The 57,671-nt window shown below is 68.4% G+C and carries 49 protein-coding genes and 1 riboswitch (1 of these 50 running past the window's edge); of the genes, 21 read left to right on the plus strand and 28 right to left on the minus strand.

Features of this window, described 5'->3' with window-relative positions:
• From ID574_RS60835 to ID574_RS47125, 4 genes are all read left to right on the plus strand, one after another.
• A partial coding sequence (locus ID574_RS60835) for a hypothetical protein (protein ID WP_223167796.1) occupies positions 1-248 on the plus strand: 248 nt, incomplete at its 5' end.
• A gap of 261 nt (positions 249-509) precedes the next feature.
• The gene (locus ID574_RS47115) at positions 510-986 is read left to right on the plus strand and encodes a hypothetical protein (protein WP_188195603.1); all 477 of its coding nucleotides are present in this window, start codon (positions 510-512) and stop codon (positions 984-986) included.
• Positions 987-1,028: 42 nt separating this feature from the next.
• Complete coding sequence (locus ID574_RS47120; RefSeq protein ID WP_188195604.1) at positions 1,029-1,640, plus strand: ATP-binding protein; 612 nt, start codon at positions 1,029-1,031, stop codon at positions 1,638-1,640.
• A gap of 456 nt (positions 1,641-2,096) precedes the next feature.
• On the plus strand, positions 2,097-2,333 hold the full coding sequence (locus tag ID574_RS47125; RefSeq protein WP_188195605.1) for a hypothetical protein: 237 nt from the start codon (positions 2,097-2,099) through the stop codon (positions 2,331-2,333).
• 252 nt (positions 2,334-2,585) lie between these two features.
• Here ID574_RS47125 and ID574_RS60840 read toward each other — a convergent pair whose 3' ends face one another.
• Positions 2,586-3,218: a response regulator gene (locus tag ID574_RS60840; RefSeq protein ID WP_223167797.1), complete on the minus strand. Its 633-nt coding sequence runs from the start codon at positions 3,216-3,218 to the stop codon at positions 2,586-2,588.
• Entirely contained in the window at positions 3,218-3,493 is a 276-nt protein-coding gene (locus ID574_RS63115) for a hypothetical protein (RefSeq protein ID WP_442939413.1), read from the minus strand. The genes ID574_RS60840 and ID574_RS63115 overlap by 1 nt, the downstream gene beginning before the upstream one ends.
• A gap of 137 nt (positions 3,494-3,630) precedes the next feature.
• Between ID574_RS63115 and ID574_RS47140 the strand changes: the two genes are divergently transcribed.
• Positions 3,631-4,371 carry a class I SAM-dependent methyltransferase gene (locus tag ID574_RS47140; protein ID WP_188195606.1) on the plus strand — a complete coding sequence of 247 codons (741 nt, stop codon included), beginning with the start codon at positions 3,631-3,633 and terminating at the stop codon, positions 4,369-4,371.
• A 344-nt stretch (positions 4,372-4,715) separates the two neighbouring features.
• Here the strand turns inward: ID574_RS47140 and ID574_RS47145 are convergent, their stop codons facing one another.
• Positions 4,716-5,147 carry a hypothetical protein gene (locus ID574_RS47145; protein WP_188195607.1) on the minus strand — a complete coding sequence of 144 codons (432 nt, stop codon included), beginning with the start codon at positions 5,145-5,147 and terminating at the stop codon, positions 4,716-4,718.
• 485 nt (positions 5,148-5,632) lie between these two features.
• On the opposite strand from ID574_RS47145, the gene ID574_RS47150 reads away from it, so the two are divergent.
• The gene (locus ID574_RS47150; protein WP_188195608.1) at positions 5,633-6,865 is read left to right on the plus strand and encodes an MFS transporter; all 1,233 of its coding nucleotides are present in this window, start codon (positions 5,633-5,635) and stop codon (positions 6,863-6,865) included.
• Between the two features lie 77 nt (positions 6,866-6,942).
• On the opposite strand, the gene ID574_RS47155 is transcribed toward ID574_RS47150, so the two are convergent.
• Together ID574_RS47155 and ID574_RS47160 are read right to left on the minus strand one after the other, a co-directional pair.
• A complete protein-coding gene (locus ID574_RS47155) occupies positions 6,943-7,098 on the minus strand; it encodes a hypothetical protein (protein ID WP_188195609.1) in 156 nt (51 codons plus the stop codon).
• A gap of 263 nt (positions 7,099-7,361) precedes the next feature.
• A complete protein-coding gene (locus tag ID574_RS47160) occupies positions 7,362-10,841 on the minus strand; it encodes a lectin (RefSeq protein WP_188195610.1) in 3,480 nt (1,159 codons plus the stop codon).
• Positions 10,842-11,537: 696 nt separating this feature from the next.
• Between ID574_RS47160 and ID574_RS47165 the strand changes: the two genes are divergently transcribed.
• Complete coding sequence (locus ID574_RS47165) at positions 11,538-13,307, plus strand: RICIN domain-containing protein (protein WP_188195611.1); 1,770 nt, start codon at positions 11,538-11,540, stop codon at positions 13,305-13,307.
• Between the two features lie 11 nt (positions 13,308-13,318).
• Here ID574_RS47165 and ID574_RS47170 read toward each other — a convergent pair whose 3' ends face one another.
• From ID574_RS47170 to ID574_RS47175, 3 genes are all read right to left on the minus strand, one after another.
• On the minus strand, positions 13,319-13,660 hold the full coding sequence (locus ID574_RS47170; RefSeq protein WP_262496137.1) for a fumarylacetoacetate hydrolase family protein: 342 nt from the start codon (positions 13,658-13,660) through the stop codon (positions 13,319-13,321).
• Entirely contained in the window at positions 13,657-13,830 is a 174-nt protein-coding gene (locus ID574_RS60845) for a hypothetical protein (protein WP_223167799.1), read from the minus strand. The genes ID574_RS47170 and ID574_RS60845 overlap by 4 nt, the downstream gene beginning before the upstream one ends.
• A gap of 120 nt (positions 13,831-13,950) precedes the next feature.
• Positions 13,951-14,670, minus strand: coding sequence for a FadR/GntR family transcriptional regulator (locus ID574_RS47175; RefSeq protein ID WP_188195612.1), 720 nt, complete (start codon positions 14,668-14,670; stop codon positions 13,951-13,953).
• Between the two features lie 292 nt (positions 14,671-14,962).
• Between ID574_RS47175 and ID574_RS47180 the strand changes: the two genes are divergently transcribed.
• From ID574_RS47180 to ID574_RS63120, 6 genes are all read left to right on the plus strand, one after another.
• Positions 14,963-16,261: an enolase C-terminal domain-like protein gene (locus ID574_RS47180; protein ID WP_188195613.1), complete on the plus strand. Its 1,299-nt coding sequence runs from the start codon at positions 14,963-14,965 to the stop codon at positions 16,259-16,261.
• Positions 16,261-16,626, plus strand: a complete 366-nt coding sequence (locus ID574_RS47185; protein WP_188195614.1) for an SDR family oxidoreductase — start codon at positions 16,261-16,263, stop codon at positions 16,624-16,626. Before ID574_RS47180 ends, ID574_RS47185 begins: the two co-directional genes overlap by 1 nt.
• Positions 16,627-16,680: 54 nt before the next feature.
• Positions 16,681-17,757, plus strand: coding sequence for a sugar ABC transporter substrate-binding protein (locus ID574_RS47190; protein WP_188195615.1), 1,077 nt, complete (start codon positions 16,681-16,683; stop codon positions 17,755-17,757).
• A gap of 31 nt (positions 17,758-17,788) precedes the next feature.
• The gene (locus ID574_RS47195) at positions 17,789-19,357 is read left to right on the plus strand and encodes a sugar ABC transporter ATP-binding protein (protein WP_188195616.1); all 1,569 of its coding nucleotides are present in this window, start codon (positions 17,789-17,791) and stop codon (positions 19,355-19,357) included.
• Entirely contained in the window at positions 19,350-20,396 is a 1,047-nt protein-coding gene (locus ID574_RS47200; protein WP_188195617.1) for an ABC transporter permease, read from the plus strand. Before ID574_RS47195 ends, ID574_RS47200 begins: the two co-directional genes overlap by 8 nt.
• Positions 20,397-20,922: 526 nt before the next feature.
• Entirely contained in the window at positions 20,923-21,120 is a 198-nt protein-coding gene (locus ID574_RS63120; RefSeq protein ID WP_223167800.1) for a substrate-binding domain-containing protein, read from the plus strand.
• 88 nt (positions 21,121-21,208) lie between these two features.
• Here ID574_RS63120 and ID574_RS47210 read toward each other — a convergent pair whose 3' ends face one another.
• The 3 genes from ID574_RS47210 to ID574_RS47220 form a co-directional block, all read right to left on the minus strand.
• A complete protein-coding gene (locus tag ID574_RS47210) occupies positions 21,209-22,966 on the minus strand; it encodes a ThuA domain-containing protein (RefSeq protein WP_188195618.1) in 1,758 nt (585 codons plus the stop codon).
• A 107-nt stretch (positions 22,967-23,073) separates the two neighbouring features.
• Positions 23,074-25,899 carry an RICIN domain-containing protein gene (locus ID574_RS47215; RefSeq protein ID WP_188195619.1) on the minus strand — a complete coding sequence of 942 codons (2,826 nt, stop codon included), beginning with the start codon at positions 25,897-25,899 and terminating at the stop codon, positions 23,074-23,076.
• Positions 25,900-26,001: 102 nt separating this feature from the next.
• Positions 26,002-28,383: an RICIN domain-containing protein gene (locus tag ID574_RS47220; RefSeq protein WP_223167801.1), complete on the minus strand. Its 2,382-nt coding sequence runs from the start codon at positions 28,381-28,383 to the stop codon at positions 26,002-26,004.
• 445 nt (positions 28,384-28,828) lie between these two features.
• Here ID574_RS47220 and ID574_RS47225 point away from each other — a divergent pair, with 445 nt between their 5' ends.
• Together ID574_RS47225 and ID574_RS47230 are read left to right on the plus strand one after the other, a co-directional pair.
• A complete protein-coding gene (locus tag ID574_RS47225; RefSeq protein ID WP_223167802.1) occupies positions 28,829-29,569 on the plus strand; it encodes a FadR/GntR family transcriptional regulator in 741 nt (246 codons plus the stop codon).
• Positions 29,570-29,905: 336 nt separating this feature from the next.
• On the plus strand, positions 29,906-31,366 hold the full coding sequence (locus ID574_RS47230) for an arabinofuranosidase catalytic domain-containing protein (RefSeq protein WP_188195621.1): 1,461 nt from the start codon (positions 29,906-29,908) through the stop codon (positions 31,364-31,366).
• 196 nt (positions 31,367-31,562) lie between these two features.
• On the opposite strand, the gene ID574_RS47235 is transcribed toward ID574_RS47230, so the two are convergent.
• Positions 31,563-32,204 carry an oxygenase MpaB family protein gene (locus ID574_RS47235; protein WP_188195739.1) on the minus strand — a complete coding sequence of 214 codons (642 nt, stop codon included), beginning with the start codon at positions 32,202-32,204 and terminating at the stop codon, positions 31,563-31,565.
• Positions 32,205-32,566: 362 nt separating this feature from the next.
• Between ID574_RS47235 and ID574_RS47240 the strand changes: the two genes are divergently transcribed.
• A complete protein-coding gene (locus tag ID574_RS47240; protein ID WP_188195622.1) occupies positions 32,567-32,986 on the plus strand; it encodes an NAD(P)/FAD-dependent oxidoreductase in 420 nt (139 codons plus the stop codon).
• 275 nt (positions 32,987-33,261) lie between these two features.
• On the opposite strand, the gene ID574_RS47245 is transcribed toward ID574_RS47240, so the two are convergent.
• From ID574_RS47245 to ID574_RS47260, 4 genes are all read right to left on the minus strand, one after another.
• Positions 33,262-34,425 carry a mandelate racemase/muconate lactonizing enzyme family protein gene (locus ID574_RS47245; protein ID WP_188195623.1) on the minus strand — a complete coding sequence of 388 codons (1,164 nt, stop codon included), beginning with the start codon at positions 34,423-34,425 and terminating at the stop codon, positions 33,262-33,264.
• A gap of 1 nt (position 34,426) precedes the next feature.
• Positions 34,427-35,254, minus strand: a complete 828-nt coding sequence (locus tag ID574_RS47250; protein ID WP_188195624.1) for a carbohydrate ABC transporter permease — start codon at positions 35,252-35,254, stop codon at positions 34,427-34,429.
• Positions 35,254-36,168: a carbohydrate ABC transporter permease gene (locus ID574_RS47255; protein ID WP_223167803.1), complete on the minus strand. Its 915-nt coding sequence runs from the start codon at positions 36,166-36,168 to the stop codon at positions 35,254-35,256. The genes ID574_RS47250 and ID574_RS47255 overlap by 1 nt, the downstream gene beginning before the upstream one ends.
• A 70-nt stretch (positions 36,169-36,238) precedes the next feature.
• The gene (locus ID574_RS47260) at positions 36,239-37,516 is read right to left on the minus strand and encodes an ABC transporter substrate-binding protein (RefSeq protein WP_188195626.1); all 1,278 of its coding nucleotides are present in this window, start codon (positions 37,514-37,516) and stop codon (positions 36,239-36,241) included.
• Between the two features lie 135 nt (positions 37,517-37,651).
• On the opposite strand from ID574_RS47260, the gene ID574_RS47265 reads away from it, so the two are divergent.
• The 4 genes from ID574_RS47265 to ID574_RS47280 all read left to right on the plus strand — a co-directional run bounded on the left by ID574_RS47265 (position 37,652) and on the right by ID574_RS47280 (position 44,490).
• Positions 37,652-38,422 (plus strand): FadR/GntR family transcriptional regulator, encoded by a 771-nt coding sequence (locus tag ID574_RS47265; RefSeq protein ID WP_188195627.1) that lies wholly within the window; start codon positions 37,652-37,654, stop codon positions 38,420-38,422.
• 456 nt (positions 38,423-38,878) lie between these two features.
• Positions 38,879-40,171 carry a ricin-type beta-trefoil lectin domain protein gene (locus tag ID574_RS47270; RefSeq protein ID WP_223167804.1) on the plus strand — a complete coding sequence of 431 codons (1,293 nt, stop codon included), beginning with the start codon at positions 38,879-38,881 and terminating at the stop codon, positions 40,169-40,171.
• A gap of 345 nt (positions 40,172-40,516) precedes the next feature.
• Complete coding sequence (locus ID574_RS47275; RefSeq protein WP_336245620.1) at positions 40,517-43,303, plus strand: glycosyl hydrolase family 95 catalytic domain-containing protein; 2,787 nt, start codon at positions 40,517-40,519, stop codon at positions 43,301-43,303.
• Positions 43,304-43,537: 234 nt separating this feature from the next.
• A riboswitch (guanidine-III (ykkC-III) riboswitch) is annotated at positions 43,538-43,598 on the plus strand.
• 13 nt (positions 43,599-43,611) lie between these two features.
• Complete coding sequence (locus tag ID574_RS47280) at positions 43,612-44,490, plus strand: MBL fold metallo-hydrolase (protein ID WP_188195630.1); 879 nt, start codon at positions 43,612-43,614, stop codon at positions 44,488-44,490.
• A 179-nt stretch (positions 44,491-44,669) separates the two neighbouring features.
• Here ID574_RS47280 and ID574_RS47285 read toward each other — a convergent pair whose 3' ends face one another.
• Together ID574_RS47285 and ID574_RS47290 are read right to left on the minus strand one after the other, a co-directional pair.
• Positions 44,670-45,155 carry a VOC family protein gene (locus ID574_RS47285; RefSeq protein ID WP_188195631.1) on the minus strand — a complete coding sequence of 162 codons (486 nt, stop codon included), beginning with the start codon at positions 45,153-45,155 and terminating at the stop codon, positions 44,670-44,672.
• Positions 45,156-45,219: 64 nt separating this feature from the next.
• A complete protein-coding gene (locus tag ID574_RS47290; RefSeq protein WP_188195632.1) occupies positions 45,220-46,014 on the minus strand; it encodes a helix-turn-helix domain-containing protein in 795 nt (264 codons plus the stop codon).
• Between the two features lie 395 nt (positions 46,015-46,409).
• On the opposite strand from ID574_RS47290, the gene ID574_RS47295 reads away from it, so the two are divergent.
• Complete coding sequence (locus ID574_RS47295; RefSeq protein WP_188195633.1) at positions 46,410-47,633, plus strand: oxygenase MpaB family protein; 1,224 nt, start codon at positions 46,410-46,412, stop codon at positions 47,631-47,633.
• Between the two features lie 37 nt (positions 47,634-47,670).
• On the opposite strand, the gene ID574_RS47300 is transcribed toward ID574_RS47295, so the two are convergent.
• The 10 genes from ID574_RS47300 to ID574_RS47345 all read right to left on the minus strand — a co-directional run.
• Positions 47,671-48,627: a sugar ABC transporter substrate-binding protein gene (locus ID574_RS47300; protein WP_188195634.1), complete on the minus strand. Its 957-nt coding sequence runs from the start codon at positions 48,625-48,627 to the stop codon at positions 47,671-47,673.
• Positions 48,628-48,677: 50 nt separating this feature from the next.
• Complete coding sequence (locus tag ID574_RS47305; RefSeq protein WP_188195635.1) at positions 48,678-49,427, minus strand: ATP-binding cassette domain-containing protein; 750 nt, start codon at positions 49,425-49,427, stop codon at positions 48,678-48,680.
• Positions 49,424-50,437: an ABC transporter permease gene (locus tag ID574_RS47310; RefSeq protein WP_223167805.1), complete on the minus strand. Its 1,014-nt coding sequence runs from the start codon at positions 50,435-50,437 to the stop codon at positions 49,424-49,426. The genes ID574_RS47305 and ID574_RS47310 overlap by 4 nt, the downstream gene beginning before the upstream one ends.
• A complete protein-coding gene (locus ID574_RS47315) occupies positions 50,434-51,528 on the minus strand; it encodes a Gfo/Idh/MocA family protein (RefSeq protein WP_188195636.1) in 1,095 nt (364 codons plus the stop codon). Before ID574_RS47315 ends, ID574_RS47310 begins: the two co-directional genes overlap by 4 nt.
• Positions 51,525-52,535 carry an ABC transporter permease gene (locus tag ID574_RS47320; protein WP_188195637.1) on the minus strand — a complete coding sequence of 337 codons (1,011 nt, stop codon included), beginning with the start codon at positions 52,533-52,535 and terminating at the stop codon, positions 51,525-51,527. Before ID574_RS47320 ends, ID574_RS47315 begins: the two co-directional genes overlap by 4 nt.
• Entirely contained in the window at positions 52,532-53,491 is a 960-nt protein-coding gene (locus ID574_RS47325) for an ABC transporter permease (RefSeq protein ID WP_188195638.1), read from the minus strand. The genes ID574_RS47320 and ID574_RS47325 overlap by 4 nt, the downstream gene beginning before the upstream one ends.
• Entirely contained in the window at positions 53,484-55,028 is a 1,545-nt protein-coding gene (locus tag ID574_RS47330) for a sugar ABC transporter ATP-binding protein (protein ID WP_188195639.1), read from the minus strand. Before ID574_RS47330 ends, ID574_RS47325 begins: the two co-directional genes overlap by 8 nt.
• A gap of 47 nt (positions 55,029-55,075) precedes the next feature.
• A complete protein-coding gene (locus ID574_RS47335; protein ID WP_188195640.1) occupies positions 55,076-56,140 on the minus strand; it encodes an ABC transporter substrate-binding protein in 1,065 nt (354 codons plus the stop codon).
• A gap of 239 nt (positions 56,141-56,379) precedes the next feature.
• Positions 56,380-57,165, minus strand: a complete 786-nt coding sequence (locus ID574_RS47340; RefSeq protein WP_188195641.1) for a DeoR/GlpR family DNA-binding transcription regulator — start codon at positions 57,163-57,165, stop codon at positions 56,380-56,382.
• Positions 57,158-57,671: the 3' portion of a rhamnulokinase gene (locus tag ID574_RS47345; protein ID WP_188195642.1), read on the minus strand. It continues 992 nt past the right edge of the window; 514 of the gene's 1,506 nt are visible here — the last part of the coding sequence; its start codon lies off the right edge, out of view — the gene reads right to left on this strand; it ends in the stop codon at positions 57,158-57,160. The genes ID574_RS47340 and ID574_RS47345 overlap by 8 nt, the downstream gene beginning before the upstream one ends.

Here is a 57,671-nt window from a genome sequence, read left to right on the forward strand (position 1 = left end):
CCGCCTTCTCGATGTCACTGGTTCTTGCCGTCACCCTCGCAATCCTCTCACTGTTCCGCTCCCCATCCACATTTTGCGTGGTCACGTCGTCGCATGACGACGAACCAAGGCGGGCGGCACAGCGTGAACCCGGGACGCCCGAAAACCGGCACGGCGGCACCGGGGAACCCCGCCAGGACGGCCCGGCCCAGGGGCAGAACCGGCAGTTATCTGGGGTAGTCAAGCGAACTAGCTGGTCAGCCGCTTGAAGGTGGTCAAGCCACGTAAGGCCGGTAGGCCAACCGCGGCAGCCGCGCCAGCGGGCCGTCGAGAGGTCCGTCAGCCGCGGTGCAGACCAGAGGCTCTGATAGCGCTTTCAGGTCGCGCCGCAAGCCGCCCCCGCCACGCGACCACGCAAAAGGGCGTGGATAGAGCGTGCCCCCTGGCCACTGACCAGCCCACGCTGCCTGCCGCACCCTGAGATGCCGGCGTTTCGGCATGAAACGCGGGTCAACAGAGGGAGAAGCGGCATGCGATCTCACAAGCTCATACGCGCGCTCGCGCTGATGGCGGGCCTGACCGTCTCGGCGGCTGTGTCCGCGGCCTCGCCCGTCGGCGCGACGAGCGCGGCCACCACGTGCCGGGTGGAGCTGGACCTCGTCGACGCCTACGACACGGAGGAGAACAACGGCGACGAGATCAAGATCAACCTCGCCGGGTACATGTACCCAAGCGGCAACCAATACGCCGCCATGAACAACGGTGATCGCGCCTATTCCGGCAACTTCGCCAGCCCGACCACCACCATCGGCACCACCGGATCAGCACTGCTCAGCCTGCGGGAGGTCACCCCGCCCGTCGTCGGCCAAGGCAAGCAGCTCGGCTCGGTCACCGCGTGGGGCTCCACCTGCGCCACGCTGGCCACCGGACAGATCACCTACATCCCGCAGCACATCTTCGGCGGCGACTACTGGTACTACATGAGCCTGGTGATGACCGGCCCGTAGCCCCCCTCACCCTCCTCCGACCCGGGGCGGGGCGAGAAGATCATGAGCGACGCGTTCGAGTTACGGTGTCCCGTCAGTGACGATCTTGCCTTCATCCGGGACCTGGTACGCTTCCTCGGCGAGCACAGCGGCCTGTGCGGCGAGCGGCTGGAGGACCTGGTACTGGCGGTCAACGAGGCGGTCACCAACGTGCTCGACCACGGCGGCAAGGCCGGCATCATCACCGTCCGCCGCACCGACGACGGCGTCACCGTGGAGATCCGCGACCTCGCCGACCGGCTCAGCCACGATCATCTGGCAGGCGCCCACGTCGACCCGACCGCCTCGGGCGGGTTCGGCCTGTGGGTGATCCAGCACCTGTGCGATCGGGCCGTCGTGGAGCGGACGGAGATGGGCTCGCTGCTGCGCCTGGACGTCCTTCGCCGGCCCGCCGCGGTCCCGCGTCCTGACCGCCACTTCCGGCACGACGACCATGACGGCCACGACGACCATGGTGGCCACGACGGCCGGGACCGGCAACCGGTCGGCGGCTTAACGGTTGGATCCCCCCGCCCCGGTTCGTGTCAGGGCGCCGGGTGGGCGGCATCCATAATGATCTTGGAGTGGGCCGGACTGTATCGGTCAATCTCACCGCGAAAGATCATCACGCGGTAGCCGGGACGATGGTCCACGGTGATCTGCAGGTCGGTCATGGCGCCGTCTGTCCGCTGGTGGGGATGCCGTGCCGCCTCCGGCAGCCAACATCGTGCCGGTGGTGACCAACTCTGCTACCCCACAGCATGGAATTGACTCGCCTCACCGGTAAGGCAAGCCGGGGCGATGACGGGCGACCGCCGGGCAATCGCCCAGGATGCCGCGAGCGCCCCCGGGACGTCCAGGACGTCCCGCAAGACGTCCCCGCCGGCGCAGGCCTCCCCAGGCCCGTGGGGCGCGAGGGGGACCATCGCCGCCTGCGCCTGTGGGGATGATCGTTCAGCCGGGGAACAAGCGCACCACCGGCGGGACATACTCCGTGCCTGACGGGAAGGAGACAGAGGCGACCGGCCGCGCGAGAGCGCCGCGCCGGGCGGAGAGGGGGACCCGACCCGTCGAAAGGCTAGGAGGAGACACATGGATCCGTCAGGCCAGGAGACCGGCAAGGTCACCGGTACCCAGGACAAGGACTACAACCTGATCTGGTTCGTCGAGCAGTGCCTGAGCAACGTGCTGCGGCTGGAGAACTACATCGCCGACGCCGAGCGCGCGGGCGATGGGGAACTGGCCGGCTTCTTCCGCCGCGCCCAAGCCGAGAGCCGCAAGGGAGCCGAGCAGGGCAAGGAGCTTCTGAGTAAGCGCCTGCTGAAGTAATCGCCCAGACTCCCACGTGAAAGCGGCCGCCCGCGACGGGCGGCCGCTTTCACTGTGCGGTCACGCATCACGGGCGGCCCCCTGGGTGGGTTGAACCGCCCCAAGGGTGCTCTGGCGCCCGTGCCGCGGGGCCGGCGAGTGTCGCCACGCACTGCCGCGACCGGCCGAGTGCGTGGTCCTCGTGTCGAAGCGTCCTGACTCCAGTCGGTCTTCGCCCGCTCCAGCACCTCCTCCAGCGAGTCGGCCTCGGCCTCAAGCTCGGCCTCGCGATGGTCGACCAGCAGCCGCATCCGACTGAGCAGCCCGTCGGTCCCGAACAGCCATCCAGTTGTCGAGGCGGCGGGCATGTTCCCGATGGTCACGCCAAGGCCACGCGCGATCAACGAGCAGCCCGTAGTGATCCAGCCCACCCGGCGCCAGGTGATATTCGCGTTCGCTCATCTTCGTCCCGAGCCTCGTTCTTGTCCGCGGCTGATTGACCCCGGCGATCGAACTCTTCCTGATCGCTGTCCGGCCGCCTGGCGCCGCGGACTGAATGCGGGGGCGAGTGCGGCCGTCCATTCGGCTACGGCCAGGGGCGGATCGTGGCGGTCCGTGGAGCCGGAGCCGCGCCTCGATCGCCGGAAGGGCGTGGGTATCGGTGTCGTAGGTCGTCAGCACCAGCACGCGCGCGGTGACGCCGAGCCTGGTCAGCTCGTTGATCGCGGTCAGCCCGTCCATGCCCGGCATGCGCAGGTCCATCAGGATCACGTCGGGCCGGAGCTCCTGGGCGAGCCGTACGGCTGTGGCGCCGTCCGCGGCCTCGCCCAGCACCTCGAATCCGGGTGCGGAGGCGAACATGCTGCTCAGCCCATCCCTGACGACGGGATGGTCGTCCGCGATCACTACCGCATCGGGGTCTCGGTCACCGGAGGCCGGGGCTCGGCCTCCTCCATGAAGGGGGTGACCAGCACGATCGTCACCCCGCGAGAGCGCACGCCCTCGATCAGGTCCCAGGTGTCGCGCCGGGACTGCGGGTCGAGACCGCCGCGCGACGCATCGGAGGACGCCGCGGCCAGACGGCAACGACCAGATCGGCGGCCGGGGGCGGCGCACCGTGGCGGGGACCAGCTCCACGTCGTCGGTCCGTTGGCGCATCCCCGGTCGGTCAACAGGTCCACCCGTCCAGTAACGCTCCCAGCGGAGACCCGAGCGGAGCGCCAAGGACAGCTCCCGGCCGGCCCTCGGGTGGGCGCAAAGCCTCAGAACAGCCGAAAATCAATAGCGTCGGTGATGGTAAGAATGATTGCCTGGCGGCATGTCTGGGTTCGATGATGCGGCTTTCTTCGGTGACCGATGGGCGGACCACTACGGCGACGGACCGGATCCAGCTGCGGCAGTGGGGTTCCTGGCCGAGCTGGCAGGTGCGGGGCCCGTTCTTGAACTCGCGAGTGGCACCGGCCGCGTCACACTGCCCCTCGCCGCACGAGGCATCGCCGTCGCGGGCGTCGAGGGTTCGGCGGCGATGGTTGAACGGATGCGGGAGAGACCAGGTGGAAAACGGATTCCGGTCACTGTAGGCGACATGGCGGACGTGCCCGTCGAAGGGTCTTTCAGCTTGGTCTTTCTTGTTTTCAACACCCTGTTCAACCTGCCGAGCCAGGAACGGCAGAGGGACTGCTTCCACAACGTCGCGCGGGCCCTCCAGCCGGATGGCGCGTTCGTCATCGAGTGCTTCGTACCGGACCCGGCCAAGTTCGATCGGGGTTCGCGGGTTGAAGCGCTTGAGGTGACCGAGGATTCCGCGACGATCCAGGTCTACCGACATGACGCGGTCGCCCAGCGGTATGCGAAGCAGACCATCACCTTTTCCACCGATGGAATTCGTATGTTGCCCGTGGCGCTTCGGTATTGCTGGCCCAGTGAGTTGGACCTGATGGCGAGCCAAGCCGGTCTTCAACTTCACGAGCGATATGCGGACTGGGATCGTCGGCCGTTCGACTCCGACAGCACCAGTCATATCTCGGTCTACCGACCCGCTGCCGCCGCCACCAGGTAGGTCACTCGTCATAGGCGTCGCCCGGCAGTGAGGGCGGTGGACCAGTGTCGGGTGAGCCCTCTTTCCGGGCGGGCGGCGAGGAGACAGCGTATTTCGTGGTAGAGGTGTTCGCGTTCGGCGGTCTCCAGCGCGTGGTCGTCGGCGATCAGGACCCTGCATCCGACCAGGCCGTGCCGCGGAGGAGGCCGACGGCGCTGCACGGCCGGTGGCGCTTGTCCGGACGCACGCGCGCGGCTATCCTCGCTCCACCAGCCGCATCGGTAGCCCGCTCGTGCGTACGCTCTTCGGCGTCGTGCAACTGGACCTCCCGGCAGGCAGCAGCCGCCCGGCCGTCCACCCGCCGGTCACGAAGAAGACCATGACCAGGGCCGATCCGATGCCCGGCCGGGTGTCGTGGAACGCAGGGCGATCGCGTCGGCCGTGCTCCCGACCGCGCCGGCCGACGCCCCGAACGCCACCGCCGACGATCGTAGGCGCAGCACAGCCGAGAACGCGGCCACCAGGATCGCCGGAAACGGCGCGACCGTGGCCGGCGGGCCGTCGACAGCGGCCGCCCGCAGCAACAGTGCGGCCACGATGACGGCCAGCGCGAGCGGCGGCGTGTGCCGCCGCACCGCCAGCGGCACCGTCGTCACCAAGGCGAAGGCGATCTCGGCCCAGAGCGGGGCCCGCCGGCAGCACCCCCGCGACGGCCCAGACGGCCGGCAGCCCGGCGAGCGCCAGGTCCGCGCAGGGCGGGCGCCGGGGCACGTGGGCGAGTCGTGCGAGGGGTCCACACGCCGAACGGTACTGCCCGGCCAGACCATGGGCGTCAGCCGGCCGAGATGGCCGGGTCAGCTTCCGATGGTAGGCGATCGCCCTCTCCGGCGGACGCGCCCGGAACCGGGCGGTCTCTAGCGTTGCGCCGTGACATCCCAAGAAACAGCGAGGGGGCGCTGGTCCTTCTCGTCCCCGGTTTCATCGCACTGGCCCGCCGCTGTACCCGCGCCGCCCGCATCGGCACCGCCGTCTCTGCCGGGCACGTCCTGCCGGCGTTCGGCGCCACGGCGTCCAACCTGAACGGCGCCGACGACGCGTGGTCCCCGTTCGTGGCCGTGCCACGCCCACGATCAGCGACATGCGTACGCCGATAAAGAAGTTGCATGCCGTATCCCTCCTTTGCTGAACTTCCAGAGGCGCCCGTCGATCTAGGAGGCCGGGATGAACACCGTCATGTCCGCCCAGCGCAAGCACACCGCCTATCCAGAGGACATGACACCCGGTGCCCGCCCCGACCTCGCACGTGCCGTCAGACCATGACCGGCGCGGCTTCGGCCGCGCCCGCCGAGCTGCCGCAGCGCCCTTCTTCCTCACCGGCCTGCTGTTCGCCAGCTACTTCGTCCAGATCCCTTCGCTGAAACTCGACCTCGGCCTGTCCGAGGGCAGACTCGGCGTCTTCCTGATGCTGCCCGTCCTGTCCGGCCTGGCTGCCATGCAACTGACCGGACGACTCGTCGGCCGGTTCGGCAGCGGACCCGTCGTCCGCACCACCACGCTCGCCCTGCCACTGGCCCTCCTGGCCTTCGCGCTCGTCGCCGACCAAGTGACGTTCGGCCTCGTCCTGCTGATGTTCGGCGCAATCGACGGGCTGATGGACATCGCGATGAACGCTCACGCCGTCGCCGTCGAGCGCGCCCGCCACCGGCCGATCATGAACGCTTGCCATGCCGGCTGGAGCATCGGCGCCGCCGCCGGCTCCCTGCTCGGCGGTGCCGCCCTCGCCGCCGGGCTGTCCCTCGCCCAGCACTTCCTGCTCATCACCGCTGTCACTGTGGCCATGGCGCTCATCACCGGACGGCACCTGCTGCCTGCCCACACCGACCGCAGCCCACAACAGCCCCGCCCCGCACAGCGGACGGGGTGGTGGACCGGCTGGACCTCTCGCGTCCTTCTCCTCGGGGCGACCGGAGTCCTGGTGTTCGTCATCTCCGGCGTCGTGGGCAGCTGGAGCGGGGTGTTCCTCCATGAGGACCTCGGCGCCTCGCTGGGCACCGCGTCCCTGGGCTACATCTGCTACAACGTCTGCGAGGCCGGCGCTCGTCTCCTGGGCGACCGCTTCCAGGAACGCCTCGGGCCTTCCATTCTTGTCCGCATCAGCGGACTGATCGCCGTCACCGGGCTCGTCGTGGTCGTGTTCAGCCGCGTCCCCGGCCCGGCCATCGCCGGCTTCGCCATCCTCGGCCTCGGCCTTGCCGTACTGATCCCCATCATTCTCAGCGCGGCCGGCCACGACGGCGCGAGCTCGGACACCTCCAATGCGGCGGCCGCGCTCTCCAAGGTCGGCACCCTCACCTACAGCGGTCAACTTCTCGGCCCCATGGCGGTCGGATGGTCCGCTGGGGCGTTCGGGATGCCACAGACCTTCGCCGGCTTGACGATCCTGCTCGCCGCAGCCCTCATCATCGCCACCAAGAGGTGCTTCCCGTCTCTGCCCGTACGCATCCCCCGAAACTGAACCACTCGGCGCGATTGTGGGTCCCCCTGAATACGTGTATGACGTGCAACCAGCCTTCGGCGGCTCAGAGGGGCTGGTCAGGTGCCGTGCCAGGTCGGGGCGGAGGTGCCGGTCAGGCGTCTGGTCATCACATTGATCATCGCCCAGCAACCCGCGATTCGGGAGCCGGCAAGAGTAATGCTCGTGGTCGCATACCCGACGGCTGTCAGTATGAGGATTTCGACGATTCCCACGAACGGGCTCCGTAAGTGACGACCGAGTTCTCGAACCCCTGGTCGACCAGGACTTTTCTGGACGGGAAGCCTGGTCGGCCAGGCGGTCCAGCTGCGCGATACCGGCGACATCCTCCGTCACACCACAGAGCGAAATAGATGGCTTCGTGGACCGTCCGGACCGCGCGCCGCCTCAGTTCCGGTGGATACCTATCAGCAGCACGCCGGCCACCGGAGCCGGTCCGGAGACCGGGCCGGCTCCAGGGTCGGGCGTCACATTGGCATCACACGCGGGTCCACTTCTGATTGTTCTGGCCGTTGCACGCCCAGATCTGCACCCTGGCGCCGTTGGCGGTGCCGGCGCCGGACACGTCCAGGCACTTGTTCGCCGCGACGGCGGTGATGGTGCCGTCGGCGTTGAGGCGCCACTTCTGGTTGTTCTGGCCGTTGCAGTCCCAGATGATCACGCTGGTGCCGTCCGCCGTCCCTCCCCCATTCACGTCCAGGCACTTGGTGCCGTAGACGCGCAGCTCACCGGTGCTGGTGGAGGTCCACTGCTGGTTGACCTGCCCGTTGCAGTCCCAGATCTGCACCTGCGCGCCGTTCGTCTGCGAGGCGCCGCTGACGTCCAGACACCGGTTCGACCCCACACCCCGCAGCGCGCTCGTGCTGCCCGATGAGCCGCCGCCCTGCCCGACGCCCTTGCCGTTGAAGGTGAACGAGTCCACGTCGAACGAGTTCCCCGACGGCGCCTTGAAGACGACGTAGACGTTACGGGTGCCACCGGGGTCGGTGACCCGCACCGCGGGCAGGGACACGTAGCTGTTCCATCCCCCGGTCGCCGGCACGGGACTGGAGGCGATGAGCGCCCCGGTCGGCGAGTCGGCGTGCAGTTCGATGGACGCCCCGGTGTTGGACGGCGCCGAGACGCGGAAGGACACCGTGTCGATCCCGGACAGGTTGATCGGCCTGAAGGAGATCCAGTCGTTGTTGGAGATGTCGCCGATGCGCCTGCCGCCCTCGGCTCCCGGCTCGTCGATGATCCGGATTCCGGACGAGCCGGTGAAGTGCTCGGCCTGCTTGTGCTTGGGCTGCAGGGTGATGCCGGCGCTGCCCTTCAGGCCGCCCTTGTCGGTGTAGTCGGCGGACAGGACGTAGTAGACGTTGGAGGCGTCGTCATGGCCGGAGGCGGTGGTCGTGACCGTTCCGGAGCAACCGGTGTACTGACCGGTGTCGTGGGAGTGCTGGTCATGGCCGAGCGCGGTGATCACGTTGACCTTGGTGCAGTCGACGGCGCCGTCCTCGGGGTCGGTGACGTTCACCGTGTAGGCCACCTGGTCGCCGAAGTCGATGAACCCGCCGTCGGGCGGAGCCGAGAAGACGACGTTGGGACGGGTGTTGCCGACGACGATGGGCAACGTGACGCTGCCCGTCTTCCCGCCGGAGTCCCGTACGGTCAGCTTGACCGTGTAGGTGCCGTTGGCGTTGTAGGTGTGGGACGGGTTGGCGCTGGTGGAGGTGCCACCGTCGCCGAAGTCCCACGCGTAGGTGATCGCGTCGCCGTCGGGATCGGACGAGCCGGCGGAGGAGAACGCCACCGTCAGCGGCGCCGTGCCCGAGTCGGGGTTGGCGATCGCCTTGGGCAGGGGTGCGCGGTTTCCGGCAACGTAGTCGACGCGGTAGATGCTGTCATCGGTGTTCGCGTGGCCGAAGCCGTTGCCCCAGTCGGCCATGTACAGGGCGCCGTCCGGACCGAACTTCATGTCGATCGGCGCATGCGGGGCGAGCTGTGCCACGAAGGGGTTGATCTTCAGGAGGTTGCCCGAGGAGTCCAGGCGGAACTCCTTGACGAAGTTCCGGCTCCATTCATAGAAGAACGGCGTGCCGTCGAAATACTGGGGGAACTTGCGGTCAGAGGTGCCGGCCGGGTCGTAGCGGTAGAACGGGCCCCCCATCGGGCCGGCACCGCCGCAGCAGTCGATCTCGGGGAACTCGGCCGAGGCGTGGTAGTTGTACCAGACGGTCGCGGGCTTGGCCGCGGGCAGGTTGGTCAGGCCGGTGTTGTTGGGCGAGTTGTTGACGGGCGCCGAGCAGTTGAACTTCGCGCCGGAGGTGTTGGTGGCGAAGTTGTAGTCGTTGTACGGGATGTTGTTCGCGACGCAGTACGGCCAGCCGTAGAAGCCCGGCTGCTTGATCAGGTTCCACTCGACCGTGCCCTCGGGACCGCGGCTGGAGTTCGCGGCGCCCGCGTCGGGGCCGTAGTCACCCACCGAGATCCAGCCGGTCACCTTGTCGACGGAGAAGCGGAACGGGTTGCGGAAGCCCATCGCGTAGATCTCCGGCCGCGTCTTGGCGGTGCCGGGCGCGAACAGGTTGCCGGACGGAATCGTGTAGGTGCCGTCGGGCTCGGGGTGGATGCGCAGGATCTTGCCGCGCAGGTCGTTGGTGTTGGCCGAGGACCGCTGGGCGTCGTAATGCTCCCGGCCCGGCCGCTCGTCGATCGGGGTGTAGCCGCTGGACGCGTGGGGATTGGTGTCGTCACCCGGGCCGATGTACAGGTTGCCGCCCGGGCCGAACGCGAGGTAGCCGCCGGTGTGACCGGGCTCGTCGACGTTGCGGTACGCCGGAACCTCGATGATCTTCTTCTCGCTCGCCACGTCGAGGCTGGTGCCGTTGAAGGTGAACCTCGACACCCGGTTCACCTCACCGCCGTTGGACGGCGAATAGTTGACGTAGATCCAGCCGTTGGTGGCGAAGTTCGGATCCAGCGCCAGCCCGATGCCGCCGTCCTCGCCGCCGTCGTACACCGGCAGGGTGGCGATGACACGCGTGCCCCCGCCATTGGCGGGGATCATGTTCACCTTGCCCGAGCGCGAGATGTAGAAGACCCTGCCGTCGGCGGCCACGTCCAGTTCCATCGGCTGGTCCGGTGCGCCGTCGAGCGTGACCTTCTGGAACCGGGCCGCGACCGTGCCGCCGCAGTCACCCGGCTCCGCTCCCGCCGCCCACTTCACCCCACCCAGCAGGTGCTGTTTGAACAGCGGCTCCGAATAGGAGGACGCCTGGTGACCCATCGCGGTGGCCCACACCCGGCCGCCCTCCGGGTTGTGGCACCAGGAGATCGGGTGGTCGGCGCCCATCTTGCTCGGCCCCGCGTCATAGGTGGTCTCGTCCGCGGTCACCAGCACGTGCACCGAGCCGCGCATGTTCTTGTCGAAGTTGTACCACTCCTCCGGACGCACCCACCGATCCGGCAGCCCCTTCGTGGAGGGGTGAACCTTGTCGGCCACCTTGGCGGTGCCCTGCAGGGTCGCCGAATGCGCGGTCATGTGCGCGCCGGCCAGCACGACCTGGTCCCACCAGGGGAACTGCGCCTCGATGTTCATGTCGGTGGCGTTGTGGATCGCGACGACGCCGCGGCCGCTGCGCACATACGCCTGGAAGGCCTGACGCTGGGCGTCGTTGTCCCACACCATGCCGTTGGTCTGGAACATGATCACCGCGTCGTAGGTGTTCAGGGTCGCGGTCGTGAAGACGGCGGAATTCTCACTGTGGTCGAGCTGGAAGTTGTTGTCGGTCGCCATCTGCTGGAACATCGCGACACCGGCGGGGATGGAGTCGTGCCGGTAGGCGCCGCTCGCGGTCTCGGTGAACAGCAGCACCTTGAACTGCGGAGCGCTCGCGTGCGCCGGCAGCGGCACCGCGGACAGTAACAGTCCTAATAAGACCGCGGCCAGAGCGGGAAGTAGGCGTGATGTTTGCATGAAGGATCTCCTGGAGGGTTACCGGCAACTGTCGGAGTTGAAGGGTGCGAAGGCATGAGTCGGTGAAGTGCTTCTCCTCGATGGTCATGTCGAATCGATTCGGGTCTCCCCAACATGCGCGTAAAGCATGCTTATCCAGGGAACCAGAGACCGCCTTTCCTGTTCCACTGGGCGATGGTCTCGCCGCCTTTCCAGGGCCGCCTTTACGGGCGACGCCGATGGTGCGGTGCCTGTCTCACCTCTCCGGACCGGCAAGGATCGGCGATACGCTCCGGATGGTCAGACGCGCGATGAGTATGAAACTTTCAGGCTCTGTACCGGGCGCAGGATTCCCTCCGCACATACGCCGAGGAAGCCTCCTCCTCTGCCGATCGCCGAAAGGCGTCCTTCACGTCCAGGAAACATGCCATTGACATCCCTCGCCGACGAGATCTACGCTTCCCGCGAATCGATTCGATGATGGCGCTTCCCCGGACGTAGACCGACCGTCCCACCGACTCAATCCTGCCCACACGCGCGTACGGCACCCGAAACCAGGGTGAGCAGTGCAAGACCACCATCGGCGGCGTCGACCGCCGTGCCGAGGCCGCCCGGCAGCGTCTCGTACGTCCAGGGCGGGCAAATGGGCGGTCTCCCAGGAGACGGTCGCCGGTGGTCGCGTCATCCGCATACTCCCCTCTGCGCGAGGAGTTATGAGTGGACACGAAAGGTAAGAGGCGGCGCACAGGCCGTCGCAGCATCGCCGCTCTGTTCGCCATCGGCGCGCTCGTCGCCGGGTCCGTCCTCGGGACAGCGCCGGCCCAGGCCGCGGACGAGTCGATCACCGTGAACTTCTCCGTCGCGGCCGGCTCCCCGACCTACCGGGCCTCTGGGTGGATCTACGGCATGACGGAGGACGCAGCCAACCCCCCGGACCAATTCTTCAAAGACGTGAAGTTCCGGTACATGCGGGCCGGGGGCGCGCAGCTGGACGGCCCGGGCGGCTGGGTGTCCGGTAAGTACGACCGCCGGTGGAACGCCACCCGCGCGCAGTTGCTGCGCACCCGGTCGCTGGGCGGGGAGTTCATTCTGCTGGTGCACGATCTGTGGGGCGCCGACGGCTACCCCATCTCCCGCTTCCCCGGCGACAACGGCAACTGGACCGACTACGACGCCTTCCTCACCCGCCTGATCAATGACGTGCGGGCCACCGGCGCTCCGGTCCAGTGGGACCTGTGGAACGAACCCAACATCACCCTGTTCTGGAACCGCCCCATCTCCCAGTACTTCGAGATGTGGAAGCGTGCCTTCCAGCGCATCCGCGCCGCCTTCCCTTCCCACCTGATCGTCGGCCCCAGCTGCGCCTGTGTGCCGTCCACCGGCGGCTTCTGGACCCAGTACCTCGACTACGTCAAGGCCAACGACGTCGTCCCCGACATCGTCAGCTGGCACTCCCTGCCCGGCGACCCGGTGGCCAACGTGGCCACCGCGAACACCACCCTCGGCTCCCGCGGCATCCCGCACCCGCGCCCGTACCAGATCAACGAATACGGCGCAGCGAACGAGCAGAACCCAGGTGACGGCTCCTGGTACATCGCCAGGCTGGAGCGGGCCGGCGCCGACGGCCTGCGCGCCAACTGGGCCGGCGGGGGCAACCTGCACAATGACCTGGCCAACCTGCTCGTCCGCAACTCCGCCGGGCAGTACCAGCCGAAGGGCGAATGGTGGGTCTACCGCTTCTATGGCTCCCAGACCGGGCAGATCGCCTCTGTCAGCCCCAGCACCTCGTACGACGCCTTCGCGACCAAGGCGAGCGGAGAGGCGAAGATCCTGGTCGGCGGAGGCCGCACCACCGGCAACATCACGGTCAACCTGCAACGGCTGGACACGACCAGCGGCATCGTGCAGAGCAATCAGGTGCGGGTGGTGGCCGAGCGCATCCCGTACAACGGCGGGGGCGCCGTCGCGGGTCCGGTGACCGTGCAGAACACGGTGGTGACGCTGTCGGACAACGGCACGACGGTGAACCTGCCGCACACCAACGCCGATGAGACCTTCACCATCACGCTGCTGCCGCCCGATACTCCGGGGCCTTCACCGACCTCCAGCGCCTTGAAGGGCGTCGGATCGGGGCGGTGCCTGGACGTCAGCGGCGCCTCGCAGGCCAACGGCGCGCAGGCGCAGATCTGGGACTGCAACGGCCAGGTCAACCAGCAGTGGACCTCCACCAGCGCCGGCGAGCTGCGCGTCTACGGCACCAAGTGCCTGGACGTGAACGGGGCCGGGACAGCGGACGGCACCGCGGTGATCATCTGGGACTGCAACGGGCAGAACAACCAGAAGTGGCGCCTCAACGCCGACGGCACCATCACCGCCGTCGGCGCGAACAAGTGCCTGGACGTCACCGGCGCCGGCACCGCCAACGGCACCAAGGTGCACATCTGGACCTGCCACGGCGGCGCCAACCAGAAATGGACCCGCGTCTGACCCCAAGGGCGTCACCCCTGGCGGAGCCGCCCGTTGACCCACAGGCGCATGCCGAGCGCCTGCGGGTCGCCGACTTCGTCCGGTGTGACGAGCCAAGGGCCGAGGGGGTTGAAGGCCTCGCAGGACTTCCCCTTGTCCCACTGTCCGCCGCGCTCGTGCTGGAAGGCCCGCTCGCTGACGTCGTCGGCGATCGTGTACCCCGCTATGACGGCATCGGCATCCTCCGGTGAGTCCAGGTAACGCGCGGTGCCGCCGATGATCACCGCCAGTTCCATCTCGTAGTCGGTCTTGACGCTGGTACGCGGGACGAGCACGGTGTCGTCCGGGCCGATCACGGTGTTCGCGGCCTTCATGAATACCACGGGCTCGCCCGGGACCCCGCGCGGGCGCGTTCGACGCCGCCGCCCGACAGGAACCGGCCGTCGATGTCGGAGGTCAGACGGGACAGGTCGCGGGGTGTGCCATCGGTGCCGAGGACGGCGGGACGCTCGAGGCCCGCGGGTCCGCCACGCAGGAATCTCATCGCCCCTCCTGGGAGGTGTATCAGGAGGTCACGGCCGACAATGCTGTCGTGGCCGGACCGGGTGTCGCATCGGTCTCGTGTCAGGGCCGGCCGGGTGCCGAGGGCGAGGGCGGGGGTCCATCAGGATGGCCGCGTGCCGACGCCGGCGGTCGACGTATCGCTCTGCTGAAGGTGTGTGCGCAGCCAGCGCTCCGTTGTGCTGACGTGCATGAGCGCCGCGGCCTCGGCCAGCGCGGCGTCCCCTTCGGCCAGCGCTTCGTAGATGGCTTCGTGTTCGGCGAGCGTGCGGGGGGCGGCATTGTCGTCCACCAGTCCCCGCCACACCCGGGCCCGCAGCGTACGGCCGGCGATGCCTTCCAGCAGGGTCGCCAGGGTCTGGTTGCCCGTGGCGGCGATGACCGCCCGGTGGAACTCGGCGTCGTGCCGGTTCAGCAGTTCGACGTCGTCACGCGCCTCACGCATGGCGGCGAGATGCTGCTCGACCTCGCGGAGCTGCTGGGCGGAGATCCGCACCGCGGCCAGCCCGGTGGCGATGGGCTCGAACAGCCGCCGCACCTCGGTGACCTCCAGGAGCGTGTCGCCCTGGAGCAGTTCGACCGCGCCGCCGACCCCTCCGAGCAGGAGGCTCGGCTCGAGACTGGTCACGTAGGTGCCGTCACCTCGGCGTATTTCCAGTACCCGGGCGACGACCAGCGCTTTGACGGCCTCGCGCATGAGGTTGCGCGACAGGCCGAGCTCGGTGGCCAGCTGCTGCTCGGGCGGCAGCTTGGAACCGGGCGGCAGCTCTCCGGACTGGACGAGCTCGCGAATCCGCGTGATGGCCTTGTCGGTCAATGACATCGACGGTCCCCCGGGGCGGTCCGGCCTTCGGGGAGAGCCGGACGTGGTGATCGGTACGTTCCCGCAGCGTAACAGCGACATCCCATGCTTGGAAGCAGAGATCCCATGTCTACCTTGATCATCTCCGTGTGTATCGGATGGCGTCTACGTTTTTACGTGTATCGATACGGGAAGTCCGACGACAAGCCTAGACACGACATCCCCGGGCGCGTATAAATCCATCCCATGTCGAAGAATCGACGTCATGCAACGTTGATGCAGACGAAACGCATCTGGGAAAGCGCCGGCCGCCGTGACTGAGGTGATCAGCGCCGTCGAGGCGCTGGACGTCCGGTTCCCCACCTCACGCCAGCTCGACGGCTCCGACGCGATGAACCCCGAACCGGACTACTCCGCCGCCTACGTGACGATCCGCACCAGCACGGGTGGCGAGGGTTACGGACTCGCGTTCACCGTGGGCCGCGGCAACGACCTCCAGGTCGCCGCCGTGAAGACACTGGCGCCGCTGGTGGTCGGCCTGCCGGTGGAGGAGGTGCTCGCCGACCTCGGGGCGCTCTCCCGCAGGCTCACCGGTGACAGCCAGTTGCGGTGGCTCGGCCCGGAGAAGGGCACCATCCACATGGCAGTGGCCGCCATCGACAACGCGATATGGGATCTCTACGGCCGCCGGGAAGGCAAGCCGGTCTGGCGGCTGCTGGCGGAGATGTCCCCGGAGCGGCTCGTCGACCTGGTCGACTTCCGGTACCTGCAGGACGCGCTGACGCGCGAGGAGGCACTGGCCATTCTCCGGCGTGCCGAGCCTGGCCGGGCCGAGCGGACGCGACACCTGCTCGCGCACGGGTACCCCGCCTACACCACCACCCCGGGCTGGCTGGGCTACACCGACGACAAACTCACCCGTCTGGCCAAGCAGGCGGTGGCCGAGGGCTTCACTCAGATCAAACTGAAGGTCGGCGCCGATCAGAAGACCGATCTGCGTCGCCTCGCACTGGCCCGCTCGGCCGTCGGTCCGGACATCCGCATCGCCATCGACGCCAACCAGGCCTGGGGCGTTCCTCAGGCCATCGAATGGCTTCGGCCGCTCGCGCAGTACGAGCCGTACTGGATCGAGGAGCCCACCTCGCCCGACGACATCCTCGGACACGCGGCGATCCGCCAGGCCGTGGCGCCGATGAAGGTGGCGACCGGCGAGCACACCCACAACAAGGTGATGTTCAAGCAGCTGCTCCAGGCCGGCGCGATCGACATCCTGCAGCTGGACGCGAGCAGGGTGGCGGGCGTCACCGAGAACGTCGCCATCTTGCTGCTGGCCGCGAAGTTCGGCGTCCCGGTCTGCCCGCACGCCGGCGGCGTCGGGCTGTGCGAGATGGTCCAGCACCTTGCCATGTTCGACTACGTCGCGGTGAGCGGTACCACCGAGGACCGGGTGATCGAGTACGTCGACCACCTGCACGAACACTTCACCGACCCGGTCCGGATCAGTGACGGCCACTACCGCGCCCCTGTGGCTCCCGGCATCGGTGCCCAGCTCCACCCGGAGTCCGTCGCCCGCCACCGCTATCCGGACGGCCCGGAATGGGCGGCCACCTGATGAACGACTCCTGGGAATCCGAGGGCCTGGCCGCGATCGTCACCGGCGGCGCCTCCGGCATAGGGCCGGCGACCGCGGCGCTCCTCGCCGAGCGGGGCGCACGCGTCGCCTGCCTCGACCTCACGTGCGTCGATCCCGGCACCGTCGACACCCCCTGGGTCGGCCGGTTGCTGGAGGCGGCGTCCGGCCCGTCCGCGGAACGCCGCGCCCCGGAAGCGCGCCGGCCCACCGGCCGGCTCGTGACCGCGCAGGAAGTCGCCGCGGCCATCGCGTATCCGGCGAGCCCGCTCGCCGGAGCCACAACAGGAACCGATCTTGCCGTGGACGGCGGCATGAGCGGCCTGCGCATCCGTCCGCGCAACTGACTCAGCACCCACCGTGTCCCTCGGCGAGACCGAGGTCAGCGGCAAGGAGAACACATGAAATTCAGGTCGGCAACCCTGGCTGGCATCGGCTCCTGCCTGGCCCTTTCCCTCCTCTCGGCCTGCGGTGGCGGCTCCGGCGGCTCCGGCACCGCGGCGACCAACGGCGGCGGCTCCCCCGTGGTGGGCGTCGACTACCCGCGCTCCGACACCGACTTCTGGAATTCCTACATCAAGTACACCCCCGAGTACGCTAAGGAGCTCGGCCTGGACATCAAGACCACCAACTCCCAGAACGACGTCGCCAAGCTGACCGCCAACGTGCAGACGTTCATGAGTCAGGGCGTGAAGGGCGTCGCGATGGCACCTCAGGACACCGCCGCCATCGCCCCGACCCTCCAGCAACTCGCCGCGAAGAAGATTCCCGTCGTCACCGTCGACACCCGGCCCGACACCGGAGACGTCTACATGGTCGTACGGGCCGACAACCGCGCGTACGGCGAGAAGGCCTGCCAGTTCCTCGGCACCAAGCTCGGCGGCAAAGGCAAGGTCGTCATGCTGCAGGGCGACCTCGCCTCGATCAATGGCCGCGACCGCACCGAGGCCTTCAACGACTGCATGAAGAAGAACTACCCCGGCATCAAGGTCTTCGGGGAGGCCACGAACTGGGACGGCGCGATCGCCGCGCAGAAGCTGCAGACGGACCTGGTCGCCAACCCCGACATCAAGGGCGTCTACATGCAGTCGAGCTTCGCGCTCGCCGGGACGCTGCAGGTGCTGCAACAGCGGGGGCTGCTGGTGAAGCCGGACGATCCCAAGCACGTCTTCGTCGTCTCCAACGACGGCATCCCAGAGGAGCTCAAGAACATCGCCGAGGGCAAGATCGACGCGACCGTCTCGCAGCCGGCCGACCTCTACGCCAAGTACGCCCTGTACTACATCAAAGCCGCGATCGACGGCAAGACGTTCCAGCCGGGCCCGACCGACCATGACAGCACCATCATCCAGGTCCGCCCGGGCGTGCTGGAGGACCAGCTCTCGGCCCCGCTCGTCACCGCCGACGGCGGTACCTACGGCGGCGTCAAGAGCCTGAAGAGCGACGACAAGTCCCTGTGGGGCAACAACCTCGGCTGACCGGAAGCCGCGAGAGAAGAAGGCGGTTCATATGGGCGATCGGGAGCCGGTGACGAGCTCCGGTCCAGCCCCGAGCGGCGGCGGGTGTGCCCCGGCAGGGTCACCCGTCGCCGAGGCTGCGGGGATCACCAAGCGGTTCGGTCCGACGCTGGCGCTCGACGGCGCAGGGATCACGATCATGCCGGGTGAGACCCACGCGCTCGTGGGGCGCAACGGTGCCGGCAAGTCGACCCTGGTGTCGATCCTGACTGGTCTGCAGGAGCCGGATGAGGGGACGCTGACCTTCGGCGGGCAGCCGGCGCCACGGCTCGCCGACCGCGACGCCTGGCGGCAGCGGGTGGCCTGCGTCTACCAGAAATCGACGATCATCCCCGAGCTGACGGTCGCCGAGAACCTGTTCCTCAACCGGTACAGCCGGGGCCGCGCCGGACTGATCAGCTGGCGCACGCTCCGCCGCCAAGCCCGGGAACTGCTGGAGAGCTGGTCGGTGGACGTGAGCGCCGGAACCAGGGCGGGAGACCTCACCATCGAGCAGCGGCAGTTCGTCGAGATCGCCAGGGCGCTGTCGTTCGGCGCGCGCTTCGTCATCCTGGACGAGCCGACGGCCCAGCTGGACGCCGCAGCGATCACCCGGCTCTTCGACCGGATCCGTGATCTCCAGCAGCAGGGCGTCACGTTCCTCTTCATCAGTCACCACCTGCAGGAGATCTACGAGATCTGCGACATGGTGACGGTCTTCCGGGACGCGCGCCACATCCTCACCGCCGCCGTGAAACGGCTGCCGCGCGCGGAGCTGGTCGCGGCGATGACCGGCGAGGCCGCCACGGCCGCCGGACAGCAGGGGCGTGAAGCCGTGCGCCGGCCCGGCGACGAGCACGTGCTCAAAGTCGAGGGTCTGTCGGCGGAGGGCGCCTACGACGATGTGTCGTTCCAGGTCCGCGCGGGTGAGATCGTCGGTCTGGCCGGCGCGGCGAGCAGCGGCCGTACCGAGGTGGCCGAGACGGTCGTCGGCCTGCGCACGGCGGGCGCGGGCACCGTAGAGATCGCCGGACAGCGCCCACGGCCCGGCAGCGTGTCCGCGGCCCTGGCGGCCGGTGTCGGTTTCGTCCCGCAGGACCGCCACCATCAGGGCTTCGTGCCCGAGATGTCCATCGCGGACAACACCACGTTGACGGTTCCCGAACGGCTTGGTCCGTCGGGATTCATCAGCGGGCGTCGCCGGGACGCCCTCGCCCAGTCCATGATCGAGCGGTTGACGATCAAGGCTCCAGGACCTGCCCTTCCGGTCTCGGGACTCTCCGGAGGGAACCAGCAGAAAGTCGTGATGGCTCGGGCGATCGCCAACGACCCACGGCTGCTCGTCCTCATCAACCCGACCGCCGGCGTCGACGTGCGGTCCAAAGAATTCCTCCTCGACAAGGTCGAGGAGATCGTCCGGTCGGGCACGGGCGCGCTCATCGCGTCCGACGAGCTGGACGACCTGCGGATGTGCGACCGCGTCCTGGTGATGTTCCAGGGCCGCCTGGTCGCCGAGATGGCCAGCGGCTGGCACGACCACGACCTCGTGGCCGCCATGGAAGGAGTGGACCTCGATGCATGAGACCGCGACCGCGGGCCCGGACGCCACCCCCGGCACGCCGGGAACCGGTCCGCCCCCGGCCGGCGGCAACCGGCGGCGGATCGCCTTCGCTCACCTGCGCGATCTGGCGCTCATCCCCGCGATCATCGTCATCGGGGTGGTAGGACAGTTCGTCAGCCCGGTATTCCTGCAACCCGACAACATCGTCAACATCCTGCAGACCATGTCGGAGATCGCGATATTGGTCCTCGCGCAGACCATGGTGCTGGTCGTCAAGAAGATGGACCTTTCGCTGGAGTCCACCATGGGGCTGGCGCCCGGGGTGGCCGCCTGGCTCACCGTGTCCGCGGGTGCGGGGCACGGCCTGGGCCTGCTTCCGGGCGCCTGGGCTGTTCCTGTCACCCTCGCTGTCGGTCTGCTGGTGGGCGTCGTCAACGCGCTGCTCATCATCCGGTTCGGGCTCAACGGCTTCATCCTCACGCTCGGCATGCTCATCGTGCTGCGAGGCATGCTGACTGGGATCTCCGGAGGGCAGACGTTCTTCCAGCTCCCCGAATCGATGATGTATCTCGGCACGGCCCTGTGGCTCGGGGTGCCCGCCTCCATCTGGATCTGCCTGGCGCTGTTCGCGATCGGGATCGTGGTGCTGGGCTTCACCGGCTTCGGCCGGTCGCTGTACGCCATCGGCGGCAACGTCAACGCCGCGAAGGCGGCCGGCATCCGCACCGATCGAGTGCTGGGGATCGTCATCGTCACGGCCAGCGTCCTGGCCGCGCTCAGCGGATTGCTGCTGTCCGGCCGGCTGGCCTCTGTCGCCTCCGCCCAGGGCAACGGTTACATCTTCACGGTCTTTGCCGCCGCTGTCATCGGCGGCATCAGCCTGAACGGCGGGAAGGGAACGATCTTCGGAGCCTTCACCGGCGTCCTGCTCCTCTACCTGATCCAGAACGTGCTCACCCTCGCGGGCGTCCCCGCCCAGTGGATAGGCGCCCTCAACGGCGCGATCATCATCATCGCCCTGGTCATCTCCCGCATAACCGGAGGAAAGGTCCAAGAATGACCATGGGAGGCGTCGGTCTCCGGTCGCCAGGCGGTGGCGGCACACGGCCCACCGGCCCTAGTGCTTGATCGCCTCCACCGTGCACGATGAGCATCGATCGTTGGGAACGCTCGGCGACCGTGGGCTCGATGGGGAGGGCAGGACCCGCACCATCTGGCTGGCCATCCCTCCGGCCAGCCGACGCCTCACCGACATGCAGCTCGGCCTCGTCGCCAGCGTCGTCGACGCCGCCGCCCGCGCCGGCCTCGACGTCCTGCCGTCCCCTCCGGCGGCGAGCTCGGCCGCACCAGCCGCCCCGAGGAGATGTCAGGGGTCGACATCGACTACGAGACGCTCGTCGCCCAATGCATGCACCACCTGGCCGGCCTGGGCCACCGCCGCGTCGCCCTGGTCAACCGCTCCGCCGGACTGGTGGTCGCCGGGTACGGCCCCGGCTGCCGGGGCCCAGGCGGGTTTCGCACATGCCATGGCCGAACGCGACCTGGGAGGCGTGCGGACATGCTGTGCCGACGACGCGTAGTCCGGGGTGTCCTGCGTCGAGTCAGGGCGGAGAGCCCTGCACCCGCCGCTCACCGCCGCCGACGTACCCGCCGCCGAGCTCGGCGCCCCGGCCGTGGAGCTGCTCATCCAGCGCATCGCCGATCCCGCCACCCGGCACCGCCATGTCCTCGTCGCCCCACCGATCTCCCTGCGCGGAAGGACCGGACCCGCACGTGCGCGCTGATCGGCGGACTGGACGAAAAGGGGAGGCCCCGGACGTGGCCGGCGTGGCCCCGATCGGGGCCACGCCGGCCGTCATGTCAGAGATGGCCTCAGGCGCGGGTCCACTTCTGGTTGGCTCCGCCGTGGCAGGTCCAGATCTGCGCCCTGGTGCCGTTGGCGGTGCCGGCGCCGGCCACGTCCAGGCACTTGTTCGCGCCGACGGCGGTGATGGTGCCGTCGGCGTTGAGGCGCCACTTCTGGTTGTTCTGCCCGTTGCAGTCCCAGATGATCACTGCGGTGCCGTCCGCCGTCCCGGCCCCGTTCACGTCCAGGCACTTGGTGCCGTACACCCGCAGCTCACCGGAACTGGTGGAGGTCCACTGCTGGTTGGCTTGCCCGTTGCAGTCCCAGATCTGCACCTGCGCGCCGTTGGCCTGCGACGCGCCGGCCACGTTCAGGCACCGGCCCGACCCCGCACCCCGCACCGCACTCGTACTACCCGACGGGTTCAGTTCCTTGATGCGGATGTTGCGGAATGACACCACGTCACCGGACCCGTGGTTCTGGATGCCGATGTAGCCCTGCTGGAGCGAGCGGACCGGATCGGTGTTGGTGAAATCGTTGATCTTCGTGCCGTTCAGGAAGACCTGCAGCCGCTCGCCTTCCACCAGCAGCTCATAGGTGTTCCACTGACCCGGCGGATTCAGCGCCGCGTCCCGTGAGGCGATGTCCGCCGCCTTGAACCCATAGATCGCCCCCGTCGTCTTGTCCGGGGTGTCGGTCGCGTCGATCTGCACCTCGTATCCGGTGTTGAGCGCCGCGTTCGGGTCGCCGGTGGCCGGGAACCCGACGATCACGCCCGAGTTGGAGTCGCCGGTCAGCCTCCAGTCGAGCTTGAGCGAGTAGGAGCGGAACTCCTTGGCGCTGTACCACAGCATGCCCATGCCGCCCTGGGAGGTCAGCGTGGCGTCGCTGTTGGCGAACGACCCGGGGCCGGCCTGCGACCAGCCCGTCGTCGACCCGTTGTACAACGTCGTGTACCCGGTCTCCGGGCGGCAGTCGGCGTTGGTGGCCTTGGCCGCGTACCGGATCCCGCCGAGCAGCAACGTGCGGAAGCTCGGGTCGGCGTACGACTCCCGGGTGTGACCCAGTCCGGTGTAGAACGCGCGTCCGGAGGACTGGGGGCGGCACCAGGTGATCGGATGATCGCCCATGCCGCCGCCGCTGTAACTGCTCTCGTCCAGGCTCTGCAGCACCCGGACGTTCGGGCGGGGGTTGGAGCGGTAGTTGTACCACTCGTCGGTACGTGACCAGGTCGTCCCCAGGTGAGCGGTCGCGGCGTGCGCCCGGTCCTCGTTCCGTACGGTGGCCCGCTGGATCGCCGGGTGGTTGTTGAACCAGGCCCCCATCAGCTGCCCGTAGTACGGCCAGCTGTACTCGGTGTCCGCGGCCGAATGCACCCCCACGTAACCGCCCCCGCCGTCCACATACGTCTGGAAAGCGGCCTGCTGGTTGTCGTTCAGCACATCACCGGTGGTGTTGAGGAACACCACTGCCCTGTACTGGGCCAGGTTGGCCGTGCTGAAGGCGTTCGAGTCCTCGGTGGCGTCGACGGCGAAGTCGTTGGCGGCCCCCAGGTCGCGGATGGCCTGGATCCCATCGGGGATCGAGTCGTGCCGGAACCCGGCCGTCTTGGAGAACACCAGCACCTTGAAGGCGGCGGCCTGGGCGGGGACGGCGGGGATCACCGTCGCGGCGGCGGCAGCGGCGATCGCCACCACGGTCACCGACAGGCGTCGCAGCACAGATGTCTTTCGGCCGCTCCCCGCGATGCGCCCGAGCGCGGCGGAGGTCAGATGTCGCAGCATGGGTGTCCTTTCGTCGCGGGGCCCGCGGCGGCCCCTTCTCGGCGCTGAAGCTGTGCCGCGCCGGGCGCCATGTGGATGATCGCGGTGCGGTCCGAGGCCGGGTGGCCTCATACACGGGTCCAGCGCTGGTTGGTTGCTCCGGTACAGGTCCAGATGTGGACCTTGGTGCCGTTGGCGGTGCCGGCGCCGCTGACGTCCAGGCACTTGTTCGCCCCGACGGCGGTGATGGTGCCGTCGGCGTTGAGGCGCCACTTCTGGTTGTTCTGCCCGTTGCAGTCCCAGATGATCACCGCGGTGCCGTCCGCCGTCCCGGCCCCGTTCACATCCAAGCACTTGGTGCCGTACACCCGCAGCTCACCGGAACTGGTCGACGTCCACTGCTGGTTGGCCTGGCCGTTGCAGTCCCAGATCTGCGCCTGCGCGCCGTTGGCCTGCGACGCGCCGGCCACGTTCAGGCACCGGCCCGACCCCACACCCCGCAGCGCACTCGTCGAGGGGGAGGGAGATGTGCCGGTGTCGAGGGTGAAGGCGTCCACGTCGAACAGGTAGCCCTGTCCGGCCGGGCCGCGGAAGACCAGGTACAGCGTCGTCGTGGCGGCCGGCGGGCCGCTGAGGTTCGCCGAGACGTCGGTGAAGGTTTCCCAGCTGCCGGTGCTCGCGACGTTCATCGTTCCCAGCAGGGTGCCCGTCGCCGAGCCCGCCCGCACCTCGATCCGGCCGCCCGCGCCGGCCGAGGACACCCGGGCGGTGATCCTCGTCGCGTTGCCCAGGTTGTACGGCTGGAAGGAGATCCAGTCGCCGTCGTCGGTGAAGCCGACCGTCCTGCCGCCTTCCGCGGTGGCGTGGTCGGCCGTCTGGATGCCCTGCTGGGCGCCGAAGTGCTCGGCCTGCCGGTGCCGCGGCTGGAGCGTACGGGCGCTGGTGGAGGTCAGACCGCCGTTGTCGGTGTAGGAGGCTTCGAAGACGCCGTAGATGTTGGCCGCGGTGTCGTGCTCACCGTCGGCCGGCAGCGGGATGGAGCCCGAGCAGCCGGTCTTGGAGGTGATCTTGTGGCGGTGGCTGTCGTGGCCGAGGAAGTAGGCGACGGTGACCTCGGTGCAGTCGATCGTGCCGTCCTCCGGGTCGCTGACGGTGACCTGGAAGGGCACGGTGTCGCCGAAGGAGAACAGCTGCCCGTCGGCGGGGGTGGTGAGGCTGACCGTCGGCGCGGTGTTGCCGACGGTCACGATCACGCTCGCCGTGCCGGTGAGACCCTGCGGGTCCCGGACCGTCAGCGTCGCCGTGTAGGTGCCGTTCGTGGTGTAGGTCTTGCTCGGACTGGCCGCCGTGGAGGTGGTGCCGTCGCCGAAGTTCCACGAGTAGGTCAACGCGCCCCCCTCCGGGTCGGAGCTGCCCGCCGAGGAGAAGTTCACCGTCAGCGGGGCCGGTCCCGACGTCTTGTCGGCGGATGCCTTGGCGATCGGATTGCGGTTGGCATCGCCGATGTGCTCGATGCGATACAGCGCCTGGTTGTTGTTCCCGGTGCCGTAGTCGAGGACGTACAGGGCCCCGTCAGGCCCGAAGGCCATGTCCATCACCTGCGTCCCCGACCAGGGGAACGCCGAGATCTCCCCGTAGGTGCCATCCGGCTCGACCTCGATCGCCTTGATCCAGCGCCGGCCGTACTCACCGGCGAAATACCGCCCGTCGAGCGCCTGGGGGAACTTGACGGCCGAGCTCAGGTTCGGGTCGTAGCGGTAGACCGGACCGCCCATCGGCGACTCCGACCCGGAGCCGAACTCCGGCGGAGATCCGGCGTCCCCCGCGTACCTGATCCACGCCGGCTTCGCCGGAGGCAGCGTGGTCAGGCCGGTGTTACGGAAGGAGTTGTTGGCAGGGCCGCCCGCGCAGTTGTACTTGGGACCGGTGCTGTTGGTGGCGAAGTTCCATTCGTTGTAGGTCTCGCTGGTGGTGTTCGTGCCCGTGCAGTACGGCCAGCCGTAGTTGCCCGGACCGGCGATGCGGTCGAACTCCACCTGCCCGCTCGGCCCGCGGCTGGGGTCGGTCACACCCGCGTCCGGCCCGTAGTCGCCGAGGTAGACGACGCCGGTCGCCTTGTCCACGCTCATCCGGAACGGGTTGCGAAAGCCCATCGCGTAGATCTCCGGCCGGGTCTTCGCCGTCCCCGGCGGGAACAGGTTGCCGCTGGGAATCGTGTAGGTGCCGTCGGGCTGCGGCTTGATGCGCAGGAGCTTGCCGCGCAGGTCGTTGGTGTTGGCGGAGGAGCGCTGGGCGTCGAACTGCGGGTTGCGGTTGGTCCGCTCGTCCAGCGGGGAGTAGCCACTCGACTCGAACGGGTTGGTGTCGTCGCCGGTGGTGAGATACAGGTTTCCGGCGGCGTCGAAGTCGATGTCCCCGCCCACATGACAGCACTGGCCGCGGTCGTTCTGGACCCGCAGGACCACCTTCTCGCTGGTCATGTCGAGAGTGTCGTCCGGCTTGAGAGTGAACCGGGACAGGTACAGCTCGCCCTTCCACTGGTCGAACTGCGCCTGCGTACCGGTGCTCGGCGCATCACCGTTCGGCGTGCTCAGCCGCGGCGAGTAGTAGAGCCAGATGTGCCGGTTCGACGCGAAGCCGGGGTCGACCGCCACACCCTGCAGGCCCTCCTCGTCGTGCGTGTAGACGTTGAGCCTGCCGGCTACTTTCGTGGTGCCGTTGGCATCGGTGACGCGCACCGTGCCGTCGCGTGCCGTGTGCACCACCGACCGGTTCGGCATCACGGCCAGCGACATCGCCTCACCCAGTTCCGCGCCACCCGACGCGAGCGACACCTGCTGGTAGTCGGACGGCGGGATGTCGAGGGCGTTCGCCGGGGAGGCGTTGAGCGCGAGCGCTCCGGGAGTGATCAGCGCCATCGTGGTCAGCAAGGTGAGCCACGGACGTCGGGACATGAGTGTTCCCTCCTGACCGCGAGGAGAGTCGTTGGTTCGCATCGGTTCGAGTGAAGGGAGGACCAGCCTCCCTCCACGAAGAGGGCGCGTCGTCAGACGGTGTCAGACGCGGGTCCATTTCTGGTTGGCGCCGCCGTGGCAGGTCCAGATCTGCGCCTTGGTGCCGTTGGCGGTGCCGGCGCCGCTGACGTCCAGGCACTTGTTCGCGCCGACGGCGGTGATGGTGCCGTCGGCGTTGAGGCGCCACTTCTGGTTGTTCTGCCCGTTGCAGTCCCAGATGATCACCGCGGTGCCGTCCGCCGTCCCGGCCCCGTTCACGTCCAGGCACTTGGTGCCGTACACCCGCAGCTCACCGGAACTGGTCGACGTCCACTGCTGGTTGGCTTGCCCGTTGCAGTCCCAGATCTGCACCTGCGCGCCGTTCGTCTGCGAGGCGCTGCTGACGTCCAGGCACCGGTTCGACCCCACACCCCGCAGCGCGCTCGTGCTGCCCGAAGGCTGCCCCGAGGGCCCGGCGGACGCCATCACGGCCTGGGCACCCGCCGGCCAGTTGCCGTTGGTGACGGTGACGTTGCCGGAGACGACGTTGCCGCGGTCGCCGTTGGTCACGTTGGTGCTGCCGTTGGTCGACCAGTTGCCGGTGACGGTGAAGTTGCCCATGTTCTCGCCGTACCAGTAGTTGGCGGTGGCCCAGGTGCCGGTGTTCGAGAGCACGTTGTTCCTGACGGTGTAGTACCTGGAGCCCTCGTCGAAGTAGATGCCGAACCAGCCGTTGGTCCGCAGGCAGTGGTTGTCGCTGATCACCGCGCCCGGGTTCCACGACAGCGTGTAAATGCAGCCGCCATCGGTCATCTGCTGCATGACGTCGTGCACGTAGTTGCCGACGAGCCGGTTGTTCGACGCGGTGGTGGGCGTGGTGTAGCGCGGCTGGAAGTCGTACAGGCCGCGGTTGGCGTAGTGGGTGCTGCCGCCCGGCTCGTTGGCGCCCCAGCCGTACCCGATCGACATGCCGGTGTACGGCATGTTGTAGACCTCGTTGTGGGACACGTCGGTGTTGGTGACGTAGGTGGTCAGGACCGAGACGACGCCCCGGTGGTCCAGGCCGAGGTCGTGGATGCGGTTGTTGCTGACGGTGATGTTCCGGTTGACCATCCGCTGGTCACTCGGGTGGTGGGCGTCGGCGCGCACGCCGCCGACCACGATGCCGCCGGCCGAGCTGCGGGCGATCTCCGACCGGGTGACCGTGATGTCGGCGGCGCCCAGGCCGACACCGCTGGCGTGCGCGTTGGCGTCGTTGCCGATGCCGATGGCCGTCTGTCCCAGGTTGACGAAGCGCGAGTCGGTGAAGGTGATGGTGTTCGCCGCGGAGACCTGCACGGCGGCGGGCATCTGATACCAGTTCGGCCGGGTCGCCTCGAACTGCCGGCAGCCCTGGTGGCAGGAGGTGAAGGCGGGCCAGCTCCAGTTGCCGGCTATGTACGCGCCGGTCTGCTGGTCCACGTAGCCCTGGTTGCCGCTGGGGCCGAGCCAGCTCGTGCCGGTGAAGGTGATCCCGCTGAACGTGATGTGGTGCGCGGGCGCGTCGTACGTGCCCCCGACGTGCACCAACGACTGGAGCACCGGCAGTTCCACGCTGACGTTGCCCATGTTCTGCCCGGCGAGCGGAATGTAGGACAGGGCGCCGGTCGCGGGGTCGAGGTACCACTCCCCCGGCGAGTCGAGGAACTCGTAGGCGTTGACCAGGTAGAGCGGCCCCGCCCTGTGCGGGCTGGTGAAGGTGTCGTACCCGAAGTTGTTGTTGTTCCAGGCGGGCTGCCGCATCGTGATGAGGTTGCCGCTGATGCTCTGCACCGGTGCATACCGGTCGGTGAACGAACCGACGCTCTCCATCTCGACCCGACCCGGGTTGGCGAGGTTGTTCAGATAGCTCAGCGCGCCGCTGGTGAACCTCATCCCGGTGCTGCTCGCGGTGAAGTCGGACCGGTTGACGGCGGTGCGCGCCCGGGTGGCGAGCGCACCGTCGACGTACAGCTGCCGGGTGTCGATCCCGGCGCCGACGTCGGCGCGCCAGATGTTCTTCGCGGAGTCGGCCAACGACCAGCCGGTGACCGCCCTGGCTCCGCTGATGACGGGATGGGCGCCCGCCGCGGCCTGCCATTTGACGGTGTAGCCGTTGTTCCCGGAATCGGCGGCGGTCAGCCGGAGCGGCGCCGAGAGCCGATACACCCCGTCGGCCAGCTCGACGACGATGTCCCCGGACATGGCGCCGTTCAGCGAACGTACCGCCGTCTGCGCCGCGGACAACGAGCACGGCTGGGCGGAGGTGCAGGCGGTGCCGGTGCCGGTGGGTGACGCGTACAAGGTCGTGGTGGCCGCGAGGGCCGAGGTGGCCGGGGCGACGAGGGCGAACGCCGCGGCCAGCACCGCGGCGGCGATCCCGGTCAGGACCGGTCTCAGCGCCGTGATGGGGGAGGATGCTCGCACGGTGGTTCCTTCGGGGGGTAGGGGGATGGCGCGCCTCACTGGTGACCCCACCGGGGGGACGCACGGTGAAGCAAGGCTGTGGACGTCGACGTGGCCGGGCACGATGCGGAGGGCCACTAAAGGCCTCTCACTGCGCCCATGTGATCCATCCGCGGAGGTCCCGGAAGGAGCGCGATCCCCAGGACCTCGCTTCTAATTACGTTCGGACTCCTGATAACCGTCAAGACCTTAAGCCCGCTTATTTCACGATCCGCACACCGAGGGTCGGACCATAGTGAGTCGTTTTGCTCCTTCACCAGCAGCGATGCTTGCCACCCGCATGCCCGGCCCGATCGTCCTCGCATGAACCGTTCAGATGTGTCTTACTCATCGCGCCCTGCTGACCCTGGGAGGACAACCCCCCGATCAGTCATACTCTTGCAGGGAATGGCGTGGAGGAGGCACGGTGACCGACACCCCGCGTGAGAGCGGATACCGGCCGGGCTACGAGGTGGCCGCCGAGCAGGTACTGGAATTGATCGTCCGGCTCGGCCTGCGTCCGGGCGACCGCATGCCGACCGAGAACGAGTTGGCCCGGCAGCTGGGCACCAGCCGCACCGTGGTGCGTGAGGCCGTGAAGATACTCTCCGCGCTCGGCCGGGTGCGCGCCCAGAAGGGCCGCGGCCTGTATGTGGCCGACGGCGAGGGGATGCTCGGCACCGGGCGCTGGGCGGCCTTCTTCCTTCCGACCGACCTCGACCACGTCTACATGCTCTTCGAGTTCCGCCGGGCGCAGGAGATGGAGACCAGCCGGCTGGCCGCCCGCCGCGCCACCCCTGCGGAGCTGAGGGCCATCGAGGAGGCGGCCGGCGTTTGCCGCCACGGATTCGAGACAGGACGCGAGGACCTGTTCAACGAGGGCGACGACACCTTTCACACCGCCGTCGCCACGGCCTCGCACAACATTTTCCTCCAGGTCGCGGTGCGGGAGGCCCGCAGGCTCCAGGCGCAGTCGAGCCTCATCGGGCTGCGCGGCTCGGTGGGCGGGCACGCCGCCAAGGCCGTCGAGGAGCACGACGCCATCTACCGGGCCATCCGCGCCGGCGACCCGGAAGCGGCCGCCCAGGCCGCCGCCACGCACATCGACAACACCCTCGACGACTACCGAAGAGAGATCCAGCAGCGCCTCTTCTCCTCATCCCCCTGATCCGGCCCGCGATCAGCCATCGCGAACCGGTTCGACCATAGGGGAATCAAGGGAAGGATGAACGTTTCAGCGCGCTCGGCTCGCCGGGAGTGCGAGCATCGCGGATGAGTGCCGCCGGCAGGACTTTCGGCAGGCAGCCGGAGAGCACGGAGCCTTGACATTCGGTCCGACCGTCGTATGTGCTTCGCTTCACATCGCCCTCAGTGGACCAATGCGTTGGCGAATCGATTCGCACTCGTTGCGGCGACCGGCTTCCGAGCGCGACTCCTTCCGCCTCGCCCTATCCCAAGGAGTCCGACAATGCAGCCTCTATCCGTTCCGTTATCGGGCCCTGCGATGCCTGGGTGGCGCTCTCGGGCGGCCGTCGTGGTGGCGGTGCTGGCGACCCTCCTGACCACCGCCCAGACATGGTCGGCACCGGCCTCGGCAGCGACCACGCCGCTGGTGGGCGTGGGGTCGGGGCGGTGCCTGGACGTCAACGGCGCCTCGCAGACGAACGGCGCGCAGGTGCAGATCTGGGACTGCAACGGGCAAGCCAACCAGCAGTGGACCTCCACCAGTTCCGGTGAGCTGCGGGTGTACGGCACCAAGTGCCTGGACGTGAACGGGGCCGGGACGGCGGACGGCACCGCAGTGATCATCTGGGACTGCAACGGGCAGAACAACCAGAAGTGGCGCCTCAACGCCGACGGCACCATCACCGCCGTCGGCGCGAACAAGTGCCTGGACGTGTCCGGCGCCGGCACCGCCAACGGCACCAAGGCGCAGATCTGGACCTGCCACGGCGGAAGCAACCAGAAATGGACCACCGGAGCCGAGCCCCCGCCGCCTGGCGCGCGCCCGTGCGACATCTACGCCTCGGGCGGCACGCCGTGCGTGGCCGCGCACAGCACGACGCGGGCGCTCTACGAGTCGTACAACGGCAACCTGTACCAGGTCAGGCGCTCCTCCGACAACACGACCAGGAACATCCGAGTCCTGACCGCGGGCGGTGTCGCCGACGCCGCCGCCCAGGACTCGTTCTGCGCCGGCACCACGTGCGTCATCACCGTCGTGTACGACCAGTCCGGGCGGGGCAACGACCTGTGGTACCAGGGATCCAGCGTGGTCCCCGGCTCCCCTCAAAGCAGGCCCGCGATCGCGACCAGCGAGTCGCTCACCGTCGGCGGCAGCAAGGCCTACTCGCTCTACATCAACCCCGGCAACAGCTACTGGCGGGACGGCCACCTGACCGGCGTGCCCACCGGCAGCGCACCAGAGGGCATGTACATGGTCACCAGCGGCACCCACGTCAACAGCGGATGCTGCTTCGACTACGGCAACAGCGAGACGACCAGGAAGGCCGACGCCGCCGGCGCCATGGACGCCATCAACTTCAGCACCCAATGCTGGTTCGGCGGCTGCCAGGGAACCGGCCCCTGGGTCCAGGCCGACCTGGAATGGGGGCTCTACTCCGGCGGCAGCCAGTCGTGGAACCCCAACCAGCGGGCCTTCCCCCACAAGTTCGTCACCGCCACGCTCAAGAACAACGGCACGACCCGGTTCGCCATCAAGGGCAGCAACGCGCAGTCCGGCAGCCTGTACACCCTGTACGACGGGCCGCTCCCCAACGGCTACAGCCCGATGAAGAAGCAGGGGGCCATCGTGTTGGGCAGCGGCGGCGACTGCTGCAAGCCCGACGGCGGCGCCAACCTCAGCGCGGGCACCTTCTACGAAGGAGCCATGGTCGCCGGCTATCCCACCGACGCCACGGAGAACGCCGTCCAGGCCGACATCATCGCCGCCGGCTATCGCTGACCCAGCCCCAGGACAAGACCCCTCGGCAAACCCGGATGCCGGCCACCTACTCCGCGCAGCGGGGGGAGACGGTGGCCGGCATCCGGATGGCCGGGCGACGGGTGAGTTCGCTGCCGATCCAAACGCCATCAGCTACAGCGCCGGTCGTGGCAAATGAACATGCGCCGGGGCGAAGATCTACCGGGGTCGAGGTTCGTCACGGGTGGGCCGTCTCGATCAGGGGGTCGTCCTGGGCGTCGTAGCGGCTGTGAAAGCGGTCGCCGTGTTGTTCCCTGATCAGGCGGCGGACCATGGTGGTGCGCCGGCGTTGACCGAGGCGTTCGCACAGTCCGGTCGCGCCGGGAATCAGGCGGCGGGTGCTTTCCGCGACGAAAATGGTGGCGGCGGTGCCGATGACGGCGGCCCGGTAGAACGTGTTGTCGGGCGCGCCGAGGAAATCGGCGTTGCGCCTGCCCAGGACCAGTCGGCTGTAGGCGAACAGGTAATTGGTCAGAGCGCGTCGGGCCCGGGTGGAGTTCTTCCATCGCGGTGTCAGCAGGAGTGGGGCGGCGGCGTTCATCAGCGCGCGGGCCAGTTGCCGGGAGTCCTCGTCAGGCAGGAACTCGGTGGTGGCCTCCAGCCAGTACAGCCGCCAGGCATCGGTCGTTGTGGCCGGGAGCAGGCCGGGATCGACGCCCATGAGGTGCCCGACGTAGCGCCACAGATGCAGGACGGCGGCCTGGTCGGCGGCGGAGAACCGGAATCCCAGGGCGCGTGAGCTGAGCAGCATGACCAGGGAGAACAGCAACAGGGTTCCAGCGAGCTGTACCTGGTTGATGGGCGCGTCCCCGCCGTGCAGAAGCTGTCACGCCTGGGAATCTTCCTGTGGTTCGAGCTGATGCTCAACCCCCGCCCTGATCTCCCCGCGCGGCCGCCGCCTGCTGGCAGCCCCGATTCGCGTCCTGTGCCGGCGCGCCCTGCGCTCGGTCGAGGACCGGGCACTGCGGGGACCGGCTCACCCCCCGCTACGAGCCCGGCTGCAAACGCATCCTGACCTCCAGCGAGTACTACGAGACCCTGAACCGGACCAACGTCCACGTCGTCGACAGCCGCATCACCGAGATCACCCCCGACGGGGTCCGCACCGCCGACGGCGAGCACCACCTCGTCGACACCATCATCTGGGCCACCGGATTCCGCTCCCAAGACTTCGTCGCCCCCATGCGCGTCACCAGCCCGCACGGCACGGAACTCAACGCAGCCTGGAAGGACGGCGCCCATGCCTACCTGGGCATGGCCCTCTCCGGCTTCCCCAATTTCTTCCTGATGTACGGGCCCAACGCCAACGTCGGCTCCGGCTCCATCGTCCACATGCTGGAAAGCCAGATCGCCTACATCGTCCAGGCCGCACGTCTGCTGGCGCAGGGTGTCACGTCGATGGACGTCCGCAAGGACGTGCTCGACCGCTTCGACGCCGCCACCCAGCGCCGCCTGTCCACCTCGGTCTGGAACCAGGGCGGCTGCGACAGCTGGTATCTCGACGCCGGCCGCCGCAACACCAACAACTGGCCCGGCTTCATGACCGGCTACCGCCACCGCACCCGCCATCTGAACCCCTCCGACTACCACCTCCAGCACTGAACCCGGCAGCGCGCCACAGGACCGCACCAGCAGCCGCGACCCGGGCGTGGTTCCGGGGCATGTGCCGGCGATACCGGTGATGCCCGCAGCGCGGGACGATCGTCGGTCTCGCCGGCCGCGCCATCACCCGCGCGCTCGGAGACCGTGCTGGCCTCGTCCTGGATCAACCCGGTCGAGCGGTAGTTCGGCTACCTGACCGACCAGCTGATCCGCCGGCCGAAGAGATCCTCGGATCCCCTCGCTCCATATCGCCGGCGAATTCCAGGCGCATGACACTAGATCTGAGGGATGCCGCCGGTGACCGCCAGCAGCCGTCGTCCGGCGTGCTCCGGCCGGATGTTGGGGCCCTCGGCGGCCCTGGCGTCCGGCCGGCGGGTGAACGCGTTGATCGCGTGCTCGTCGACCGTGATGCCGAGACCCGGCGAGTCCCCCAGGATGAACGCGCCGTCCTCGACGCACAGGTCGAGCGACAGTCCGAGCGGCGGGTGCAGGTCCTGCAACTCGCTGACCAGGTGATTGGGCACCGACGTCGCGGCGTGCAGCAGCGCGACCGGCGTGGCGCCGATCGGGCTGACCGGCAGGTCATGGGCGTGTGCCAGGGCGGACACCCGGAGGAAATGGGACACCCCCCAGACCACGGCCGTCTGGACGATGTCGACGGCCCCCGCGGCCAGCAGTGGACGGAACTGCTCGAGCCCGGTGAGGTTCTCCCCCGTGGCGACGGAGGCGCGGATCCCGCGACCGACGACGGCGAGGCCTTCGGCGTCCCAGCGCCGGACCGGCTCTTCGATCCACGTGAGATCCAGGGCGCGTTCGAGCTCGCGGACGTGCCGGACCGCCTGCTTGCGGGTCCAGGCCTCGTTCACGTCGAGCATCAGGCCCGGTCGCGATCCGTGCCCGGCCTCGGTCAGAACGTCCCGTACCAGTGTCAGGCGGTGCCGGTCGCGGTCGATGTCGAGGCCACCCTTGATCTTGGCCGCGCGCAGACCGTGCTGGGCGTAGACCTGGTAGATCGAGACGAGTTCGTCGTCGGTCAGGCCGATGTCGAGGCCCGAGGCGTAGGCGGGCACCCGCCGGTCGCGTCCGCCCAGCAGACGCCAGAGCGGTTCTCCGGCCGCCTGTGCCTTGATGTCCCACAGAGCGGTGTCGAGTGCGCCGATCGTGCCGAACACGGCGCCGGCGTGGCCCGCCTTGAAGGTCTGCCGCAGCATGCGGTCGTAGAGCGCCGTCACGCCGCGCGGATCCTCGCCTTCGATCGCGGCGAAGACGGCCTCGATCTCCACGTGCGGCCCGAGGCCGATGCCGGTGATCCCCTCGTCGGTGTCCACCATGACGAGCGGCACCGGAACGACTCCGTCGGCGAAGACGCCGTTGGCGTCGCCGACGGGACGGCCCCATTCCTGGACCGTCGTCGTGGTTCGATACCCCGTGATCCGCATGTCAGCCCTTCGTGGAACCGGCGGTGACGCCGTCGGCGATCTGGCGCTGGAGGAACAGATAGATCATCAGCAAGGGTATCGCGGCGATCAGGACCCCCGAGGCGAAGGTGGGGATGTCGTCGGAATACTGTCCGCGCAGCGCGTTCACCCCGATCATGAGGGTGCGATGCTCGGGCGACGGCATCATGAGCAGGGAGATGAGCACGTCGTTCCAGCAGAACAACGCGTCGAGGATGCCGACCGACAGCAGCGCCGGAACGCCCAGGGGGAGCATGATCCGCCGGTACACGCCGTACACCGTGTTCCCGTCGATCCTGGCCGCGTCGACGATCTCCGCCGGAATGGTCCTGTAGTGGCTCGTCATCAGGAAGACGGTGAACGGGAGGTACTGCGCGACGTAGGCGAGGATCAGTCCCGGGTAGGTGTCGACGAGCCCGCTGTCGGCCATGATCCTGGTGAGCGGCACCATGATGACTTGGAACGGGATGAACAGCCCCGCAAGACATCCTAGGAAGATCACCGAAGAACCGCGGAACCGCAGCTGACTCAGCGCGAAGCCCGCCATCGACCCCAACAGCAGCAGCAGGAACACGGCGCATGCCACGACGACGAACGAGTTGACGAAGTACCGAGCCATTCCGGCGCCGGCCCACGCCTCGGCGAGGTTGTCCCAGCGCAGCGAGCCCGCCGGGGAGAACCGGTCGAGGATGTAGTCGCGCCGGGTCTTCATCGCGACGTTGGCGGTGAACACGAGAGGATAGATCGTCGCCAGCGCGAGGACGGCCATCGGAACGGCGGCCATCCACCTGGCCAGACGCATGCCGGGCATCAGTCCTGCCTCCCCGTGCGGCGGAGCAGAGTGATCTGCAGGAGCCCCACCACCAGCATGACGACGAAGAGAACCGTCGAGGCGGCCGAGGCGAGCGCGGGCCGGTTCATCTGCCCCTGCTGGTGCCAGATGTAGTACTCCGGCAGGTAGGTCGACCCCTCCGGGCCCCCGCTGGTCATGATGAAGAGCAGGCCGAACATGGACGTCAGCATCCCGATCATCGTGGTCACGAAGACGAACTGAATGGTGCGTGTCAGGCTCGGGATGATCACGTGCCAGATGATCTGCCGGAGGGAGGCGCCGTCCATGCGGGCGGCGTCCAGCAGCGAGGCGTCCAGGGTGCTGAATCCGGCGAGGAACACCACCAGGGCCATCCCGAACGTCGCCCATATGTGCACGCCGACAACCGTGAACATGGCGATGCCCGGATCGCCGAGCCAGTCGATCGGACCGGCGCCGATCGACCCGAGGACGGCGTTCAACGGGCCGTCGAACCCGAGCATGAGGTTGAAGATCGCGCCGACGATCACCGGTGAGAGCACGGCCGGGAAGAAATAGACGCTGCGGTAGACCCGGTGACCCGGCACGCGCAGATAGATGAAGGTCGCGAGCAGGCCCGGAATCGCCACCGCCACGGGAAGCAGCAGCACCAGCAGCCCGACGTTGCGCAGCGAGGTGCGGAACAACGGGTCGCCGGCCAGCTCCAGGTAGTTGCTCAGGCCGACGGGGCTTCCGTTGAGCTCGCCGTCACCCGTGAAGGAGAAGTTCACCCCGAGGACCAGCGGCCACAGCCTCAGCACCACGATGATCAGTACGGCCGGGGCCACCAGGACGTAGGGCGCGAGGCGCTCGGCGCGCGCCCCATGGGAGGAGGACCGGGCAGCCGTACGGGCACGGCGTCCCCGCTGCTTCACTGTCGCTCCCCCGGCCCGCCCTGAGCCGGCCGGGCGAGCCAAGGGCGGCGGACCTCCGATCGGCACGCGGTCAGCTCTCCCGGTCGGAGGCGGCCACCTGCTCCACAGCCTTGTCCACGGTGGTCGACCCGCTGAGGAGCTGCTGGGACAGTCTTCCCATCAGGTCCAGGGTCTTGGAGGACAAGGCCACGTGGAGGGCGGGCTTGCCGGTTCGGATCTCGGACGCGATCGTGGCGACGGCCGGGCCGGCCTGCGAGACGTCGATCGTCGTGTCGGACGCGATCGCGCCGGCCTTGGAGTAGAACGCCGTCAGGGCGTCGGTCGAGGTCAGGGATCGCACCAGATCGGCGGCCAGGCCCGGGTCCTTCGTCCACTTGGCGACCGCGTAACCGATGCCGCCGTCGTACGGAAGGCTCGGGGCGGCCCCGTCAGTGACGATGGGGGCCATCATGACGCCGATCTTGTCGGGCGGCAGGAACTCGCCGAAATCCTTCCAGTGCCCGATGTCCGACATCAGCCCGATGATGTGGGCCGCCTTACCGGTCTCGAAGACTCTGAAGATGTCGGTGAACATCGCGGTGGAGTTGGCACCGTCGTTGTTGAGCCCTTTGTCGCCGGCGTCCTTCCACAGCTCGAAGATCCGCTTCACGCGAGGAGAGGTCCAGTCGCGCTTCCCGGCGATCCAGTCGTCGTACTCCTGAGGCGTCAGGACGCCGGATCCGAGGCCCGACATGAAGAACTGGATTCCGAAGCCTTCCTTGTTGCCGAGCGCGAAGCAGGCGGCCCCGGTCGCCTTCTTGATGGCGGCACAACCGCTGACGAAGTCGTTCCACGTCTTGGGCGGGTTCGCCGGGTCGAGACCGGCCTTCTCGTAGAGCGTCTTGTTGTAGTAGATCGGGTGCCCCTGCAGCGTCACAGGTGCGGCGTAGATCTTGCCGTCCTTGCTGAACGCGTCCCAGCCCGCCAACCGGCTCTTGTCCTCGGCCACGTACTGGTCCAGCGGTAGGAGCGCGTCGACCCGGTCGCGGATCTGCCCGCCCCCGTTGAAGAGCATGACGTCGGGCCCCTTGCTGGACTGGATCGCCGTGCCGAGCAGGGTGTAGTACTGGTCGAACGGCTGGGCGACGAACTCGACGGTGACCCCCGGATGCCGCTTGGCGAAGTCGGCCTTCGCCTTCTCGATGTAGGCGGCGGCGACCGGTTCGCCGGACTTCCAGTCCCAGACCACGAGTTTCTGCTGCTTCTGCTGCGAGTCTCCGGGCGGGCGCTCCGTCCGTGCCGCGCTCCCACAGCCGGCCACGGCAAGTGCCGCGACCATCAGGGCTGACCACAACGCTCGCTGCTTCATCGCTGTCCGCTTTCCGGGAGGCGGCTGACCGGGCATCTCCGCGGCAAACGTAATTCGTATGACGTCTGATGGTCAAGAGAGGTCACGTATACTGGCGCGGTGGCGCTGTCCTTCGCCAGGCCACCGGAGGGGGATATGACGGCATCGCAGGAAACAGCCGACAATGTCCCGGCGCCACCGGCCTGGGTACGCCGCCCGGCCAGTCTCGCCCGAGCGGTGACAGCCGAGCTGGTGGAGCGCATTGTTCGCGGTGTGCACCCGCCTGGCACGCCGCTGCCCCCCGAGCCCGCCCTGTGCGAGGCCTTCTCCGTGAGCCGCACCGTCGTCCGGGAAGCAGTGAAAGTCCTGCAGGAGAAGGGACTGGTGCAGGTCCGCCAGGGCTCAGGCACCATGGTGACCCCACCCGCGATGTGGGACATGCTCGACGAGCTCGTCCTCGCCGCGACCATCGCCGAGGACGAGAGCCTGGCGATTCTCGACGACCTCGTCGTCACACGGCGCGTGCTGGAGTCCGACATGGCCAACGTCGCCGCCCGTCTGGCCGGGCCGGACATCGTAGATCAGCTGCGCGCACTGGTGGATCGGATGGACCAGCTCGTGGACGACCCGGTCACGTACGCCGAAAGCGACCGCGCCTTCCACGACACGATCATGCGGACGTCGGGAAACCGCATCGCTCGTGGCGTCGTACGTGCGCTGGAGAGCCAGGTCGTCAACACCGCCCGGTACCTGGGCCGGACCGAGCGGGCCCTGTGCGTGGCGTCGAACCTCGGCCACCGCCGCATCTACGAACGCATCGCCGCCCACGATCCCCACGGCGCCGCCGAGGCGATGTTCAATCACATCACCGAGGCCTGGATCGTCCGCCGCAGCGGAACGGCCGATCCCGTACGGCTGCGGCGTTAGCACCGGACGCACCCCGTGAGACCGGCCACCCCCGGCAGGGCAGGGGGCCGCCTGGCTTGATCACACGTCGGGGCGCTCGGAACGATTCGACTGACGGACGGTGAAAGTTTCATCGCGTCACGTCAGTGGTGACCACGGCCGTTTTCCCCTGGCCAGACGCAGGAGCGACGGGTCGTCTCGGGCGAGTGAACCCCGACGTCGAAAAGGCCGAGCCTTGACAGGTCTTGTCACGGTCATATTTGCTCCGCTGCACCGTCGCCTCCAGCCGCCCGGAAGAAAGGAGGCCCCGATTGCGGCGGCGCTGAGTTAGCGCTAACACTTCGGAACTCGACCGGCCGCCCTCGCCCCCGGAAAAGGTGGAGGAAGTGGCTTCCCATCTACGTGTGTCACCACGAGAACGGCAAAGGAATTTTCGTGATGTCGAGGCTTAGATTCCTCTTCACCGCCGTCGCGTCCATGGCACTGCTCGCCGTCCTGACCACGGCTCAACCGGCGCTGGGCGACAGCGCGACCCCGCCGTCGCTCGCAAAACAGAGCGCCCTCGCGCCGACCGCGGGATGCGGCAAGACTCCGACGCTGAGAAGCGGTCCGCAGACTATTACCACCAGCGGGAAAAATCGCAGCTACATTCTGAGAATTCCGGACAACTATAACAACACCACCCCCTACCGGTTAATCTTCGGGTTCCACTGGAGGGGTGGCACCGCCAACGATGTCGACTCGGGCGGAACCAGTGGGTACCCCTGGTCGTACTACGGGCTCAGGGCATTGTCGAACAACACTGCGATCTTCGTCGCGCCTCAGGGCTTCAACAACGGCTGGGCCAACTCGGGCGGTGAGGACGTCACCTTCGTCGACGACATGATCCGGCGGATCGAAGCCGACCTTTGTGTGGACACCTCCCAGCGCTTCGCCCTGGGCTTCAGCTACGGCGGCGGCATGAGCTACGCGCTCGCGTGCGCCCGGGCGACGGTCTTCCGCGCGGTGGCGGTCTACGCCGGCGCGCAACTCAGCGGGTGCAGCGGCGGGACCGAGCCTGTCGCGTACATCGGACTGCACGGCCTCAGGGACTCGGTGCTCAACATCTCCATGGGCCGGTCGCTGCGTGACAGGTTCGTCAGGAACAACGGCTGCACTGCCCAGAACCCGCCGGAGCCGGCGCAGGGCAGCCTGACGCACATCGTCACCTACTACTCGGGGTGCCGGGCCGGGTATCCCGTCGCATGGGCGGCGTTCGACGCGGGCCACACTCCCGCTCCCGTGGACGGCAGGCCTGGCGACTTCGAACCGGGCGAGAATTCCTGGACCAGACCGGTGGTGTGGGACTTCTTCGCGCAGTTCGGAGGCGGCAACCCACCTCCGCCGGGGAACGCGCTCAAGGGTGTGGGGTCGGGACGCTGTCTTGACGTCGCCGGGGTGTCGCAGGCGAACGGCGCGCAGGTGCAGATCTGGGACTGCAACGGGCAGGCCAACCAGCAGTGGACCTCCACCAGTTCCGGTGAGCTTCGGGTCTACGGCGGCAAGTGCCTGGACGTCAACGGCGCGGGTACCGCGGACGGCACCAGCGTGATCATCTGGGACTGCAACGGCCAGAGCAACCAGCAATGGCGCCTCAACGCCGACGGCACCGTCACCGCGGTGGGGGCGAACAAGTGCCTGGATGTGTCCGGATCCGGCACCGCCAACGGCACCAGGGTGCAGATCTGGACCTGCCACGGCGGCACCAACCAGAAATGGACCCGCGTCTGACACTGACAGCCTGTGACAGCTGACGACACGCCATCGCCGGGGGCGGCTCAACGCCCTCGGCGATGAGGGGGGTGAACAGCTGCACCACCGCTGGAGAAACGGTCCTCGGAGTAGGGGCGCGCAAGACGCACAACCACTGCTCACGTGAACTGGTGGCAGTTCACCGGCAGCGGTGGTTCGTGATGCCCTCATCCTGCCGATCCTCCTTATACCGCCGGAACAGGCGCGTGGCCGTACCCGGCGGAGGCCGTCCGTCCGCAACCCCCATAGGCTTGGAGAACCGAAATGGCTGATTTGTCGCGACGACAAGTGCTGAAATTCGGCGCGGTTGGAGCTGGAGGAGCGTTGTTACCGGGGCAATGGACGGCGGCTGCCCGGGCCGCGTCGGTGGCGCCTCCAGAGGTGCGCGCCGCGAACGATCTGGCGCTGTGGTACGACGAAAGCGCCGGTACGGACTGGCTGCGTGCGCTTCCGATCGGAAACGGTCGCCTGGGCGCCATGGTGTTCGGCAACGTCGACGCCGAGCGGTTGCAGCTCAACGAGGACACCATCTGGGCCGGTGGCCCGTACGACCAGAGCAACACGAGGGGCGCGGCGGCGCTGCCGCAGATCCGGCAGCTGGTCTTCCAGAACCAGTGGAGCCAGGCCCAGAGCCTGATCGACCAGAACATGCTGGGCAACCCTTCCGGTCAGCTGGCGTACCAGCCCGTGGGCAACCTGCGACTGACCTTCGGCAGCGCCACCGGCGTCTCGGAGTACAACCGCTGGCTGGACCTGACCACGGCCACCACGACGGTGACGTACCTGCAGAACGGCGTGCGGTATCGGCGCGAGGTGCTCGCGAGCGCGCCGGATCAGGTGATCGCCCTCCGCCTGACCGCCGACCGGCCCGGCTCGATCACGTTCTCCGCGACGTTCGACAGCCCGCAGCGGACGACGCGGTCCAGCCCGGACGGCACGACGGTGGCGCTGGACGGCATTTCCGGCGACCAGAGGGGCCTGGCCGGCAAAGTCAGATTCCTGGCACTGGCCCGGGCCGTCGCCGAAGGCGGCAGTGTCAGCAGCGCCGGCGGCACGCTGCAGGTGAGGGCCGCGAACAGCGTGACGGTGCTGATCTCCATCGGCTCCAGCTACGTGAACTACAAGGACGTCAGCGGCGACTACCAGGGCATCGCCCGGCGTCACCTCGACGCCGCCGTCACGAGGACCTACGACGACCTGCGTGGCCGGCACGTCGCCGACTACCAGCGGCTGTTCGGGCGGACGACGCTCGACCTCGGCCGCACCGCGGCGGCCGACCAGCCGACCGACGTACGGATCGCGCAACACGCCAACAGCAGCGATCCGCAGTTCTCGGCGTTGCTGTTCCAGTACGGCCGTTACCTGCTGATCTCCTCCTCGCGTCCGGGCACCCAGCCCGCCAACCTGCAGGGCATCTGGAACGACTCGCTGACCCCGGCCTGGGACTCGAAGTACACCCTCAACGCCAACCTGCCCATGAACTACTGGCCGGCCGACACGACGAACCTGTCGGAGTGCTACGAGCCGGTCTTCAGGATGATCGACGACCTCACGGTCAGCGGCGCCCGGACGGCCCGGGTGCAGTACAACGCCGGCGGCTGGGTGACCCACCACAACACCGACGGGTGGCGGGGCAGCTCGGTCGTCGACGGCGCGACCTGGGGCATGTGGCAGACCGGCGGCGCATGGCTGGCCACCATGATCTGGGACCACTACCTCTTCACCGGCGACCTCGAGTTCCTCCGGCGGTACTACCCGGCGATGAAGGGGGCCGCGCAGTTCTTCCTCGAGACCCTCGTCGAGGAACCGAGCCTCAGATATCTGGTCACGAACCCGTCGAACTCGCCGGAGCTGACCCACCACGCGGGCGTCAGCGTGTGCGCCGGGCCCACGATGGACAACCAGATCCTGCGGGACCTGTTCAACGGCTGCGCCAAGGCCGGCGAACTCCTCGGCGCGGACGCAAGCTTCCGGGCGCAGGTCCTGGCAGCCCGTGACCGGCTCCCGCCGATGAAGACCGGGTCACGCGGCAACATCCAGGAGTGGCTGTACGACTGGGTCGAGACCGAGCCGAACCACCGGCACATCTCCCACCTCTACGGCCTGCACCCCAGCAACCAGATCACCAAGCGCGGCACCCCCGCGCTGTACACCGCCGCGCGGCGGACCCTCGAACTGCGCGGTGACGACGGTACGGGCTGGTCGCTGGCCTGGAAGATCAACTACTGGGCGCGGATGGAGGAGGGCACGCGGGCGCACGACCTGATCCGCGCCCTCGTGACGACGGCCCGGCTCGCGCCGAACATGTTCGACCTGCACCCGCCCTTCCAGATCGACGGCAACTTCGGGGCGACGTCCGGCATCGCCGAGATGCTGCTGCAGAGTCACAACGGCGAGCTGCACGTGCTGCCGGCGCTGCCGGCCGCCTGGCCGAGCGGGAAGGTGCAGGGTCTTCGGGGGCGCGGGGGCTACACCGTGGACGCGACGTGGAGCTCTGGCGGGTCCACCGAGATCCTCATCCGGTTCGACCGTGACGGGACGGTCAACGTACGCAGCCGGATCTTCGCCGGAACCTACCAGGTGATCGACACCACGACCGGCGATGCCGTCAGCGTCGCCAGACCCGAGAGCGACGTCATCAGGCTGACCGGCCAAGCCGGTCGTACGTACCGCATGACCGGGTCCGGCCCCGCGCCGGCGAGCTACGTGCGGATCGCCAATGTCACCACCGGCCTGGTGCTGGACAGCGGCGGCAATGTCGCCTCCGGGTCGAACCTCAAGCAGTGGAACTGGGACGGCAGCACCAACCTGCAGTGGCAGCTCGTGGACCTGGGGGGTGGGTGGTATCGCATCGTCAACCGCACCAACGGCATGGTCGCCGACAGCTGGGGCAACACCGCCAACGGCGCCAGCGCCAGGCAGGCGGCGTGGAGCGGCGGCGACAACCAGCAGTGGCGCCTCAACAACCTGGGCAACGGCCGCTACCAGATCATCAATCGCGGCACCGGCACTGCCCTGGACGGTATGGGCAACAGCACCGTCGGCTCCACCGTGGCCATGTGGACGCCGAACAACAGCACCAACAACCAATGGACCATTACGGGCGTGTGAAACCCGACGACCCTCGCAGACCTCAACCCGACGACCCTCGCAGACCTCAACCCGACGCACGCTTCGCCGCAACCGGCCACCGGTTGCGGCGAAGCCATGAGCCGGCCGACGTTGGTGCGGTGTTGCAGGCCGAGCGGCGCCACCCCTGCCCGGGACGGTACCCAGCTCGTGCGCGAGTGGGTCAGTCCGCCCTACATGTAGGTGATCGCTGTCGTGGTATCGTCGCCGTGGAAGCCTGTAAGCGCTTGCCCCGGACGAGATGTGCGCCGTACCCGGCCTGCTAAGACGACGCACTCGAAGGAGACGTCATGGATGCAGGCATACCCCTGATCGATTTCACTGGAGTGACTCCACAGCCTTGTGCGCTGGATGTCCGGTGGATTCACGGCTCACCGTCGGCCAAGCACAACACCGATCCGGACATCCAGGTCCACGCCTACGACGAGCACACGTTCATCTTGCGGCAGAACATGGCGATCAACTACGAGGCGCCGTTCTTGTTCCTGCTGTTCGGAAACGCACGGGCGGTGTTGATCGACACCGGCGCCACGGCATCCGCCGAGTTCTTCCCCCTGCGCCGGGTGGTCGACGAACTCGTCGCCGGCTGGCTCGCCCGCCACCCCCGGGATGACTACCACCTGCTGGTGCTGCACACCCACCCGCATGGCGACCACATCGCGGGCGACGATCAGTTCACCGACCGCCCCGATACCACGGTGGTCGGCGCGGACCTGGCCACCGCCTGGGAGTACTTCGGCTTCAGCAAGGATCCCGACGCCGTGACGCAGGTCGACCTGGGAGGCCGTGTGTTGGAGTGCCTGGCCACCCCCGGCCACCACGAGGCAGCGGTGACGTTCTACGACCGGTGGACCGGGTTCCTGCTCACCGGCGACACGGTCTACCCGGGCCGTCTCTACATCCAGGACTGGCCGGCCTTCGCCCAGACCATCGACCGCCTGATCGACTTCTCCGACCGCCGACCGGTCACCCACGTGCTCGGCTGCCACATCGAGATGACCCGGCAGCCAGGCGTGGACTACCCCGTCCGCACCACCTACCAGCCCGACGAGCCCCCACTGCAGATGACCACCGGGCACCTGCACGAGATCCGCGCGGCGATCAAGGAGATCGGCGACCGGCCCAGCCGGCGTGCCTACCCCCTCTTCATCCTCTGGCCAAACGCATGAGCCGCACGAACGCATCGGACTTACTGCCCGATGCCACGTCGTCCCCGGCCGCGATGCCTATGGCCGGCCGGTGACGCTGCCGCACCGGACCTCCGTCGGGACAGCGCCAGGCGCTGGCCCGCCGCACCAATCTCATCGCCATCATCCCATCGACGCATCCATCAGCGGGCTCCGGTCGATCAACGACCGGCCTCGGCCTCGGTCGCGCGTTCCTGAACGAAGGACAGCGGCATCATGGATTTCCGAGAAACCTCTTCTGCGGTCTCGCCCGTCGCCAACATCCGCCTCACGACGGCCTCCATGGACTCCGCCACTTCAATGACATGCCCGTCCGGATCGAAGAATCGCAGCGCCCGTTGCCCCCATGGGGTCTCCTTCAATTCCGTGAACGACCTGATTCCCGGAATCCTTGACAACTCCCCGACGAAACCCTCCAGATCATCCTCTTCGAAGTACAGTTCGAAGCGATGCCCGACTTCCTCGCCCAGTGCGGGATCATCACCCGTCAGTGCCCGCCACTGCTCTTGGGCCATCAGAGAGAAGCCACCCCCGAGAACAACATAGGCGCCCAGATCCTGCTGAATGGCCTCGTGTAGTACGTCCACGTAGAAGCGCTTGCTCCGGTCTATATCCGCCACAACGATCATTGGACTGTGGAACTTCATCTCTGTTCGCCCTTTCATAACCGCGGGGGACTTCCACCGGCCGGGGAAGCCCGGTGCCAGGCTCTCAGAACCTCTTCAAGGACTCGTTGTAAAAATCGGACAGGTTCTTCCGGTACCTCGCAGGAGAGAGCCCGGCGTAGCTCACGAAGTCATGGACGAAGTGAGCGGTGTCGTAGTACCCGAGTGCCAGCGCGATCCACTCGACGGTGCGATCGGAACCCTTGAGTAGCTCGGCGGCCCTGTTGAGACGCCTGAGACGCAGGTACCCCTTGCCTGAGACCCCCGTCAGCGCATGGAGATATCTGTTGACATGCCGGGAGGAGTAGCGCACATCTCGAGCCAGGTCCTCCACGGTTCCCGCGATGGGCACGTTCTGCAGGGCAGCGAGCAAGCCCCGGCCCCGGACCAAGCGATCCCCGTGCCGCTCCAATCGATCCAGAAGACAATTGTCCAAGGCCGAAACCAGCGCTTCACGGGAACCCTCGAAATCCTCTATCACGCCGGCCAAGCGCAGCTCCAAATCCCCATCCAGGACACCCAGGTCGATCTTCTGATTGAGCAACTCCCGACTATTGGGGTAGATCAGGCGCGACAACCCGCCCGGCTGGAACTCGACAAAGCACCGCGCCTGGACGACAAAGGTGGGGTCCTCTACCGTCGTCAATTCGTCGAAGGGCCCCCACAGCCGAGCCTTCACACCTCCGACGTGACGACTCATGACGACGGAGCCGCCCAGGTCCGGAGTGAACAGCGGGGCAATCCGCGCAGAAAAGACATGCTGGAGGGAGTAGTACGCAACGTACGGGGACAATGCCTCGTGCGGCGGGTAGTAGCTGAATGCTCTGTCGCTCTTGGCCAATCTCGTTGGCAACCGACACCCACCCCTCCGCCGTGCAATGACGCTCTTCCCCGGACGTGTCCGAGGGCCAGGGCCCCGACGTAGATACTGCTGGCCGCGCGTTCGGAGTCCACACACTGGTCGAGGCCGTGTCGACGGGCGGCAACCTGCTGCTCAATGTCGACCCGACGGCATAATAGGCGCGCTCCGGCAACGAGTCCGAGTCCGACGGCGCCATGAATCCGGACAGCGCGGATTCCACGATCACCTCCTGTAGGGCTTCTGCCACAAACGCGCTCTTGTGATGCTCGTCACACTGTGCTCTAATGATGATACACAGATTCATGATTTGTTTCTCAGTATCATCCATTTCTCGCATGCCCTGAGCGGGACCCCACCTCGAAGGAGTGCAGAGCATGGCAGAGTTGAGCAGGCGCGAGGTACTGATCTCGGGCACCGCCTTGGGAGCGCTCGGGGCGTTAGGGGTGGTCTCCCCGGCCCAGGCGGACTCCCTGTCCGGCGACTGGACTTGGCCGGCCAGTGGTTCGATCGCGGGTTCCGGCAGCGGCGCCGACCCCCGATGGGTGTGGGACGACGTGGCCGATCCGCTCCTCGCCTCACTGTTCGACCGCGGCGTCATACCCGAGGTCAACCGGCTGCTGAACGACTGGAACCGCAACGACCAGCCCCTGCCCGCGGGACTGCCGGAGGATCTGCGGGCCTTCATCGAGCAGGCGCGTCAGCTTCCGTCGTGGGCCGACTCCACCATGCTGGATGCCGGGGCGCGGTTTCACGCGCTCAAGGGGAACTACATCGTCGTCCTCACCATCGTCGGCGCCGGGATGCTGGCCACCGCCATCCCCAAGGAGGCACGCGCTGTCTATTACTCCGCGGGCGGTGCGGATCTGAAAGACCGGATCGCCAAGACGAACATCCTGGCGTACGCGGTCAGGCCACGGAACGCCTGGGGTGCCGGCGGCACGGCCGTGGTCGAGGCTGTGAAGACCCGGCTGGTGCACGCGGCGGTGCGGCACCTGCTGAAGTCGTCTCCCCACTGGTCCGGCCCTATCCCGATCAGCCAGGAGGACATGCTCGTCACGTGGCACACCCTGGCGACCTACTCCATGCGCGGGATGCGGGAGTGGAAGGTGCGTATCTCCTCCACCGAGGCCGCGGGGTACCTGCACTCGGTGCAGATGCTGGGGCACATGCTCGGCATCAGGGACGAGTTCCTCCCCGCCACCTGGGACTCCTCCTACGCCCAGTCGGACCTGGTCCTGCCCAGGAACATGGGGCCGACCCCGGAGGGAGTGGAACTCAACGCCATCCTGCGGGACATGCTCGCGGAGCTGACCAGCCCCGGCGGTATCGACAAGCCTCTCGTCAACGCGTTCGCCAGGTACCTCACCGGCAACCAGGTGGCCGACTGGAACGGCATCCGACGCGAGCCGCTGTGGGACCCGGTGGTCAAGACCGCTTGGCCGCTACTGGTGCAGTTCCGGGAGGGTCTGATCGGGCTGCCGCTGGTGCCCGCCGCCGCCTGGCTCCTCGACGAGATGGTCAAGAAGTGGACCACGTACTACCTCACCAGGGGGGCACAAACCAAGATCGTGATTCCGACGGGCAACCGGCCCAGCTGATCACGGTCCAGGGGTGCCGCTCGCATCGACGGGCTCGTCACTGGAAGCCGGCCACGTTCTCCTTCGTCACCATCTCGGTGCCGGTGTCGATGATCGCCGGGACACGCTGGCCCCGGGCCGCGGCGACCGCGGTCTCGATGCCGATCGAGCCCATCTTGGCGGGGAACTGGGCGACGGACGCCGCGATCTCACCTGCGGCGATGGCCTTCAGCTCGCCCGGTGAGGCGTCGAAGCCCACCAGCACGAGCTCGCCCGGCTTCTTGCCGGCCGACTTGACGGCCTGGAGGGCGCCGAGGATCGGCGGCCCGCAGGCCCCATAGATGGCGGCGATGCCGGGATGAGCGGCCAGGATGTCCTGGGCGGCGTTGAGCCCCTTCGTCTGGTCGCAGTCGGTGGCGGGTTTGGAGACCACGGTGACGCCGTCACCGAGCGTGGACAGCATGCCGGTGACGCGGTCGTCGAGCGAGGGGTTGCCAAGCCGCCCCTGCAGCACGGCGATCGTCGAGCCGGGCTTGACGCGCTCGGCGAGCCAGGCGCCCGCCAGCTTGCCGCCCGCGAGATTGTCGGTCGCCACCACCGACGACTTGCCTGCCCAGCCGGGGATGTCGTTGTCCACCAGGACGACCTTGACTCCGGCGTCCACGGCCTTCTGCAGAACGTTCTGGAGGTTCGGGCTGGTCGGCGTGATCGCGATGGCCTTGACCCCCTTGGCGAGCATCGACTCGATCTGGGCCGTCTCGCCTTCGTCGTCCGTGCCGCTCTTGCCCTGGCCGAAGAGGACCTCGACGTCTGGATGATCGCGGTTCCAGGTCTTCACCGCGTCGACCATGGTGTCGTAGAAGTCGACCGGGAACTTCGTGATGAATCCAACTTTGATCGGTTCAGCGGCGCCGGGAGACGCCCCAGTCGTGGACGTACCGGAGCCGGTGGAGCAGGCGCCGAGACAGAGCGCCAGTGCGAGGGCCAGCGAGACTGACCGGAAGTGTGGTGCCATCGTTCTCATCACTTTCGGGAGGGGCGGTGGCGCGGAACGCCGGAGGCAGGTCACGAGTCGCCTCCGACGATGAGCGAGACGAGCGCCTGCCGATTGTCCGGCGTAGGGCTCATCTCGCCGACCTTGCGACCGCGCCGCAGCACCGCGGCTCGGTCGGCGATCTCGATCACGTGGTCCATGGCATGGGAGATGACGATGACGGCGTGGCCCTCCTCGCGTAGGCGCAGGATGAGGTCGAGCACTCGCCGCGACTCGCGCAGCCCGAGCGCCGCCGTCGGCTCGTCGAGGATCACGACCTTCGACGCGAACGCCGCGGCCCTGGCCACGGCGATGGCCTGCCGCTGGCCTCCGGACATCAGACCGACCGTGGCGTGGGGGTCGGCGATCCCGACCTGGAGGCGTGTCAGCAACTCGCCCGTCGCCCGGGACATGTCCCGGCGGCGCAGCAGCCGCAGGCCGCGAGGAAGCCAGCGCGGCCCGGCGATCTCCCGCCCGGCGTAGAAGTTCGCGGCGGGATCCAGATTGTCGAACAACGCGAGGTCCTGGTAAACGGTCTCGATCCCGAGGGCCCGGGCGGCGGCGGGCGAGCCCGTCGTCACCGCGATCCCGCCCATCTCGATGGATCCTGCGTCCAGCCGGTGCACGCCGCTGATGCACTCGATCAGCGTGGACTTGCCCGCCCCGTTGTCGCCGAGGAGCGCTAGCACCTCGCCGGGGAACACCTCCAGGTCCACGCCGTCGAGGGCGAGAACGGCGCCGAAGCGCTTGGTGGCGCCGCGAACGGCCAGGACGGGCGTCATGCCCGCGCCGCCCGCGCGATGCGGAAGCGGCTTTCCAGCCGCCCTCGGACGACGTCGGACTCGACGGCCATGACGATGACGACGCCGATGACGATCGGCTGCAGAAAAGCGTCGACGTCGAGCAGGTTCATGCCGTTCCGGATGATTCCGATCATGAGTGCTCCCACGAGAGCGTTGCCTACGCCGCCCCGGCCGCCGAGGAAGCTCGCGCCCCCTATGACCACGGCGGCGATCGAGTCGAGCTCGGCCAGGTCGCCGAAGGTCGGGGAGCCGGCGTTGAGCCGGCCGGAGGTGACGATCGCGGCGATCCCGGCGGCCAGGCCGCTCAGGACGTACACCGAGATCACCACCCGGTCGACGGGGATCGCCGCCCGGCGGGCTCCCTCCGGGTTCCCGCCGACGGCGTAGATCCAGCGCCCCCACACCATCCGCGTGGTGAGCAGGACGACGGCCAGCGCCACTGCGGCGACCAGGAACGCCGAATACGGCAGCCAGCCTGCCGAGCCGCCGCCCATCGCCTGGACGATCTCGGGCATGCCCTGCTGCGGTTGCCCGCCCGACAGCCACAAGGCGAGGCCCCGCGCCGCGCTCAGGGTGGCGAGCGTGATGATGAAGGGGTGGGGCAGCCGCCCCAGGACGTAGCCCATGCCGTTGATCGCGCCGACCGCCATGCCGGTGGCCAGCATGGCGAGGACGACGACCGGCCCGGACGGTGCGGCGGAGTAGACCAGGGCCCCGGTCACGGAGGCGAGCGCCAGCGTCGATCCCACGGACAGGTCGATCCCCCGGGTGAGGATCACCAGGAGCTGCCCGATGGCGAGCACCGCGATCACCGCGCTCTGCGCCAGCACGTTGCCCAGGTTGAGCATGGTGAGGAACGCGGGTGACAACATGCTCATGATCACGACGAGGAGCAGCAGGATCAGCACCGGGCCGAGCCGGATGGCCAGCAGCGCGAGCCGCAGCGGATCGCTGCCCAGGCGGCGCAGGGCTCCGGACTCGGCGATCACGTCACCGCTCCGGACGGGTCGTCGTGAGTGGCCGGCGACATCGTCCGCACCCGGCCGGAGGCGGTGTCCGGGGACGCGTCCAGGCTGCCGGCGGACAGGGATTCGCTGGGGGCGGTGTCCACCCGCTTCCCCGACTCGTACGAGCGGATCACGGCGTGCGCGAGCGCGAGCGCGCGGCGACCGGCGCGGGCGTGGACCGGTGGCGGATCGCCGGCGCGCAGGGCGGCGAGCACCTCGTCGACGTGCCGGTCGAAGGTGGCGTGGAAGCCCCGGTCGTCGTCGTTGAAGTAGCCCGCCTGCCACACCCGGCTCGTCTCGTCGCCGGCAGGTGTGTAGGTGTAGCGGCGGACGGTGTCCTCGACGAGGATCCGGCCGCCGGTGCCGTTGATCTCCAGCAGGTGGGTTCCCGGGTAGGCGTACGAGGAGTCGTACGTGCCGAGGAGCGTCCCCACCGCCCCGCTCGCGAACCGCACGGCGATCGCCATCGTCGTGTACGGCGGCCCGCCGGTCATCTGCGCCGTCACGGACGCGATCGGGCCGCACAGATGCTCGACCATGTCGAAGCCGTGGCACTGGGTCTCGATGAGATTGGCGTGGGGGTGCCGGCTGGTGCCGGCCTCTCCGCCGAATCGCCAGGTCGCGAAGGCCAGCCGGCCCAGCTCGCCGCGCTCGATGGCCGCCGCCGCCAGCCGCACGGGACGGGCGTAGCGGTGGTTGAAGTTGATGGCGAAGAAGAGCCGGCGGGCCTCGGCCTCGGCGATCAGGACGTCCGCCTCCTCGAGCGAGAAGACGAGCGGCTTCTCGACCAGCAGCGGGATCCCCGCCTCGACCAGCTGCCGGGTGATGGCGAAATGGTCTTCGTTCGGCAGGCACACGGAGATCAGGTCCGGCCGCTCCCGGGTGATCATCTCCTCCACGTCGAGATAGGGGCGCACGCCGAACCGTCGGGCGCGCTCGACGGTTCGCTTCTCGGTCCTGCCCACGACGGCGCACAACTCGGCGTCCTCGCGGCAGGAGAACACGCGGGCGTGGTGGAAGCCCCACCAGTCGCCGGTGCCGACCACCGCGACCCTGGTCCGATCGTCGTTCACTGTCGTCTCCTCCTTGCCAGGGCGGCCTGGACGAGTACGACCAGGACGAGGAAGGTGCCGCTGACCACCTGCTGGTAGGCGGAGCTGAGCGTGCCCACCTGGTTGATCAGGTTCTGGATCACCTTGAGCAGCAGCACGCCCGCGAGGGTCCCTCCGAGCGATCCGGCGCCGCCGGTGAGCAGCGTGCCGCCGATCACGACGGCCGCGATGGCCTCCAGTTCCCTGCCTTCGCCGAGGGTGGGGAGCCCCGAGGCGGTCTGCGCGGCGATGAGGACTCCCGCGAGGCCGGCCAGCAGGGAGCTCAGCACGTAGACGCGGACCCGGATGCGAGCCACCGGGAGCCCCATGAGCTCGGCGGCGTGCCCGTCCCCGTTCCCGGCGGCGAAGACCCGCAGACCGAACCGGGTGCGGTTGAGCACCACACCGGCCGCGGCGAAGACCGCGAGGGCGATCAGCACCGGGACGCCGACGCCGAGAACACTGGCCTGTCCGATCCGGGTGAGGGCCAGATCGGCCGGGATGATGTAGACCTGGTTACCCTCCTGGGAAACCGCGAAGGCCAGCCCTCGGGCGAACAGCAGGGTCGCCAGGGTGACGACGAACGGCGCCAGCCGGGCCCATCCGATCAGCAGCCCGTTCACCAGACCGATCAGCCCGCAGACCGCCAGGGGCAGCAGGACCGCGCCCGCCGTCCCCCAGCGGGAGCCGTACGCCGCCAGGACACCGGACAGCGCGAGGACGGACCCGACGGACAGGTCGATCCCGCCCGAGAGGATCACGAACGTCATGCCTGTCGCGACCAGCAGCAGGTAGGAGGCGTCCAGCGCGATGGCGCGGAGATTCCCGGGCCCGGTGAAGCTCGAACCGAAGGTCAGCGACCCGAGGAGGACGACGAGGACGAGCACCAGGGCGGCCCCGTGCCGCCGGGCGAGTGCCGCCAACCGCGTCCGCCCGGTGCCGGCGGCCGGAGAGAAGAGGGCGGCACGTTCCGCCTGTCCGGTCGTCACGTCCCGCTCCTGTTCCGCTGCGCGTAGACGGCGGCCACGATGATCGCCGCCTGGATCATCCGGGCGGTCGAGTCGTGCAGGTCGTGCTGGATGACCGTGGCGATGATGAGCTGCATCAGCAGCGCCCCCATCAGCGTGCCGAGGATCCGGACGCGGCCTCCGGCAAGGGGCGTGCCTCCCACGACCACAGCGGTGATGGCGCTCAGCTCGATCAGCAGCCCGGTGAACGAGGGGTCGCTCGCGCTCTGCCGCCCGGTCGTGAGCACTCCGGCCATCGCGGCGAGCACCCCGCTGATCACGTAGACGGTGACCAGCGTCCGCCGTACGGGCAGGCCGGCCAGGAGCGCCGCGGGCCGGTTGCCTCCCACGGCCAGCAGCCTGCGGCCGAACGCGGCGCGGCGCAGGACGAACCCGGCGGCGGCGGCGACCGTCAGGGCCATGAGCACGGGCAGCGGGACCCCCAGCAACTGCCCGCCGCCGATGGCGGCCAGTGTGGGGTCGAAGATCTCGACGAGCCGGCCGTCCGCGAGCACGAGCGCCATCCCCCGACCGGCGACGAGCAGCCCGAGGGTGGCGACGATCGGCTGGATGCCGTAGGCGACCAGCCCGCCGTTCACGAGTCCCACCGCCGCACCGGCGAGCACTGCGACGGCGATGGCGGGCCAGGGCCCGTAGCCGAGGTAGAGCGGCAGCAACGCCGCCGCGATGGCCATCGTGGAGCCGACCGACAGGTCGATGCCTTCGGTGCCGATCACCAGTGCCATGCCGAGGGCGACGATGGCCACCGGGGCTACCTGGACGAGCTGGAGCCGTAGGTTCGCGACTGTGGCGAAGTTCGGTGTGAACACCAGGTTGAACGCCAGCAGGACGCCGAGGGCGAGGTAGACCCCGTAATCGGGCAGCCAGGTCACCCGCCCCGCCGTACCCATGCGGCCTGCCACGGTCGGCTCAGTCATCGAACCGCCCACCGGCAGATCCGTCCGAGACGTCCGCGGCGATCAGCTCCATGATCCGCTGCTCGCCGATCTCCGCACCGCGCAGGACGCCGGCCGCCGTCCCGTCCCGCAGAACCACGACGGTGTCGGCGCCCTCCACGATCTCCTCCAGCTCCGCCACCAGCAGCACGCCGAGGCCTTCTCGAGCGAGCTCGTCGATGAGCGCCTGAATCTCCGCCTTGGCGCCGATGTCGATGCCCCGTGTCGGCTCGTCGAGGATCAGCACCGCGGGACGGAGACAGAGCATGCGGGCGAGCAGCACCTTCTGCTGGTTGCCTCCGGACAGCTCGCCCACCTTCTGGTCGGGCGACGACACCTTGATCCCGAGGCGGCGGATGAATGTGCCGACGATGCGGTCTCGTGCCCGGCGGGACACCAGCCCGCCACGGGTGAGGCGGGGCAGCGCCGCGAGCGTGATGTTGTCGCGGACCGACAGCCCTGGCACGACTCCCTCGGCCTTGCGGTCCTCCGGAACCATGCAGACACCCGAGCGGATCGCGATGGCGGGGTTCCAGCGCCGGCGGGCGCGCCCGGCCACCTCCACCGACCCGGCGTCGAGGGGGTCGGCGCCGAACACCGCCCTCGCCGTCTCCGACCGGCCGGAGCCGAGCAGGCCCGCGAGTCCCACCACCTCGCCTGGGCGTACCTCGACGGAGACGCCGTTCAGGGCGTGCGCGCGCACGAGGGAATCGGCCCGCAGAACCGGCGCGGCGCGGCCCACCTCGTGGGCCTCGCCGAAGCTCGTCACGCCGTGGCGGCGCACCTCGGCGACCGGCCGGCCGAGCATCGCGGCGACCAGGCCGATGCGCGAGGTCTCCCGGACGGGACCGGTGTGGACCAGACGGCCGTCGCGCAGGACACTCACCCGCTGGCACACGCGGAAGACCTCATCCAGCTTGTGAGTGACGTAGAGGATCGCGATGCCCTGCTCGCGCAGCACCTCGATGACATCCGCGAGCCGGTCCACCTCGCGCGGGGCGAGTGAGGAGGTCGGCTCATCCATGATCACCAATCGGGCGCGGGCACTGACCGCGCGGGCGATCGCCACCATCTGCCGGATGCCGAGACCGAGCTCGCCGAGCGGCCGGCGGACGTCCACGGCCACGCCGTACCGGGCGAGGACCTCGGTGGCTTCCCTCCGCAGCCGCGACCGGTCGAGCAGCCCCAAGCGGGTGATCGGCTCCCTGCCGAGGAAGAGGTTGTCGGCCACACTCAGCAGCGGGGCGAGCTCGACCTCCTGGTAGATGGTGCTGATCCCGGCGTCCTGAGCGTCGGCGGGCCCGGAGAAGGACACCGGCCGGCCGAGGTGGCGGATCGTGCCGCCATCCGGCCGGTGCACCCCGGTGAGCACCTTGATGAGGGTGGACTTCCCCGCCCCGTTCTCCCCCACCAGCGCGTGGGCCTCGCCGGCCTCGAGCCGCAACGAGACGTGATCGAGGGCGAGGGTCCCGCCGAACCGCTTGGAGACGGCATGCGCCTCGCACACCGGTTCATTCATGTGCCCGCTCCCGGACGTCGTGGGGGCGGTCCGTGCCGCCCCCGACCTCAGTAGGCGTTCGCCAGTTCGGCCTTGGCGTTCTCAGGGGTGTACTCCTTGTCGGAGATGATCGTCTTCGCCGGTACGCCCTTGCCGGCGTAGAAGTCCTCGAGCGCCTGGAAGGCCAGTGGCCCGAACCGTGGGTTCGACTCGATGACCGCGGCGATCCAGCCGTCGACGATGCCCTGGACCGCGCCGCGGGTGCCGTCGATCGTAACGATCTTCACGTCTCCCGGCTTCTTGCCCGCCGCCTTGAGCGCGGCGACGGCGCCGAGGGCCATCTCGTCGTTCTCCGCGTAGATGGCGCTGATGCCGGGGTTGGCGGAGATGAGCTGCTCGGTGACCGCGCGGCCCTTCTCACGGGTGAAGTCGCCGGTCTGCTCGGCCACGACCTTCAGCGCCGAGCCCTTGGCGGCGAGCTGATCCTTGAACCCCTTGGTCCGGTCGACGGTGACGTTCACCCCTGAGGCTCCGAGCAGGATCGCGACCTCTCCCTTGTCTCCCGTCGCGGTGATCATCGCATCGGCGGCTCTGGCGCCCTGCTTGACGAAGTCGGAGCCGATCCAGCCGATGTAGTCGACGCAGGCCTTCTTGGTGGTGAGCAGCCGGTCGATCGTCATGATCGGGACTTTCGCGTCCTGTGCCGCCTTGAGCGCGGGGTCGAGCCCTTCGGAGTTGAGCGGGGAGATGATCAGGACCTTGGCGCCCTGGGCGATCATGCCCTGGATGTCGGCGATCTCCTTGTTGAGGTCCGACTGCGCGTTCGTCGTGATCAGCTTGATGCCCCGCCGAGCGGCCTCGTCCTTGATCGACTGCGTCTCGGTGATCCGGAACGGGTTCGCCTCCTTCTCCGACTGCGCGAACCCCACGGTGACGTTCTTCAGGTCGAGCTGGGGCACACCGCCGTTGTACCGCTCCGGGGTGCACAGCGACGCGTCTCCAGAGGTCGCCTCCACCTGCTGCTGGGCGGACGCGCCGGCGTCCGCGGGGCCGTCGCCGACGGACTTGGTGCACGCGCTCAGCGTCAGCGCCAGCAGGCCCACGACGGCTGTGGCCATTGTTCTGCAGGGCATCAAGTGACCCCTCCTTCCGAGGGAACGAACCCGTCCACTGCCAGGATTTGCCTATTTTTGACAGGAACTTGGAGGGATCATAGTCACGGCGAGCGCAGATGTGTCAATATGCGGCGGCGGATGTCATGTCGTGTCGAGGTAGCCTCACGTGCATGACCTGGCCATATGTGGCAACACCGGGAGAGTGGATATGTTCGGCTTGCTATACGCCAGCGAGATCTGTCATTTCAGGTCAAAACTCATCGGTTCATGTCCGCGATGTGGACGTCGACCTGTGCCTGGACGAGCCGGTCGACCATGACGGGATCGGCCTTGGAGTCCGTGACCAGGACCCTCATGCGCTCGGTGGCCACGGTCTGGCACATCGTGTCATGACCGATCTTGGAGTGGTCGGCGAGGACGACGACCTCGCGGGCGGCCGCGGCGAAGGCCTGGTCGGTGGCGGCGGCGAAGACGTTGGGCGTGGTCAGCCCCCTCTCGGGGGTGACGCCGTCGCCTGACAGGAAGGTCTGCGCGCCACGCAGGCCCTCCAGGTGCTGCTCGGTGATCGGCCCCACGAAGGCGTGGATGGATCGGCGCAGCGTGCCGCCCACCGCGACGACCTCGATGTGGGGCGCACCCATGAGCGCCTCGACCACCAGGGTGGAGTTGGTGACGACCGTGAGGGACGGCAGCTTGGCGAGCCGGCGGGCCAGCGCCGCGGTGGTCCGCCCGGGACCGAGCAGGACGGCGGTGCCGGGCTCCACGAGCGTCGCGGCGTGGTCGGCGATGGCCTCTCGTTCGGCCGCCGCCGTGTCCGGGAGAGCCGGGCGCGAGGCCGCGGACAGGACGGGCCGCGTCACGCCGCCCCGGGTGGCGTGCAGCAGGCCCTCGCCTACCAGCGACCGCAGGTCACGCCGGACAGTGGACTCCGACGTGCCGAGCGCGCCGGCCAGCTCCTGGAATGAGGCGTATCCGTGCTCGTGCACGTGCTCCAGGATGCGGCGTCGCCGCTCTGCGATCAGCATGGGACCGGGCTCACCCATCTATGGTAGGGCTCCTCTGGGAGGCTACTTTACTCCAGAAGTTGTCAACAGCGGTCAATTGCCGAAATCGGGCGTACGCCGCATCGTACGGCTCACGCTCGCCGGCCGGCGTGTACATCCGGGGCGGGAACGACCGGCGGACCACCTCGCGCAGCTCTCCGAGGGAGCCGATGCCCTCGTGGGACATGATCTGGACGAGGAGATTGCCGATGCCGGTTGCCTCGACCGGCCCCGCGAGCACGGGCCGCCCGCCCATGTCCGCGGTGAGCCGGCAGAGCGTGTCGCTGGTGGCGCCGCCACCGACGAGGTGGACCGCCTCGACCGGGCGGCCCGTCAGCTCCTCGGCCTGATCCAGGACCAGGCGATAGGAGCACGCCAGGCTCTCCAGGATGCAACGCACCGTCGCGGCCCGGCCCTCGGGTACCGGCTGGCCCGTCGCGCGGCAGAACGCCGCGACCCGGGCCGGCATGTCCTGCGGCTTGAGGAAACCCAGATGAGCAGGGTCG

Origin of the sequence: Nonomuraea sp. SYSU D8015, from assembly GCF_008065375.1 — a bacterium.
Lineage (GTDB): Bacteria > Actinomycetota > Actinomycetes > Streptosporangiales > Streptosporangiaceae > Nonomuraea.

Bases quoted from the DNA above. Each gene is read 5' to 3' on its own strand.
- ID574_RS47115 (WP_188195603.1), top strand. From the start codon at position 510: ATGCGATCTCACAAGCTCATACGCGCGCTCGCGCTGATGGCGGGCCTG.
- ID574_RS47120 (WP_188195604.1), top strand. From the start codon at position 1,029: ATGAGCGACGCGTTCGAGTTACGGTGTCCCGTCAGTGACGATCTTGCC.
- ID574_RS47125 (WP_188195605.1), top strand. From the start codon at position 2,097: ATGGATCCGTCAGGCCAGGAGACCGGCAAGGTCACCGGTACCCAGGAC.
- ID574_RS47140 (WP_188195606.1), top strand. From the start codon at position 3,631: ATGTCTGGGTTCGATGATGCGGCTTTCTTCGGTGACCGATGGGCGGAC.
- ID574_RS47160 (WP_188195610.1), bottom strand. From the start codon at position 10,841: ATGCAAACATCACGCCTACTTCCCGCTCTGGCCGCGGTCTTATTAGGA.
- ID574_RS47170 (WP_262496137.1), bottom strand. From the start codon at position 13,660: ATGAAGGCCGCGAACACCGTGATCGGCCCGGACGACACCGTGCTCGTC.
- ID574_RS60845 (WP_223167799.1), bottom strand. From the start codon at position 13,830: ATGAGATTCCTGCGTGGCGGACCCGCGGGCCTCGAGCGTCCCGCCGTC.
- ID574_RS47175 (WP_188195612.1), bottom strand. From the start codon at position 14,670: ATGTCATTGACCGACAAGGCCATCACGCGGATTCGCGAGCTCGTCCAG.
- ID574_RS47185 (WP_188195614.1), top strand. From the start codon at position 16,261: ATGAACGACTCCTGGGAATCCGAGGGCCTGGCCGCGATCGTCACCGGC.
- ID574_RS47190 (WP_188195615.1), top strand. From the start codon at position 16,681: ATGAAATTCAGGTCGGCAACCCTGGCTGGCATCGGCTCCTGCCTGGCC.
- ID574_RS47195 (WP_188195616.1), top strand. From the start codon at position 17,789: ATGGGCGATCGGGAGCCGGTGACGAGCTCCGGTCCAGCCCCGAGCGGC.
- ID574_RS47200 (WP_188195617.1), top strand. From the start codon at position 19,350: ATGCATGAGACCGCGACCGCGGGCCCGGACGCCACCCCCGGCACGCCG.
- ID574_RS47210 (WP_188195618.1), bottom strand. From the start codon at position 22,966: ATGCTGCGACATCTGACCTCCGCCGCGCTCGGGCGCATCGCGGGGAGC.
- ID574_RS47215 (WP_188195619.1), bottom strand. From the start codon at position 25,899: ATGTCCCGACGTCCGTGGCTCACCTTGCTGACCACGATGGCGCTGATC.
- ID574_RS47230 (WP_188195621.1), top strand. From the start codon at position 29,906: ATGCCTGGGTGGCGCTCTCGGGCGGCCGTCGTGGTGGCGGTGCTGGCG.
- ID574_RS47240 (WP_188195622.1), top strand. From the start codon at position 32,567: ATGCGCGTCACCAGCCCGCACGGCACGGAACTCAACGCAGCCTGGAAG.
- ID574_RS47245 (WP_188195623.1), bottom strand. From the start codon at position 34,425: ATGCGGATCACGGGGTATCGAACCACGACGACGGTCCAGGAATGGGGC.
- ID574_RS47250 (WP_188195624.1), bottom strand. From the start codon at position 35,254: ATGCCCGGCATGCGTCTGGCCAGGTGGATGGCCGCCGTTCCGATGGCC.
- ID574_RS47260 (WP_188195626.1), bottom strand. From the start codon at position 37,516: ATGAAGCAGCGAGCGTTGTGGTCAGCCCTGATGGTCGCGGCACTTGCC.
- ID574_RS47265 (WP_188195627.1), top strand. From the start codon at position 37,652: ATGACGGCATCGCAGGAAACAGCCGACAATGTCCCGGCGCCACCGGCC.
- ID574_RS47270 (WP_223167804.1), top strand. From the start codon at position 38,879: ATGGCACTGCTCGCCGTCCTGACCACGGCTCAACCGGCGCTGGGCGAC.
- ID574_RS47280 (WP_188195630.1), top strand. From the start codon at position 43,612: ATGGATGCAGGCATACCCCTGATCGATTTCACTGGAGTGACTCCACAG.
- ID574_RS47285 (WP_188195631.1), bottom strand. From the start codon at position 45,155: ATGAAGTTCCACAGTCCAATGATCGTTGTGGCGGATATAGACCGGAGC.
- ID574_RS47295 (WP_188195633.1), top strand. From the start codon at position 46,410: ATGGCAGAGTTGAGCAGGCGCGAGGTACTGATCTCGGGCACCGCCTTG.
- ID574_RS47300 (WP_188195634.1), bottom strand. From the start codon at position 48,627: ATGGCACCACACTTCCGGTCAGTCTCGCTGGCCCTCGCACTGGCGCTC.
- ID574_RS47305 (WP_188195635.1), bottom strand. From the start codon at position 49,427: ATGACGCCCGTCCTGGCCGTTCGCGGCGCCACCAAGCGCTTCGGCGCC.
- ID574_RS47325 (WP_188195638.1), bottom strand. From the start codon at position 53,491: ATGACTGAGCCGACCGTGGCAGGCCGCATGGGTACGGCGGGGCGGGTG.
- ID574_RS47330 (WP_188195639.1), bottom strand. From the start codon at position 55,028: ATGAATGAACCGGTGTGCGAGGCGCATGCCGTCTCCAAGCGGTTCGGC.
- ID574_RS47335 (WP_188195640.1), bottom strand. From the start codon at position 56,140: ATGCCCTGCAGAACAATGGCCACAGCCGTCGTGGGCCTGCTGGCGCTG.
- ID574_RS47340 (WP_188195641.1), bottom strand. From the start codon at position 57,165: ATGGGTGAGCCCGGTCCCATGCTGATCGCAGAGCGGCGACGCCGCATC.